Genomic DNA, 57,671 nt, shown 5'->3' on the forward strand with positions numbered 1-57,671 from the left:
CACCAGCAAGGCCCAGCAGGCACCCAGCAAGGTCTGCGGACCATGGCGCTTGACCGCCTCGATCCATGGCGTGGAATCGTCGTCACGCTGCGGAGAATTCCAGGTCGCCGCCCAGCCCAGGAAAGCAGCCAGCACGAAACGGGTATGGAACAGCATGCGCACCGGAGCCAGCAGCACCGAGAACAGCATTTCCAGCAGCATCGAAACCGTGACCTTGAACTTGCCGCCAAATGCCTTGGCGCCCTTGGCCCAGATCAGAATGACGCTGAGCAGTTTGGGCAGGAACAACAGGACAATGGTGGTCGAGAACAATGCGACGGCTTTTTCCGGGTGCCATTGTGGCCACAGCGGATACAGCTGACGCGGTTCAAGGAAGTAGGTCGGCTCCATCAGGGTGTTCACTGCCAGCAAGGCCGTGGACAACACCAGGAAGAAGAACCATAACGGCGCCGATAGATACGACATCACGCCTGTCAGGAACACTGCACGGTGAACCGGGTGCATGCCCTTGACCAGGAACAGCCTGAAGTTCATCAGGTTGCCGTGGCACCAGCGGCGGTCACGCTTGAGTTCGTCCAGCAGGTTGGGCGGCAACTCTTCGTAACTGCCCGGCAGATCGTAGGCAATCCATACGCCCCAGCCGGCACGACGCATGAGCGCAGCCTCGACGAAGTCGTGGGAAAGAATCGCACCGGCGAATGCCCCCTTGCCCGGCAACGGCGCCAGGGCGCAGTGCTCGATGAAGGGTTTCATGCGGATGATCGCGTTGTGACCCCAGTAATGGGATTCACCCAGTTGCCAGAAGTGCAGACCGGCAGTGAACAGCGGACCATAGACGCGGGTCGCGAACTGCTGCATGCGCGCATACAGCGTGTCCATACCCGAGGCACGTGGCGCAGTCTGGATGATACCTGCGTCCGGGGTGGCCTCCATCAGGCGTACCAGACTGGTCAGGCATTCACCGCTCATCACGCTGTCGGCATCGAGTACGACCATGTAGCGGTAATCGCCACCCCAGCGACGGCAGAAGTCATCGAGGTTGCCGCTCTTGCGTTTTACGCGACGGCGACGACGACGATAGAAGATCTTGCCGAAACCACCGGTTTCGCGACACACGTCTAGCCAGGCTTGCTGCTCGGCCACCGCGATGTCGGTATCGTTGGTATCGCTGAGCACGAAGAAATCGAAACGGTCCAGATCGCCCGTTGCGGCAACCGACTCGAACGTCGCACGCAGACCGGCAAATACCCGTGGCACGTCTTCGTTGCAGATCGGCATGACCAGTGCGGTACGCGCACCGGCTTCGATCGGCTCGTTACCGGCGCTGGCACCAGAGATGCGGTACTTGTCGCGGCCCGTGAGCAATTCGAGAAAGCCCATCAGCGCCGTCCAGAAACCGGCCGAAACCCAGCAGAACAGAATACCGAACAGCAACAGAATGCTGGTCTGCAAGGCGTAAGGCAGTACCTGCCACGCCGTCTGCACAAAGGTCTGGCGAGTGATTTCGTCCAGCGAAACCAGCGACCAGCCCTGATACGGCAGTATGCCTTTCATGTACCAGCCAGCCACGATGGTCTGACCAAGCATCAACAGCAACAGAATGTAACGACGAATCGAGCCGACCGTACGCCAGCGCGCCTTGGGCAGATCACGGGGCAAATCGCTGTGATCGGGCTTGGGCGGGTTGGTCTTGCCGGTCAGACGCCGCCAGCCACGCACCAGAATGTTGGTGCGCCATGGCTCTGGAACAACCTTGGTCCGGCGGATCGGTGGCGTAGCCTTCAGACGAATGCGACCGCTGGCATCGACGTCGAGAAGCTCGGCGTCCTGCAATTCTTCAGCCGTGGACAGCGTCAGGCGACGGCCGACGGACGCCTGGGCGACCTCGGCCTTATCGCTTACCGGCTGCGCGGAAAGACGTTCGTGCAATTCAGCGAACGACTTGCAGCTGGCAAGTTCTGCCCGCTGCTCGTCACTCATCGGCAGGTGTGCCAGGTACTCGTTCAGAGACTCTGGCACGGGTAGAGAATTACTCATCGCTTGGCAACTGGTAGCTCCAGGTCTCGGTCATGACTTGCAACGTCTTGGCCGGCTCCGGATGGGTGGGTGCGGCCTCGGCTTCAGGCTGCTTGATCTCTTTACCTTCAGCATCTTTGGCCACGTCGGCTTTCGCTACGTCAGCCTTGTCAGCTTTTGCTGCATCAGCCTTGGGTGCATCGGCTTTCTTGGCTGGATCAGCCTTGGCGGCGTCAGTCCTGGCTGCATCGGCTTTGGCGACTTCAGGCTTGGCATCACCAGTCTTGGTCGCATCGGCCTTGGCTACGGCGGCGTCAGCCTTGGCAACTTCCTTGGCGGCTGCAGGTTTTGCAGCTTCCTTGGACGCTGGCTTCTTGTCTTCTTTGTCAGCAACAAGCAGCGCAGGTTCCTTGCCCGGCTCGGCAGGAATTTCACGCAACAGGTAGGCACGCATCTCGGTCGGCTTGTTACGGTCCTTGACCTTCACACGCAGAGTCAGGCGATAGCCCTTGGTAACCGGGTTGTAGCGCAGGTTGTTCTCGACCAGTTCGACGTTGTCATCGGTGGTCACCTGGCTGCGGATGGTCTTGTCTTCAGGCAATGCGGCCAGCACCGGACCGACGAAGTCGACCAGGAATGCCAGGCTGCCGTCCGGCTGACGAACCAGGTTGGACTGCCTTACGTCACCGATGGAGCGCTGGGTCTGCTTGACCCAACCCAGATCAGGCGAGTGAATGGCGTTTTCCTGCATGGTCCAGTGCAGACGGTAGTTGAACTCCATCGGCTCACCCGGCGCGGCCAGGGTGTCAGGCTTCCAGAACGCAACGATGTTGTCGTTGGTTTCGTCGGCAGTCGGGATCTCCACCAGATCGACGGTGCCCTTGCCCCAGTCGCCTTTCGGCTCGATCCAGGCGCTTGGACGCTTGTCATAGCGGTCGTCGAGGTCTTCGTACTGGCTGAAATCACGGCCACGTTGCAACAGCCCGAAGCCACGCGGGTTCTCGACCGAGAAGCTGCTGACGGACAGGTGTTTCGGGTTGTTCAGCGGACGCCATACCCACTCGCCATTGGCTGCCTGGATCGACAGGCCGCTGGAGTCGTGCAGTTCACGACGATAGTTAGGCACACGCGACGGCTGGTTGGCACCGAACAGGAACATGCTGGTCAGCGGAGCAACACCCAGCTTGGTGACGTTTTCACGCAGGAACATGCGCGATTTGACGTCGACCAGCGTGTTGGTGCCAGGACGCAGGGTCAACTGGTAAGCACCGGTGGCGCGAGGCGAATCGAGCAGGGCAAAGATCACCAGATGGTTGTCATCCGGGCCTGGCTTCTCGATCCAGAACTCTTTGAAACGCGGAAACTCTTCGCCGGACGGCAAGGCGGTATCGATTGCCATACCGCGAGCGGACAGACCATAGACCTGACCCTTGCCGATAACGCGGAAGTAGCTCGCGCCCAGCATGGTCATGATTTCGTCCTGCTTGTCATCCTTGTTGATCGGATACAGAACGCGGAAGCCCGCATAGCCAAGTTTTTCGGTGGCCTTCGGGTCGACCTTGCTGTCGCCGAAATCGAAACGGCTCGCGTCGTACTTGATCTCTTCGACGGTTGTGGCCGTGACTTCATTGATCTTGACTGGTGTGTCGAAGTGCATGCCCTGGTGATAGAACGACAGCTTGAACGGGGTCTTGTCGGTCGCCCACTCAGCCTTGTCTTCACGGAAGCGGATTTTCTGGTAGTCCGCGAACTTCATGTCGCGCAACTCGGTGGGCAGATTGCTCTTGGGAGCCTCGAACTTCTGCCCGGCCATTTCTTTGGCCTTTACCGCTACATCATCAAGATTGAACGCCCATAGCTGGCCTGAACCCAACAGGCAGACAAGAGCCGAGCTTGCCAAAAGCGCACTACGCAACCGCTTGACAGGTGTCTTTGGAGCATCACAGGGACTAACAATCACGAGCAACCCTCGCCGAAAACAGATGAAAAAACCAACGGCCAGCTATCAGATGCCGGGTTGGCGAGCATTGTTCCGACTCCGAATGGGCTTAATGATTCCCCAATCAATGTCAGAACCCGCTTCTGAATACGCAGTGGACCAACTCTCGTCGGTCCCCGTAGCGCGCGATTATCCAGTAGCTCGCGTCACAACGCATCAGTTATGACAAAGAATTTCTCACGCGCAGGACTAATAAATCCGGGGCAGGCAGAGAATTCATCTTGTCAGGTATCAAGCAAAAATGTCACAGGGCCATCATTCACTAAATGAACCTGCATGTCCGCACCAAATTGGCCCGCAGCAACCACCGGATGCGCGATCCTGGCCTGTGACAATAAATAGTCGAACAACTCGGCACCCAATGCCGGTGAGGCGGCCTTTGAAAAGCTCGGGCGCATGCCGCTTTTGGTATCCGCCGCCAGAGTGAACTGCGAAACCAGCAACAATCCGCCGCCTACATCACGCAATGAAAGGTTCATCTTGCCTTCATCATCACTGAACACTCGATAGTTGAGCAGCTTATGCAGCAACTTATCGGCACTGGCCTGTGTGTCTTGAGGCTCTACACCCACAAGGACCAAAAGTCCTTGATCGACAGCCCCCACAACTTCCCCAGCTACTTCCACACGCGCACTTTGCACGCGCTGCAACAAGCCTTTCATCAATAAGAATCCGTTATTCAGGCTGTGTTGGAGCGACTTCAGTCGAGAAGAAAGCAGAGGCCTCTTCGCGGATGAATCCGCTCCTACAGGGGTTATGCCTCTTCTGGCGGCAGGTCCAGCAAGCGGCGGGCGATCTGCGAAGCCGCACGTACCAGCGCGTCGGTAATGCCTGGCTCGGACGCCGCATGCCCGGCATCACGAATGACCTGCAACTCACTGTTGGGCCACGCCTGATGCAGCTCCCAAGCGTTATCCAGCGGGCAAATTACATCGTAGCGGCCATGAACGATGATGCCAGGCAGATGCGCGATCTTGGGCATATCGCGTATCAGCTGGTTTTCTTCCAGGAAGGCATTGTTGGTGAAGTAATGACATTCGATGCGCGCAATGGACAAGGCACGTTGCGGCTCGGAGAAGCGGTCGACGACCTGCGGGTTGGGCCGCAAGGTCGCGGTGCGGCCTTCCCAGGTGGACCACGCCTTGGCGGCATGCATCTGGGCGATCTGATCGGCACCGGTCAGGCGCTTGTGAAAGGCCGCCAGCAGGTTATCGCGTTCATCCAGCGGAATCGGCGCCACGTAATCCTGCCAGTAATCAGGGAACAGGCGGCTGGCGCCGGACTGATAGAACCACTCGATTTCCTGCGCACGGCACAGGAAAACACCGCGCAGTATCAAGGCATGTACACGCTCGGGATGCGTCTGGGCGTAGGCCAGCGCCAGGGTCGAGCCCCACGAGCCGCCGAACAGCACCCATTTATCGATCCCCAGATGTTCGCGAATGCGTTCCAGGTCTTCTACCAGATGCCAGGTGGTGTTGCTCTCAAGGCTGGCATGCGGAGTCGAACGACCGCAGCCGCGCTGATCGAAAGTGATGATGCGGTACAGGTTCGGATCGAAATAGCAGCGACTTTGAGCATCGCATCCCGCACCCGGCCCGCCGTGAATGAACACAACTGGCAAGCCTTCTGGAGAGCCGCTTTCATCGACATAGAGCACATGCGGCTGTTCCACGGCCAGATCGTGCCGGGCGTAGGGTTTGATCTGCGGGTACAAAGTCTGCATACATGCTCCATAAGTCCAGTTCAGAGGCGTCTATTATTCTGCCGTTGGGCATCATAAACCCGAAACGATGAATGAGCATGCTGCACATTCAAGATCAGGCTGGAACGATCAATGCAAGCGTTTTGCCAATTGCACAGGTTCGCGAACCAGCGCCTTGCGACCGGGTCGAAACGTTTGCGTTCTGCCTGGTTATTTAAAATTTTTTCAGGAAATAACTGACGACACGCCTACAGTCAAAGAACCCACTTTTCACTCGTCTGACTACTTGAGGTCGTACCGATGTCTCAGGAACCACTTGTTCGTGACGCTGATGTGGCCGCTTTTCGCGCCGCTGTTCTTGCCAAACTCACCTATGCAGTGGGCAAGGACCCTGACCATGCGTTTGAGCATGACTGGTTTGAAGCTGTAGCACTGGCTGCTCGCGACCATATGGTCGAGCACTGGATGGACCATACGCGGCAGATTTATCGCAAGGTCCAGAAGCGCGTTTACTACCTGTCCCTTGAATTCCTGATCGGTCGGCTTCTGTACGACAGCCTGAGTAACCTCGGGCTGCTGGAAATCGCTCGCGAGGCGATGACCGAACTGGGCGTGGATATCGAACGCATACGCCTGCTGGAACCGGATGCAGCCTTGGGCAATGGTGGCCTGGGTCGTCTGGCAGCCTGCTTCATGGAAAGCATGTCGACACTGGGCATCGCCGGTCATGGCTATGGCATTCGTTACGAGCACGGCCTGTTCCGTCAGGCGATCGTCGACGGCTGGCAGCAGGAGCAAACGGAGAACTGGCTGGACTTCGGCAACCCATGGGAGTTCGAGCGCCCCGAGGTGGTCTACTCCATCGGCTTCAGCGGCAGCGTGGAAACCGTACTCAATGAGTCGGGTGAAGCGCGGCAGGTATGGCGTCCGGCTGAAACCGTGCGCGCCATTGCCTATGACACCCCCGTTGTGGGCTGGCGTGGCGCCAGCGTCAACACCTTGCGTCTGTGGCGTGCGCGGGCAGTGGAAGATCTGCATCTGGAGCGCTTCAACGCAGGCGACCACTTCGGTGCGGTTGCCGAAGTAGTGCGGGCCGAAAGTATTTCCCGCGTGCTCTACCCCAACGATGCAACGGAGGCGGGCCAGGAACTGCGCCTGCGTCAGGAGTACTTCTTTGTATCGGCGTCGCTGCAGGACCTGCTGCGTCGCCATCTGAACATGCATGCAACCCTGACGGATCTGCCGGAACACGCCGCCATCCAGATGAACGATACCCACCCGTCGATTGCCGTGGCCGAGCTGATGCGCCTGCTGATCGACACCCACGGTATCGCCTGGGATGCAGCATGGAAAATCACGGTCGGCACGCTGAGCTACACCAACCACACCCTGTTGCCCGAGGCACTGGAAACCTGGTCGGTGGGCCTGATGGAGCGCATGTTGCCGCGCCACATGCAGATCATCTATCTGATCAACGCTCAGCACATCGACACCCTGCGCGCCAAAGGCGTTCATGATTTCGACGTCTTGCGGGCCGTGTCACTGATCGAGGAAGACAATGGTCGCCGGGTACGCATGGGCAACCTTGCGTTCCTGGGCTCCCACAGCGTAAACGGTGTTTCTGCGCTGCATACCCAACTGATGCGCAAGACCGTGTTCGCCGAGCTGCACAAGATTTACCCGGAACGGATCAACAACAAAACCAACGGCATTACCTTCCGCCGCTGGCTGTACCAGGCCAACCCGAAGCTGACCGAAATGCTGGTCGAAGCTCTGGGCGAGGATGTACTCGACAATGCCGAGACACGCCTGATCGAACTGGAGCCGTTCGCGGAAAAAAGCTCGTTCCGCAAACAGATGGCAGACCAGCGCCTGCACAGCAAGCGCGCACTGGCAGCCATCATCCATGAACGCCTCGGGATCGTGGTCAATCCGGCTGCGATGTTCGATGTGCAGGTCAAGCGTATCCACGAGTACAAGCGCCAGTTGCTCAACCTGTTCCACACCGTCGCGTTGTATCAGGCCATTCGCGCCGAACCCGGCACGGACTGGGTGCCTCGGGTGAAGATATTCGCCGGTAAGGCAGCAGCCAGCTATCACTCGGCCAAACTGATCATCAAGCTCACCAACGACATCGCCCGTACCGTCAACAACGACCCGACCGTGCGTGGCCTGCTCAAAGTGGTGTTCATGCCCAACTACAATGTCAGTCTGGCCGAAAGCATCATCCCGGCAGCCGACCTTTCCGAGCAGATATCCACTGCCGGCCTGGAGGCCTCGGGTACCAGTAACATGAAGTTCGGCCTCAACGGCGCCCTGACCATTGGCACGCTGGACGGCGCCAACGTGGAAATGAGTGAGCAGGTCGGCCTTGAGCATATGTTCATTTTCGGCATGACATCGCAGCAGGTCGGAGCCCGCAAACAGACCGGCGATTTCAGTGCCTACGCCGATGTGGCCGCATCCGGTCGCCTCAATGATGTGCTGCAAGCGATTCGCGGCGGCGTGTTCTCGCCGGACGATCCGAACCGCTATGCGGGCTTGATCGATCAGTTGCTGGCGTACGACCGCTTCCTGGTCTGTGCCGACTTCGACTCGTACTGGGCCGCCCAGGCCAAGGTCGAAGAACGCTGGCACGACTCCAAGCAATGGTGGCGTTCGGCAGTCCTCAATACCGCGCGCATGGGCTGGTTCTCGTCAGACCGCACCATCCGTGAGTACGCAGGCGAAATCTGGAAAGCGCTGGACTGACCGGACCAAGACCGCCCATAACCCCCGTAGGAGCGACTTCAGTCGCGAATGAATTCGCTCCTACGCAACTTTTGCCCCTGACTCACTTCCTTTTACTCACAGGTATTGGCATATCGCTATCGGTGGTGGGATATTTCACACACTACCGCGGAAACATTCCGATCAAAAATCGGCGCGGAAACAGGCTCAGACTCTGACATAGAGCCTACCCAACCGTGAGGAACACGTTCGTGAGTCGTCCGCTCGTCATCAAAATCGCTGTGCTCGGCGCAGCCCTGTGTGCGGCGATGACCGTCAATGCTTTGGAAAAACCGGCGGATTTCACCAGCAAGACGCCCTTGACCCTGATCGGCCAAGGCCCGCTGTATCGCATCGAATTACCTCTCGCACTGCAATTGAATGCGCTTCAGGGCAATCTGAACGATCTGCGAGTATTCGATGCCGCCGGCCAGGCTCAAGCCTATGCTCTGGTCCGCAAACAAGCGCCACGTGAAGAAGATCCAGCGTTGACGCCTGTGAACTGGTTCCCGCTGTACACCACCGCCGAGGCGGGCGATGCCGTACCGATCATTCGCAGCGAACGGTCGAGCGACGGTGCAATCATCGATGTCCAGCCACAGAGCGACATCGAAGCGGGTGAAGAAATACTGCGCGGCTGGCTGCTGGATGCAACCACGGTCAAGGCGCCTCTTGAACAGTTGCTGATCGACTGGAGCGCCGAACGCGAGGGCTTCCAGCACTTCAGCATCGAAGCCAGCGATGATCTGCAGAACTGGCAGGCCTGGGGCGAAGGACAAGTGGCGCGGCTGACGTTTTCCGATGAAATGGCCGAGCAGCGAGAAGTCGGCCTGCCCGGCCAGAACGCCCGTTATCTGCGCCTGCTGTGGCGCTCGCCACAAAGCGCACCCACTCTGGTTTCTGCGTACCTGCTGAGCGCCAGCCCCGAGAACGCTCCGGCGACATTGACCTGGTCGCCATTGATCAGCGGTGTCGTTGAACAACCCAATGAATATATCTGGCAGTTGCCGACCGACCTGCCAGTGGAGCGGGTGAAAGTTGATATCACCCAAGACAACAGCCTGGCACCCGGCACGCTTTATGGACGACTCGATGCAGGGCAGGAATGGCAGGTCATCAGCAATGGCTTGCTGTACCGACTGACTCAGAACAATGGAGAGATCGTTCAGGACCAGTTGCAACTCACGGGACACAAGGTCCGGCAACTGAAACTGGTCGTCGATGATCGCGGCGGCGGACTGGGAGCAGAAGCGCCCAGATTGAGCGTTGCCGTTCCTGCAATCCAGGTGGTGTTCCAGCCTGTGGGCAACGGGCCGTTCACCCTCGCCGTCGGTAATGCATCGGCTCCGGCTACAGGCCTGCCAGTGACGGCACTGATTCCCGACTTCAATCCGCAAAGACTGGCAGCCCTGGGCAAGGTCAGGCTGGCGACTGCACCTGCAGCCAACGCAGCCGTTCCTGTGCCGCCAGTTGCCGAGAGCATCGACCTCAAACGCCTCGGTCTGTGGGCTGTGCTGGTACTGGGTACGCTGTGTCTGGGCTGGATAGCCATCAGTTCTCTGCGCGCCTCAAAACATTGACACATCGCAGCTTTAACCCCGGTTTTGCAGCTACGCTGAGCTGGCGTATGAACTCAATTACCCATAAGCCAGTCTGATAGCAGTATTACGTCGCCACTCGCGTTAAACTGCGCGGGTTTTTTCATCCCCCATTTTCGGAGCTATCCATGTCCCGCGTTACACTGAGTCGCTTTTTGATTGAGCAGACCCGCAGCAACAATACTCCTGCCGATCTGCGCTTCCTGATCGAAGTAGTGGCGCGAGCATGCAAGGAAATCAGCCATGCCGTCTCCAAAGGCGCGCTGGGTGGCGTACTGGGCAGCATGGGCACCGAAAACGTACAGGGTGAAGTGCAGAAAAAGCTCGACGTGATCTCCAACGAAATCCTGCTTGAAGCCAACGAATGGGGCGGTCACCTGGCCGGCATGGCGTCCGAAGAAATGGACAATGCCTACCAGATTCCGGGCAAATACCCGAAAGGCGCCTACCTGCTGGTATTCGACCCGCTGGACGGCTCTTCCAACATCGATATCAACGCCCCGGTCGGCACTATCTTCTCGGTACTGCGTTGCCCTAACGAATACCTGAGCCAGAACGAAGCCCTGAACGAAAAGGCCTTCCTGCAACCGGGCACCGAGCAGGTAGCCGCCGGTTATGCCATCTATGGTCCACAGACCATGCTGATCCTGACCCTGGGCAATGGCGTCAAAGGCTTCACCCTGGACCGCGAAATGGGCAGCTTCGTGCTGACCCACGAAGACATCAAGATCCCGGAGTCCACTCAGGAGTTCGCGATCAACATGTCCAACCAGCGTCACTGGGAAGCGCCGGTACAACGCTACGTCGACGAATTGCTGGCTGGCGAAGAAGGCCCGCTGAAAAAGAACTACAACATGCGCTGGGTCGCGGCGATGGTCGCAGACGTACACCGCATCCTGACCCGTGGCGGCCTGTTCATGTACCCACGCGACAGCCGTGAGCCTTCCAAGCCGGGCAAACTGCGCCTGATGTACGAAGCGAACCCGATGTCCTTCCTGGTCGAGCAGGCAGGCGGTGCATCCACCGACGGCCATCAGCGCATCCTCGACATCCAGCCTGAAGGCCTGCACCAGCGTGTAGCCGTTTTCCTGGGTTCCAGAGAAGAAGTCGAGCGCGCCACGGCGTACCACAAGGAATAAGACCATGTCCGCTCCCTGGCTGCCTCTGCTGCAATGGTGGTTCGGTTCTGCCGAGTCAGCCAGCGAAGCGGTGAAAGCCAGGGAATCGCTCTGGTTCGGCAAGAATCCGGACAATGACACCGAAGCCCGCAAGCGCTTCGGTGTTCTGGTCGAGCAGGCCTTGTCGGGCGGCCTCAAGGAATGGGCAGAAAACCCCAAGGGCTGGCTGGCACTGGTCCTGCTGCTCGATCAACTGCCGCGCATGATCCATCGCGATACGCCCAAGGCATTCGCTGGCGATCAACGCGCCCAGGCACTGGTGCAACACGGCCTGAAACTGGGCCGGGACCAGCATCTGGAACCGCTGGAGCGCACCTTCATCTATCTGGTGCTGGAACACAGCGAAAACCTGGATGTGCAGGACCAGGCCATCGCCTGCTTCAGCAAACTACTACCGCTGCTCCCTGCCACAGATCGCGATTATTTCAATCACAGCCTGGATTACGCTGAGCGTCACCAGAAAGTCATCGCCCGATTCGGTCGCTTTCCCCATCGCAACGAAATTCTCGGCCGAGCTTCGACCGATGAAGAGATCGAGTTTCTCCAAGAGCCCGGCTCAAGGTTTTAAGAGCTTTCGCGAAGCTCCACACATCGAACATCCTGCCCCAAGGGAACCAGATCGCGGTTTTCTCTTCTAAGCTTTCGGCATTGCGCCAGCATTGGGTCAGAGAGCCTGTTGCTGCGACGCAGCCCCCTTGCGTTCAGGAGCTTCATCCATGTCTTTGCGCTCTCTCGCGTTACTGTCGTTTTGCGTGCTGCTGGCTGCCTGCAGCAAAATCACTCAGGAAAACTACTCAAAACTTTCCGCTGGCATGCCCAAGGCGCAGGTCGAAAATCTGCTGGGCAGCCCGACTGAATGCTCGGGCGCACTGGGAATGTCCAGTTGCACATGGGGCGACCAGAAAACCTTTATCAGCGTGCAGTACGCTGGTGACAAAGTACTCATATTCTCGGGCCAAGGTCTGAAATAACCCATGATCAAGCTACTTCTACGCTTTGGCATTCTCGTCATGGCCAGCTTCCTGGCCATCGGCTTCGCCCATTCGGCTGACAATCTCGATCCAAAAACCGTCGACAGCGTTGATCTCAACCGCTATCAGGGCACCTGGTATGAGCTGGCACGGCTGCCGATGTTCTTCCAGCGCAACTGCGCACAGTCCGAAGCCCATTACACACTCAAGCCTGACGGCAATATCGCCGTGACCAACCGCTGCCGCACGGCCAAAGGAGAATGGCAGGAAGCGACAGGCACCGCTTCGCCACAAGTACCGGGCAAGACCGACAAACTGTGGGTGGTTTTCGACAACTGGTTCTCGCGACTGCTGCCGGGCCTGGCCAAGGGCGATTATTGGGTATTGGCCATCGGTGACGACTACAAGACCGCCGTGGTCGGCAACCCTGATCGCAAGTACCTGTGGCTGCTGTCCCGCACACCCACCGTGACGGAGTCGGTCAAGCAGGAGATGCTGAGCAAGGCGCGCCAGCAGGGGTATGACACCAGCCGGTTGATCTGGCGGGAGAGTGATTCAAAGATCGGCAAGTGATCTGCATCCATGGAGGGGTCTCGAGACCCCTTCGTGAATAAATTCACTCCTACCCCAGCAACTCTCGAAGCACCTGCGCAAACGCCCGGCTGCTTTCTTCCTCTCCCGCATGCCGCCCTTCGCGCACCACCCAGCGGCCATTGACCATTACATCGCGAACCTGACGATCAGCGCCCGCAAACAGCCAGCGGTTGAGGATCGTATCGCCGGATGCGGTTGCCAGATACGGGTCTGAGCCATCCAGCACTAGCCAGTCTGCGCGCTGCCCGGCTTCAAGCTTGCCGATCTTCTGCCCCAAGGCCTGTGCGCCGCCCGCCAGTGCTGCATCGAACAGGGTCCGGCCCACCATCGGCTGATCGCTGCGATAGAGCCGGTTGCGGCGCTGGTCTCGCAGGCGCTGGCCATATTCCAGCCAGCGGAGTTCTTCGACCACACTGAGCGAAACATGGCTGTCCGAGCCAATGCCCCAGCGTCCGCCCTGAGCGATGTAATCCACTGCGGGAAAGATGCCATCGCCCAGGTTGGCTTCGGTTGTCAGGCACAAACCCGCCACGCTGCCACTTTTCGCCATGAGGCTGACTTCATCCGGTTCGGCATGGGTCGCATGCACCAGACACCAACGCGAATCCACGGCTACGTTTTCATACAACCATTGCAACGGGCGTCGGCCACTCCAGCTCAGGCAGTCATCGACTTCCTTTTGTTGCTCGGCGATATGGATATGTACCGGACACTGCCGGTCGCTGGCTGCCAACACGTCGCTGATCTGTTGCGCAGTAACGGCGCGCAACGAGTGAAAGCAAAGACCAAGGCTCTGGGACGCCTGACTGGCAATGACCGGCTTGAGGCGGTCCTGCAAATCAAGATAGCTGTCGGTGCTGTGGATAAACCGGCGTTGCCCTTCGTTCGGCGCTTGCCCACCAAACCCGGAATGGCTGTAGAGCACCGGCAGCAGGGTCAGGCCGATGCCCGCTGAAGTGGCGGCCTGGCTGATCTGCAAGGCCAGTTCGGCAGGGTCGGCATAAGGCTTGCCATTGGTGTCCTGATGGACGTAGTGAAACTCTGCAACCGAGGTGTAACCGCCCTTGAGCATTTCGATATAGAGCTGTCGGGCGATGACACCCACCTGCGGCGCACTGATCTGCCCGACAAGACGATACATGAGGTCGCGCCAGGTCCAGAAACTGTCGCTGGGGTTGCCCGCCACCTCCGCCAGCCCGGCCATCGCCCGCTGGAAGGCATGGGAGTGCAGATTCGGCATGCCAGGCAGCAACGGGCCGCTGACAGACTCGGCGCCCTGCCGGTCAGCATTGGCCTGCACCGAACTCAACAAACCATCGGAACTGACCTCCAGACGGACATTATCGGCCCAACCACCGGGTAGTAATGCGCGCTCGGCAAAGAAGGCTGGCATTGACTTCAAACCTCATCACTGTAATTTGTATATACATATACAGACGTTCTGATGCCCGGTAAACCTTCGCACGCTTGCCGTACCGTAGGTTAATGGTTAGCTTGGGCGCTATTTCATAGCTGAACCACCCAGAACAAGGACCCGCACGTGCCGACTCCACCCGCCTCTTCCACCTTGGCATCCCAGATGGGCGAAAGTCCGGCACCGCTTTATGCCCGCGTCAAACAGATGATTGCCCTGCAAATCCAGAACGGCACCTGGCCGCCGCATCATCGCGTGCCATCGGAAAGCGAACTGGTGACCCAACTGGGTTTCAGCCGCATGACCATCAACCGGGCCTTGCGCGAGCTGACCGCCGAAGGCCTGCTGGTGCGCATGCAGGGCGTCGGTACTTTCGTCGCTGAACCCAAAAGCCAGTCGGCACTGTTTGAAGTCAACAACATCGCTGACGAGATCGCCACGCGAGGCCACAGGCACTCCTGCAAGGTCATCATTCTCAAGGAAGAATCCGCCGGCTCCGAGCGGGCTCTGGCACTGGACATGCGCGAAGGCCAGAAGGTGTTTCACTCGCTGATCGTACACTTTGAAAACGATATCCCGGTGCAGATCGAAGACCGCTTCGTCAATGCACAGGTGGCACCGGACTACCTCAAGCAGGACTTTACCCGGCAGACGCCTTACGCCTATCTGTCGCAAGTCGCGCCGCTGACCGAGGGCGAGCATGTGGTCGAAGCGATACTGGCCGACGCCGACGAGTGCCAGTTGCTGCAAATCGATGCAGGCGAGCCATGCCTGCTGATTCGCCGTCGGACATGGTCAGGACGTCAGCCGGTTACCGCCGCTCGCCTGATTCACCCCGGCTCCCGCCATCGCCTGGAAGGACGCTTCACCAAATGACCCGGACCAGAACCCTGCGCGCCATCGATTACCCTCGCATGCCCTGGAAAAACGGCGGCGGCAGCACCGAAGAAATTGCTCGCGATGGCGGGCAGGATCTGGAAGGCTTCGGCTGGCGCCTGTCGATTGCCGATATCGAAACGTCTGGCGACTTTTCGGTGTTTGCCGGTTATCAGCGAATCATCTCGGTGATTCAGGGCGCCGGCATGACGCTGGATATAGACGGTGTCACCAGCCGCCCCTTGCTGCCAACCGACCCGCTGGCCTTCAGCGGTGACAGCCAGGTCAGTTGCGCCCTGCTCGACGGCCCTATTCGTGATTTCAACCTGATCTATGCTCCACAGCGTTACAGCGCTCGCCTGCACTGGATCGACGTACGCCAGCCACAACGAATATTCAGTTGCGCCAGCACCTTTTTGCTGTTCAGCGTTGCCGAGCAGATCGGCGTCAGCGTGAATGAAGACCCCTGGGAAATCCTTGGCAGAAACGACTGCCTGCAAGTGGACAACCCAGGCGGCCTGCTGGAAATCGAGTTGCAAGCACCCAGCGCCAGCCGCTGCTGCCTCATCGAGTTGAGCGCCTTGCGCGCTTGACCCGCCAAATCAAGATCCTGTTTCAAGGACGAGCATGACCCAATTCCCTCCAAAGGAAACACCTAGAGCCGTTGCCATTCTGGCCAGCTTCCTGTCATCGGAATCGGCAGGCGGCATTGTCCTGATGGGCGCGGCGCTGGCTGCACTGATCGTTGCCAACTCACCTCTGGCTCCCGGCTACTTCGCCATTCTGCATAGCGTCTGGCTGGGGCTTTCCGTCGAGCTATGGATCAACGACGGGCTCATGGCGATCTTCTTTCTGATGGTCGGCCTGGAAATCAAACGCGAAGTACTCGCCGGCGGCCTCGCCACGTGGGAACAACGCGCCCTGCCCGGTTTTGCAGCGGCAGGCGGCATGCTGGTCCCGGCGTTGATCTATATAGCGATCAACTGGGGCAACCCGCAGACCATCAGCGGCTGGGCGATCCCCGCGGCAACCGACATTGCTTTCGCACTCGGGGTTTTGTCATTACTGGGCAACCGGGTGCCTGTGTCCCTGAAAGTGTTCCTGGCAGCGCTGGCGATTCTCGACGATCTGGGGGCCGTGACCATCATCGCCTTCTTCTACAGCTCGGGCCTGAATCTGCCCATGCTGCTGGCGTCCTTCGTGACCCTGGCAGTGCTGGTTGCGATGAACCGCCTGAAGGTGCGGCGCTTGTTGCCGTACCTGATACTGGGCGCGCTGCTGTGGTTCTTCGTGCTGCAATCGGGCGTGCATGCCACGCTGGCAGGTGTTGCGCTGGCGCTGTGCATTCCCTTGGGCAAACCAGAGGAAGAAGCGCGCTCGCCACTGCTGTTTCTTGAAGAAAAGCTGCATTACTGGGTCGCGTTCGCCATCGTGCCGGTGTTCGGATTCGCCAATGCGGGGGTTTCACTTTCAGGCATTTCTGCAGAAAACCTGCTGGACCCTGTACCGCTCGGGGTTGCGCTGGGGCTGTTCGTCGGCAAGCAGATCGGTGTTTTCCTGGCTGCGGCGCTTGCGATCCGAGCCGGGCTTGCGGTTCTGCCACAAGGCAGCAACTGGGTGCAGCTCTATGGCGTGGCGCTGCTTTGCGGCATCGGTTTCACCATGAGCCTGTTCATCGGCAACCTCGCTTTCCCCGGCGCAGTGCATCTGGTGGACGAGGTAAAAATCGGCGTTCTCATGGGTTCGGGGTTTGCGGCGATTGCAGGTGTGCTGCTGTTGCGCAGCCGTTTCAGTCGGCCCTGAAAAAATATTTTCAAATCACTGCATCCAGATTGTTTTCTCGCGGGTAGTACATACAGCAGCCACTTCGAGTTGCTGAGCGCGGTTAAACAATCTGGAGATTTTCTGCATGAACGCAAAACGTTTGCTCTGCCTTGCAGGTAGTACCCTGGCTCTCACTTGCCTGACTTCTGTTGCCATGGCTCAGACCTCCCTACCCGAAAGCGTACGGGTCCCGGACGGTCACAAGATCACTCTGGAAACCACCGGCGTGGGCGAGATCACTTACGAATGCCGCGCCAAGGCCAACTCTGCTACCGAAACCGAATGGGTATTCGTCGGCCCCAAAGCTGTCCTCAATGATCGCAGCGGCAAACAGGTCGGCACTTACTACGGCCCACCGGCTACCTGGGAATCCAAAGACGGCTCCAAGCTGACCGGCACTCAAGTGGCCGTTGCACCTTCCAGCGCGGGCAACCTGCCTTACCAACTGGTCAAGGCCAATCCGGCTGAAGGCAAGGGTGCCCTGACCGGTACGGCCTACATCCAGCGCGTGGCACTGAAAGGCGGCGTTGCACCAGCCACTGCCTGCTCGGCCAGCAACAAGGGCGCGAAGGAAGTGGTCAAGTACCAGGCTGACTACATCTTCTGGGCCAGCAAGTGATCAAAGCCATTCAATGGGGTGCCGCGCAGTCAGTAGTCTATGCTGCTACGCGGGAGCCTTGTGATGTCAACGAGGCAGCAATCATCCATTGATGGCGGATCGACGTGTCTTCACACGAATCTCTCTTTGACTACGAAGCCACGCTGCATGCCTGCGCCCGCGGTGAGCGCCAGGCATTGCAGCGTCTCTATCAACAGGAAAGCGCCCGGCTGCTCGGCGTCGTCGTGCGGCTCGTGCGTGACAACGCACTGGCGCAAGACATCGTGCATGATGCATTCCTCAAGATCTGGACCCATGCGGCAAGCTTCGATCAGGCAAGAGGTTCGGCACGCGGCTGGATTTTCAGCGTGACCCGTCATCTGGCGCTCAATCGCCTGCGCAACCATGCCCGGGAAGTACGCCTGGAAGACGATGGCAGCGAGGACCACCACGAAGCTGCCACCCTTGAAGGCTGGCAGGAAACCGGCGATGCCTTTGACTGGCGCGTCAATCCGGGACGGATTCAGTTCTGCCTGGAACAGCTTGAACCGGTGCGACGCAACTGTGTTTTTCACGCTTACGTGGACGGCTATTCGCATCAGGAAATCGCGCAGAAAATCGGCGCGCCCTTGGGTACGGTCAAAGCCTGGATCAAGCGCAGCCTTACGGCTTTGCGGGAGTGTATGGGATGACTCGGCCTACAAATGAAAACATCAATGAGCTGGCCGGCGAGTACGTGCTCGGCACCTTGTCTGCCCAGCAAAGAATCGACATCCAGAACCGGCTGGCACATGAGCCCGATTTGCAGGCCGCAGTCGATGCCTGGGAGGAACGCCTGCTGCCGCTGACGGCAATGGCCGAACCTGTGACGCCCGCGCCGGGACTCTGGAGCCGTATCGAACGCAGCATCACCGAGCTCTCCGCCAACAGAACCGAACCGCAACGTACACGCTGGTGGGACAGCCTTTCGATCTGGCGCGGGCTGGCCGGGGCCGGACTGGCCGCATCGCTGGTGCTGGGCACGATGCTTTTCATACAGCCATCGCAGGCACCGTCCTACCTGGTCGTACTCGTCGCCCCACAGGACAAGGCGCCTGGCTGGGTCGTCCAGGCCAGCAACTCGCAGGAAATCCAGCTCATTCCACTGGGCGAAACCCAGGTCCCTGCGGACAAGGCCCTGGAGTTCTGGACCAAGGCTGACGACTGGCAAGGACCGGTATCACTCGGCTTGGTAAAACCGGGCCAGACCCTGCATATACCGCTCGATAAATTGCCACCGCTGCAACATAACCAGTTGTTCGAGCTGACACTGGAGAAGTCCACGGGCTCGCCTGTTGGTAAACCGACCGGACCGATACAGTTTATCGGGCGGGCGGTGAAGGTGATTTAACCTGCTGCACCGGCCCCACCTTCAACGGATGCGTTCCTTGTACTGGCGAGGATTGAACCGCAACACAATCCCGATCATCACCACCATCACCGCTGTCAACGTCCACCACGCCCCCTCGAAACTCCCCGACTGGTCACGGATGACGCCAGCCAGCAGAGGAGACAGGCCAGCTATCAGATAGCCGATGCCTTGCACAAAGGCGGTCAGGCTTCCGGCACGGGCCGGGTTATCGATATGGTCCATGGAGATGATCAAACTCATCGGGAACAGACCGCCGATCCCCAGTCCCAGCAGACAAGGCCACAGCATGGTCAAGTGTTCAAAGGACAGAATAAGGCCGCTGAAACCGGCAATGATCAGCAGCAACAAGGCAGCCAGCGCCCAACGTTTGTCCCGAGTCTGATTGACCATCGCAGGCACCGCCAGACCGGCCAGCACTTCCATCGCTGTCAAAAAGCCCAGCACCAGCCCGGCGTCCTGCTCGCTCCAGCCTCTTTCCACGTAATAAGGCGCAAGCCAGGCCAGCACACAGGTGTAGGAAGCCGTGCCAAGGCCGAAGAACACGGCCAACAACCAGGCGCGTGGATTGCCGAAAAACGAGTCACTTTTGCCTTTGGGAGCGGCTTCGACGACCGGAATCGCCGAGCGTTGAAACGTCCACAGGACCAGCGCCAGCAACGCGAGCACACCCCATATCGCCAACGAAACCTTCCAGCTACCGCTCTGCTTGAGCACGAAGGGCGAGAACGACGCCGCCAGTGCAGCACCGCCCATGATCGAGGTGACATACAGGCCCATGAACAGGGACACGTTGTCCTTGAAACGGGTCTTGATCAAGGCCGGCATCAACGCCTGAATCATCGCGATCCCCAGTCCAGAGAGGACTGCACTCACGATCAACTCCAACGCGCCATCGATGGACAGCCGGGACGCACTGGCGATACCAATCACTAGCAGCGACAACCCGATTGCCCGATGCTCGCCCAATGACTGAGCCAGCCTCATCCCGAAAAACATCCCGAGTCCCATCGCCATCACCGGCAACATGGTCAACAGCGAGGCCAGGCTGAAACTGAGGGGAATATCACCCCGAATAGCCGACAGAAGCGGCCCGATGGCCGCCATGCCGGGCCGAAGATTCAACGCCACCAGCACGACACTGGACATCAACCAGAAAGCGTGAGTGGTTGAAGCACGAATGTTTTCCATCACACGACCTTGCCATCCCTAAAGACACGATTAGGCCGCGCAGCCTGTGCATGGGACAAATTAAAATCTGGGGGGATGTATTGAGAAATTAGGTTGGTGGAGGGAAGTAACTGCCTTTATCGATCTGCTCACCGTCCAGCAAATCAGAAAGCACAATGACTTACGGGGCCTCCCCCATGCTGCCATGATTCAGGAATCGTTCCGCGACGGAAGCAAAAGTGGCGTAGCAAGTTTCAAAATCCGGCTTGTCAGTGGCATACAGCAATGGCTTTAGACGATCGTCAAAGTCAGCTTTGATCCCCTTGTGGGTGGCTGCACAGACCAAGCTTCGCCGAAGCACCGCGTAGGGAGCCAGGTCAAACTCCGGATGCTGCCCCTTGAACTCCTCCGCATCCTTTTGAACTATCGCAGCGAAGATTTCGCATGCAGGCTCAATGGCTTCAGGCTGGCTGCCGACGATACGCCAGACATCATAGACGTGACGAACCAGCGCAGTGTCAAATTCGCCACGTTGACGTCCATCCCAGCTCCAAGCGCAGCGGCGCAGTAACGACACCACCTTTTCAGCCAAGGTCTCTGCCACTGTGATACAGGTCATGGAAAAGCGGTGAGGAGTTGCGCGAGGGACAAACTCGTCAAGCATGTATCCCATTTCACGGGTTTCAGCGGCCAATATCGGAGGACGATGAATGAGCTCAACCTTGAGTTGTGGACGAAGCACGCCTGAAACATCCTGAAAATGCGCACTGTATGAAACCAGCAGGCAATAGTAGCGTCGGTTATCGCGCGATACCGGGTTTTCCTTGTTGTCGTGCTCTACATACTCGAAGCCCATTTTCGTCAAATGGCGTTCAACTTCTCGATGTAACTCACCTAAACGCGCTCGATCTGAGAATCCGTTCGGCAGGGCATAGCCTTCAGGTACATCCTCCAGCATGACCTTGATGTCAATGTCTTCGGACATCCTTTCGATAAGAGCATGAGCTTTGGAAAGGCAGGTACCACCAGCGAAGATTAACCGTGTAGCCAACGCGACTGATTTTGGCTTTGAATCCCCCTTCAGGCGATCCTTCTGGTATGCGGTGTGCGTGATGTGAATTTGGGCTAAAACGCTCAGTGCATCCGTTATGTGCTGGTCTTTCTCGGCTACGGCAGCAGGGAGGTTTCCCAGCATTCCTGCAGTCGCAGCGTCCTCTATATCAGACTTAAGCTCGTCTGGAATTTTTTTCATAATTTAAGGTGCTATTCCCTACTGTCACTTTCCGCGTGATGCGTCTAGATCCAGTGTTGACAGTCGCCCCCATTGGAATCTGGGTCGATTTGCCTCTGTTGTACTCCTCTACCAGTGAACTTGGCGCTACATAAATATTGAGCTTGCGAAAAAGCTCTGCAGCGATCATTTCCAATGTTCCAGCCGGGGTTGGCTTGCCCGTGAACTTGTTGATGCGGGTCTTGGCGAACGCCCCCTTGCTTACACGAATGAGAATCCCATTCTCCACAAATCGAGCAAGCACGCGCCCAACCTGAGAGTCACTCCCCATTTTCGTAAAGTCCGAGCGCAAGACGACCACGCTTTCACGCTGCTTAATTGAGCGGCCCATGCGATCTTCAAGCTTCATACCTTATCTCCCATGCAAAGCTAAATTCTGCAAGGTCACTCTAGCCTTTAATTCTATTTATAACCAGTAAATATAGGGTTTTTAACTTACAAAACCTGCGCATTGATACGCAGGTTTTGCTTATTGAGAATGGAAATCCAGGGGCCTTTTTTGCCATCAAACCACTTGGCAACGCACCTGACAGACACTCCCGAGACCAAGGCCTTCTCCATTAAGGCCCCAGCACAAAGCAAACACTCCACCCCACTGTTACCCATCGCCCCAAAATCGGGCAAAACATCCCGCCCGTCACAAGCCATCCATTAATCCCCAGCAACTTCACATGACCGTAAACACCTTGAACACCACGGTTTACAAAGGTTTTCAGCCTTCGGCCCATCCACGCACCAGCCTGCAGACAAAGTTGGTCTATCAATTGCATATGCTTGTATGTACAAGTAGAGACAGGTTATAAATACCCCACGCTCTACCCGACAGAATTCGCCTGAGTGCCAGGCACCACTCGCCCGTCATCGGGCTGGTTTGGATTGATCGCTGAGGATTTTTTTGTGACCGACAATAATCAAGACCGCAAGCAAGACTGGACCCGCCATCGTGACGTCGAAGTGCGGGCTGCCCGTGGCACTCAACTGACAGCAAAGAGCTGGCTGACCGAAGCCCCGCTGCGCATGCTGATGAACAACCTTGATCCTGAAGTGGCCGAAAATCCGAAGGAGTTGGTAGTTTATGGCGGGATCGGGCGTGCGGCGCGTAACTGGGAGTGCTACGACAAGATCGTCGAGAGCCTGACCCGGCTCAACGATGATGAAACCCTGCTGGTGCAATCCGGCAAGCCGGTCGGTGTGTTCAAGACTCACAGCAATGCGCCGCGCGTGCTGATCGCCAACTCGAATCTGGTACCGCACTGGTCAAGCTGGGAGCATTTCAACGAGCTGGATGCCAAAGGTCTGGCCATGTACGGCCAGATGACCGCAGGCAGCTGGATCTATATCGGCAGCCAGGGCATCGTTCAGGGCACTTACGAAACCTTCGTCGAAGCCGGTCGTCAGCATTACGACGGCAGCCTGAAAGGCCGCTGGGTGCTGACCGCAGGCCTGGGTGGCATGGGTGGCGCACAGCCGCTGGCCGCAACACTGGCCGGAGCCTGTTCGCTGAACATCGAATGCCAGCAGAGCCGCATCGACTTCCGTCTCAAGACCCGTTACGTCGATGAGCAAGCCACCGACCTGGACGACGCCCTGGCGCGTATCGCCCGCTACACCGCCGAAGGCAAGGCCATCTCCATCGCCCTGTGCGGCAACGCTGCTGAAATCCTGCCGGAAATGGTCCGTCGCGGCGTGCGCCCGGACATGGTCACCGACCAGACCAGCGCTCACGATCCGCTCAATGGCTACCTGCCCAAAGGCTGGAGCTGGGAAGACTACCGCGCACGTGCGCTGACCGAGCCGGCCGCCGTCGTCAAAGCGGCCAAACAGTCCATGGCCGAACACGTCGAAGCCATGCTGGCGTTCCAGAAAGCAGGTATTCCAACCTTCGACTACGGCAACAACATCCGTCAGATGGCCAAGGAAGAAGGCGTAGCCAATGCCTTCGATTTCCCCGGCTTTGTGCCCGCCTACATCCGGCCATTGTTCTGTCGCGGCGTAGGCCCTTTCCGCTGGGCGGCCCTGTCGGGCGATCCGCAGGACATCTACAAGACAGATGCCAAGGTCAAGGAACTGATCCCGGACGATGCGCACCTGCATAACTGGCTGGACATGGCCCGCGAACGCATCAGCTTCCAGGGTTTGCCAGCACGTATCTGCTGGGTCGGCCTGGGACAGCGCGCCAGACTCGGCCTGGCGTTCAACGAAATGGTCCGCAGCGGCGAATTGTCTGCTCCCGTGGTGATCGGTCGCGACCATCTGGACTCCGGCTCGGTCTCCAGCCCCAACCGTGAAACCGAGTCCATGCAGGACGGTTCCGACGCAGTATCCGACTGGCCGCTGCTCAACGCCCTGCTCAATACCGCCAGCGGTGCGACCTGGGTGTCGCTGCATCATGGCGGCGGTGTCGGCATGGGCTTCTCTCAGCATTCGGGCATGGTGATTGTCTGCGACGGCACCGATGAAGCGGCCGAGCGCATTGCCCGCGTTCTGCACAATGACCCGGCGACAGGCGTCATGCGTCACGCCGATGCCGGTTACCAGATAGCGATTGATTGCGCCAAAGAGCAGGGCTTGAACCTGCCGATGATCGGGCGTTAAGGGCATTTGCCATGGGTGTGGCGGCTCAGAGCCGCCACATCGAAAAAGTCAGGATAGACACTGATAACGCCCACAGGCCGGATGCCTACTTGAAGCTGCCGTCATCCCTTTCAGGCTTTGGAGCATCGACAATGAAAATGAAAAAAGCGCTGTTAACCACTCTGGTATCTGCTGGCCTGCTGGTCAGTGCCGGTGCAAGTCAAGCGGCCGGGTGGTGCGAGTCAGGCAAGCCGGTCAAGTTTGCCGGTCTGAACTGGGAAAGCGCGATGTTGCTGACCGACATTCTTCAAGTCGTCCTGAGCAAAGGCTACGGTTGCAGCGTGGATGCGTTGCCGGGCAATTCCATAGCCATGGAAAACGCCCTGAGCACCAATGACATTCAAATCTTCGCAGAAGAGTGGATAGGCCGCAGCGAAGTCTGGAACAAGGCCGCAGCGGCTGGAAAAGTCGTAGGCGTCGGCGCGCCCGTGGTCGGCGCAGTCGAAGGCTGGTACGTGCCGCGCTATGTGATTGAAGGCGATGCCAGGCGCAAGCTGGAAGCCAAGGCACCGAACCTGAAGTCAATCGCAGATCTGGCTCAATACTCAGCCGTGTTCAGGGATCAGGAAGAACCCGGCAAAGGCCGCTTCTACAACTGCCCCGCCGGCTGGACCTGCGAGCTGGAAAACAGCGAAATGCTCAAGACCTACGGCCTGGAAAGCAAGTACACCAACTTCCGCCCAGGCACCGGCCCGGCACTGGACGCGGCTATTCTGTCCAGCTACAAGCGCGGTGAGCCGATCCTGACGTATTACTGGTCGCCCACTCCGTTGATGGGGCAAGTCGATCTGGTTCGTCTGGAAGAACCAGGCGTCAACAAGACCATCGATATCAAGGTCGGTGTGTCCAAGGCTTTCCACGAACAGGCACCTGAACTGGTCGCCGTACTGGAGAAGGTCAACCTGCCTATCGACCTGCTGAACCAGAACCTGGGACGCATGGCCAAGGAGCGGATCGAATCGCCGAAACTGGCGAAGATTTTCCTCAAGGAACACCCGGAAGTCTGGCACAAGTGGGTCAGCGAAGACGCTGCGAAAAAGGTTGAGGCCTCTCTGTAAACCCCGGAGCAGATTATCTGCGCAGGCACAGGCGACAGTGCTGTGCCTGACAACTTGATCGAGAGCACCTTATGTTTCCCGAAAGTTTTACCTTCTCCATTGCCAACTGGGTCAACGACGGGGTTGATGCGCTGGTCACCGAGTACGGCGATGTGTTCCGGCACATCTCCGATACCTTGCTGTGGGCCATCGTCAATCTGGAAAGCCTGCTGCGTATGGCGCCCTGGTGGCTGGTGCTGATGATCGTCGGCGGCATTGCCTGGCATGCGACCCGGAAAATCGTCACCACCGCATTGATTGTCGGCCTCCTGTTCCTCGTCGGCGCTGTCGGGCTGTGGGACAAGCTGATGCAGACATTGGCGCTGATGCTGGTCGCCACGTTCATCGCGGTGTTGATCGGCATTCCTCTGGGCATTCTTTCGGCACGCAGCAACCGCCTGCGCTCGGTGCTGATGCCGCTGCTGGACATCATGCAAACCATGCCCAGCTTCGTTTACCTGATCCCGGTGCTGATGCTGTTCGGCCTGGGCAAGGTCCCGGCGATCTTCGCTACCGTGATTTACGCCGCGCCGCCGCTGATTCGTCTGACCGACCTGGGTATCCGTCAGGTCGATGGCGAGGTGATGGAGGCGATCAACGCCTTTGGTGCCAATCGCTGGCAACAACTGTTCGGCGTGCAACTGCCACTGGCGATGCCAAGCATCATGGCCGGGATCAACCAGACCACCATGATGGCGCTGTCGATGGTCGTGATTGCTTCGATGATCGGTGCCCGAGGTCTGGGCGAGGACGTTCTGGTGGGTATCCAGACCCTCAATGTCGGGCGCGGCCTGGAAGCCGGTCTGGCCATTGTCATTCTGGCGGTTGTCATCGACCGCATCACGCAGGCCTATGGCCGCCCACGGCATGAGGCGAGCAAATAATGAGCCTGGAACCGAACAAAATCGTCGTCAAAAACGTGTTCAAGATATTCGGCAGCCGCTCGAAAGAAGCGCTGGCGATGGTGCAACAGAGCAAGAGCAAGGATCAGGTGCTGGCCCAGACCGGCTGTGTGGTCGGCGTCAACGACCTGTCGCTGTCGATCGGTAGCGGCGAGATATTCGTCATCATGGGATTGTCGGGCTCGGGCAAATCGACGCTGGTGCGCCATTTCAATCGCCTGATCGATCCTACCAGTGGCGAGATTCTGGTGGATGGCGAAGATATCCTGCGGTACGACATGGAAGCCCTGCGCCAATTCCGTCGTCACAAGATCAGCATGGTGTTCCAGAGCTTCGGCCTGCTGCCGCACAAGAGTGTGCTGGACAACGTGGCGTACGGCCTGAAGGTGCGCGGCGAGAGCAAAGCGCTCTGCCAGGAGCGTGCGCAACACTGGATCACCACCGTGGGCCTCAAAGGCTACGAAAACAAATACCCGCATCAGCTCTCTGGCGGCATGCGTCAGCGCGTTGGTCTGGCACGGGCACTGGCGGCCGACACCGACATCATCCTGATGGATGAAGCGTTCAGCGCTCTCGATCCGCTGATCCGCGCCGAGATGCAGGACCAGTTGCTGGAGCTGCAATCGACGCTGAAGAAAACCATCGTGTTCATTACCCACGACCTGGACGAAGCCGTGCGTATCGGCAACCGGATCGCGATTCTCAAGGATGGCCGCCTGATTCAGGTCGGAACGCCCAAGGAAATCCTTCACTCGCCCGCCGACGATTACGTTGATCGCTTCGTGCAACGGCGCGCAGTCACTCTTTAAGGATGGTGTCGATGTCACGAGCCAGACAGATTGTTTTCGGTGATGCCCCGACAGGCTGGCAGGACGTGGTGGCCGTGGCTCGTGATGGCGCGCACCTGATACTGTCGGAGCAGGCCTGGGCGCGCATCGACAATGCCCAGGCCATCGTCCAGCGCATCGTTGCCAGCGGCGAACGGGCTTACGGTGTGAATACCGGCCTCGGTGCGCTGTGCAATGTCTCACTGGCAGACGAACAACTCAGTCGCCTGTCGCGCAACACATTGCTCAGCCATGCCTGTGGCGTAGGCGCACCACTGCCCGACGAGCAGACGCGGGCCATCATCTGTGCCGCGATTCTCAACTACAGCCAGGGCAAGTCCGGCATCCATAGACAGGTTGTGCAAGCGCTGCTGGCCTTGCTCAATCAAGGCATCACGCCGCAAGTGCCATCGCAGGGGTCGGTGGGTTATCTGACCCATATGGCGCACGTCGGCATTGCGCTGCTGGGTGTGGGTCAGGTCAGTTATCGCGGGCAGATCATTTCGGCGCAGCAGGCATTGAGCGAAGAAGGCCTGTCCCCCGTCGAGCTGGGTGCCAAGGACGGGCTGTGTCTGGTCAACGGTACACCCTGCATGACCGGCCTGAGCTGTCTGGCCATTGCCGACGCCACGCGCCTGACACAATGGGCCGACGTGATCGGTGCCATGACCTTTGAAGCACTGCGCGGCCAGCTCGATGCCTTCGATGAAACCATCATCGCTCTCAAACCACATCCGGGTATGCAACAGGTCGGCAAGAACCTGCGCAGCCTGCTGGCGGGCAGCGAAGTTCTCGCCAGCAGCCAAGGCATTCGTACCCAGGATGCACTGAGCATTCGTTCGATACCACAAGTGCATGGCGCAACGCGGGACCAACTGGCCCACGCGATCAGGCAGGTCGAAACCGAGCTGAATGCAGTCACCGATAACCCCTTGCTGCTGGGCACTCCAGAGGATTACCGCGTGGTGTCGCAAGCCAACCCGCACGGCCAGTCAGTCGCCATGGCGGCAGATCTGCTGTGCATGGCGGTTGCGGAGCTGGGCTCGATTGCCGAGCGGCGTCTGGATCGGCTGATCAACCCGGCCGTCAGCGGCTTGCCGGCTTTTCTGGTCAGCCAGCCGGGCGTCAATTCGGGGATGATGATCGTCCAGTACGTGGCCGCTTCGCTGTGCGCAGAAAACCGCCAGATGGCACAACCGGCGGTGGTCGATAACTATGTCACCTCGGGCTTGCAGGAAGATCATCTGAGCCTGGGCACCAGCGCTGCCTTGAAGCTGCACAAGGTACTGGGCAACGCGACGCAGATTCTGGCCATCGAATACCTGCTGGCGGCCCAGGCGTTCGAGTTTCTCAAACAACAGCGTTTCGGGGCAGGTACCGGCATGGCCTGGCGCGCGCTGCGCGAGCAGATCCCCGCTTACGACGAAGACCGCTGGCTGGCCCCGGATATTGCCAGCAGCGTAGCCGTACTCAAGAACGAAGAAGTGCTGGAGAGGATTTTCCGGCACTGTCGTGAACAGACGACAACCCCATGACAACAGGGCTGCAAGGCGACGCGCTGCAAAAAAGCAGTCGCCTGACATCAATCAAGGAGTAGCTGCATCGTGACCAAACCATCTGCCAAGTCATTGAATCTGATCCCGGGCCAACTGACCCTGGCGCAACTGCGTGCAATCTATCAGCAACCGGTAACGCTGAAGCTCGATAGCAGCGCCGATCAGCAGATCGAAGACAGCGTGGCCTGTGTAGAGCGCATTCTCGCCGAGAACCGTACGGCCTATGGCATCAACACCGGTTTCGGCCTGCTGGCCTCGACCCGCATTGCCAGCGAGGACCTGGAAAACCTGCAACGCTCTCTGGTGCTGTCCCATGCCGCCGGTGTCGGGCAGCCGATCAGCGACGATCTGGTGCGCCTGATCATGGTGCTCAAGGTCAATAGCCTGAGCCGTGGTTTCTCCGGTATCCGGCGTCTGGTGATCGATGCCTTGATTGCCCTGATCAATGCCGAGGTCTATCCGCATATCCCGCTCAAGGGTTCGGTCGGTGCTTCCGGTGACCTCGCGCCACTGGCCCATATGTCTCTGGTGCTGCTGGGCGAAGGCAAGGCTCGCTACAAAGGCGAATGGCTCGATGCCGTCGATGCGCTTGAAGTTGCAGGCCTGAAACCGCTGACTCTGGCTGCCAAGGAAGGTCTGGCATTGCTCAACGGAACGCAGGTTTCCACCGCGTTCGCACTGCGCGGCCTGTTCGAGGGTGAAGACCTGTTCGCCGGAGCCATGGCCTGCGGCGCTCTCACCGTGGAAGCCGTGCTCGGTTCGCGCTCGCCTTTCGACGCCCGCATCCATGCCGCTCGCGGTCAGCGCGGTCAGATCGATGCAGCAGCCTGCTATCGCGACCTGTTGGGGGAAAGCAGCGAAGTGTCCGAGTCCCATCGCAACTGCGACAAGGTTCAGGACCCGTACTCGCTGCGCTGCCAGCCACAGGTCATGGGTGCCTGCCTGACCCAGTTGCGTCAGGCTGCCGAAGTGCTGGAGATCGAAGCCAACGCCGTCTCCGACAACCCGCTGGTATTCGCTGCCGAAAACGATGTGATCTCCGGCGGCAACTTCCACGCGGAACCGGTTGCCATGGCCGCCGATAACCTGGCGCTGGCCATCGCGGAAATCGGTTCCCTGAGCGAACGCCGCATTTCGCTGATGATGGACAAGCACATGTCGCAGTTGCCGCCCTTCCTGGTGGCCAACGGCGGGGTCAACTCCGGCTTCATGATCGCCCAGGTCACCGCTGCCGCCCTGGCCAGTGAAAACAAGGCTTTGGCCCATCCACACAGCGTCGACAGCCTGCCGACTTCAGCCAATCAGGAGGACCATGTTTCCATGGCTCCGGCAGCCGGCAAGCGGTTATGGGAAATGGCAGAAAACGTTCGCGGGATTCTTGCCGTAGAATGGCTGGCTGCATGCCAGGGTCTGGACTTGCGCAACGGCCTTAAAACCTCTCCGAAACTGGAGCAGGCCCGTGCCGCGCTGCGCAGCAAAGTACCGCCCTATGAGAAGGATCGTTTTTTTGCACCGGACATAGAAGCTGCCAGCCAGCTGTTGTCCTCAACTTGCCTGAACCAGTTGGTTCCTGCACGTCTGCTACCCAGTCTGTGATGTACCGCGAGCCTGGCAGGGCTCGCAATGGTAGTTCGCTGCGGGAAGCCGAAAGCAGGTGTTCTCGCAGCTATTTGCCATACCCAGTAATGAGATGGACGGAAATGACGTCAAAAGATGGTTTGAAACGCGGGTTATCCGCCCGCCACATTCGCTTCATGGCTCTGGGCTCTGCCATCGGCACAGGGTTGTTCTATGGTTCCGCCGCCGCGATTCAGCAAGCGGGGCCTGCGGTTCTGCTGGCTTACCTGATCGGCGGCGCGGCGGTCTTCATGGTCATGCGCGCCCTGGGCGAGATGGCCGTGCATAACCCGACCTCCGGCTCGTTCAGCCATTACGCCAGCCGCTACCTCGGCCCTCTGGCGGGTTTCGTGCTGGGCTGGACCTACGCTTTCGAGATGATCATTGTCTGTCTGGCCGATGTCACCGCGTTCGGGATCTACATGGGCTTCTGGTTCCCGGAAGTGCCACGCTGGATCTGGGTGCTGGGCATCGTGTTCCTGATCGGCGCGCTCAACCTGTGCAACGTCAAGGTCTTCGGTGAAACCGAGTTCTGGCTATCGCTGCTCAAGGTCGGCGCCATCGTGGCGATGATCGTCGCAGGTTTCGGCATCATGCTGTTCGGCATCGGCTCATCCAGCGGTGACAACACCATCGGCATCAGCAACCTCTGGACCCACGGCGGCTTCATGCCCAATGGCATTGGCGGCCTGATCGCCTCGCTGGCAGTGGTGATGTTCGCCTTTGGCGGCATCGAAATCATCGGCATCACGGCCGGCGAAGCCAAGAATCCTCAACGCACGCTGCCACAGGCCATCAATGCCGTGCCGCTGCGCATTCTATTGTTCTACGTCCTGACGCTGTTTGTGCTGATGTCCATCTACCCATGGCCGCAGATCGGTACCCAAGGCAGCCCGTTCGTGCAGATTTTCGACAATCTGGGCATCGCCTCGGCAGCGACCATTCTCAATATCGTGGTGATCTCGGCAGCGGTGTCGGCGATCAACAGCGACATCTTCGGCGCGGGCCGCATGATGTATGGCATGGCGCTTGAAGGTCAGGCACCTGCCGGTTTCGCCAGGCTGTCGCGTCAGGGCGTGCCATGGATGACGGTCGTGGTGATGGGCGTGACGCTGCTGGCTGGCGTGCTCCTCAACTACCTGATCCCCAAGGACGTCTTCCTGCTCATCGCTTCGCTGGCCACCTTCGCCACGGTCTGGGTATGGCTGATGATCCTGCTGACCCAGGTCGCCATGCGCCGTTCCATGAACCCCGAAGAAGTCGCACAACTGAAGTTCCCGGTGCCGTTCTGGCCTTATGGGCCGGCTGCCGCCATCGTCTTCATGCTGTTCATCTTCGGCGTGCTGGGCTATTTCCCGAATAACCGCGCTGCGCTGATCGTCGGCGCGATCTGGATTGTGCTGCTGGTTATCGCCTACTACCTGTGGATAAAACCCAGACATACAAAAAACACCCAATGACCCAAGGAGGCCCGGGATGACAACACTCTGGAAGAACTGTCACATCGCAACCATGGCGCAAGGCAACTACTCGATCATCGAGGATGCCGCCATCGTGACCTCTGGAGAGTTCATCCACTGGATCGGGCCTCACAATCAGCTCTCGGAAACTGATTTTGGCAGCACCGTAGACCTGGGCGGCGCCTGGGTTACTCCGGGCCTCATCGATTGCCACACCCATACGGTATTCGGTGGTAATCGCAGCGGTGAATTCGAGCAGCGCCTGCAAGGTGTGAGCTATGCCGACATCGCCGCTGCGGGTGGCGGCATTGCCAGCACCGTGCGGGCAACACGAGCGGCCAGCGAAGACGAATTGCTCGCCAGTGCCGAACGGCGCTTGAAGCATCTGCTTCGCGACGGCGTGACCACCGTGGAAATGAAGTCCGGCTACGGCCTGGACCTGCAAAGCGAACGCAAGATCCTGAAAGTGATCCGGCGCCTGGGTGACAGCCTGCCAGTCACCGTGCGCAGCACATGTCTGGCTGCCCACGCCCTGCCACCGGAATACGCCAACCGCGCCGACGATTACATCCGGCATATCTGCGACGAAATGCTTCCCGCACTGGCCGAGGAAGGTCTGGTGGATGCCGTGGATGCGTTCTGCGAGTACCTGGCGTTCTCGCCTGCTCAGGTCGAGCAGGTGTTCATCACCGCAAAGCAACTGGGCTTGCCGGTGAAACTCCACGCTGAACAGCTTTCGTCACTGGGCGGCTCAAGCCTTGCGGCGCGCTATCAGGCCTTGTCGGCGGACCATCTGGAGTTCATGACCGAAGACGACGCCATTGCCATGGCTGCTGCCGGAACCGTCGCTGTGCTACTGCCGGGTGCCTATTACTTTCTGCGCGAAACCCAGTTGCCGCCGATGGAAGCCCTGCGCAAGCATGGCGTGCCTATCGCCATCTCCACCGACATGAACCCCGGCACCTCGCCCGGCCTGTCACTGCGCCTGATGCTGAACATGGCCTGCACACTATTCCGCATGACGCCTGAAGAAGCCCTGGCGGGCGTCACCCTCAATGCTGCGAAGGCACTGGGCCTGGATAAAACCCATGGCTCGCTGGAAACAGGCAAGGTAGCGGACTTCGTCGCCTGGAACATCGAACGCCCTGCCGATCTGGCCTACTGGCTGGGCGGCGATCTGGATAAACGTATCGTGCGCCACGGCGTCGAATCATCGATCTGAAGGAGAGCCCTGTGGATAACGTTCTGACATTCCAGCGTGGCCGGGTCCCGCTGCTGATCAGCATGCCTCATGCCGGCTTGAAGCTGACACCGGCAGTCGAAGCCGGGCTGGTGGACGAAGCCTTGAGCCTGCCGGATACCGACTGGCACATCCCGCAGCTGTACGACTTCGCCGCCGAACTGGGGGCCAGCACCCTGGCTGCCGAGTATTCGCGCTTCGTCATCGACCTCAATCGCCCGTCCGACGACAAACCGCTGTATGCCGGTGCGACGACCGGGCTGTTTCCTTCGATCCTGTTCGACGGCGTGCCTCTGTTCAAGGACGGCCAGGAGCCCGACGCTGCCGAGCGGGCCAGCTACCTGCAACAGATCTGGGTACCTTACCACCAGACCCTGGAGCAAGAGCTGCAACGCCTGCGCGATGAGTTCGGTTATGCGCTGCTGTTCGATGCCCACTCCATTCGCGGCCACGTCCCGCATCTGTTCGACGGGCGACTGCCGGACTTCAACCTCGGCACCTTCAACGGTGCCAGTTGTGATCCGCAACTGGCAGGCAGGCTGGAAAGCCTGTGTGCAGCGGCCAAGGACTACAGCCATGTGCTCAACGGCCGCTTCAAGGGCGGCCATATCACCCGACATTACGGCGACCCGGCCAACAATATCCACGCCGTACAGCTGGAACTGGCGCAGAGCACCTACATGGAAGAGTTCGCCCCTTTCCATTACCGCCCTGATCTGGCTGCACCGACCCGCGAGGTATTGAAGGGGTTGCTGGAGACGTTTATTGCCTGGGGGCGGGAGAGGTTTGGTTGATTACGCTTTCGCGAATAAATTCGCTCCTACGGTAGGAGCGAATTCATTCGCGAAAAGCCCCAAAACTGCTCACTTCTTGAGCAATCTCAACCCGTTGAACACCACCAGCAAGCTCACGCCCATGTCGGCAAACACCGCCATCCACATGGTCGCCATACCCGCAAAGGTAATCCCCAGGAAGAACACCTTGGTGACAATCGCCAACGCAATGTTCTGTTTGAGAATTGCCGAAGTATCGCGTGACAGTCGGATAAACGCCGGGATCTTGCGCAGATCGTCGTCCATCAGTGCGACATCAGCAGTTTCAATGGCCGTGTCGGTGCCCGCCGCAGCCATGGCGAAACCGATCTCCGAACGGGCCAGCGCAGGTGCATCGTTGATGCCATCGCCCACCATGCCGACGCGATGCTTGCGGGCATACAGGTCTTCAATGGCCTGCAACTTATCCATAGGCAGCAGATTGCCCTGAGCCTGATCGATGCCCACCTGCTCAGCGATTGCCTTGGCGGTGTGCGGGTTGTCACCGGTCAGCATCAGGGTCTTGATACCAAGCTCGTGCAACTGGGCGATAGCCTCGCGGCTGCTGTCCTTGACCGTATCGGCGACCGCGAACAGCGCCAGCGGGCCAGAGGTGTCCAGCAACAGAACCACGGTCTTGCCTTGTATTTCCAGCGCATCGAGCCTGGCTTCAAGCTCCGGCGAGCACAGCCCCAGTTCTTCGACCAGACGGTGGTTGCCCAGGTGGTAGAGCTGGCCATTGATCTCGCCTTTCACGCCACGCCCCGGCAATGCCTCGAACGCACTGACCTCATGCACACCCTGCCCTTGCCCCGACGCCTTGGCGATGGCCTGGGAAACCGGATGATCGGAACGACCAGCCAGGCTGGCAGCAATGGCTGGCGCATTGTCGGCGACAGTCACATCCAGTGGTAGATAGTCGGTCTGCACGGGCTTGCCGTGGGTGATAGTGCCGGTCTTGTCGAGGGCCAGGTAATCGAGCTTTTCGCCCATTTCCAGATAGACGCCACCCTTGATCAGAATCCCCTTGCGCGCCGCAGCGGCCAGACCGCTGACGATGGTCACCGGGGTAGAAATCACCAAAGCACAAGGACAGGCAACAACCAGCAACACCAATGCCCGGTAGATCCAGTCAAACCAGGCACCGCCGAAGAACAGTGGCGCAACAAGGGCCACGGCCAGTGCGGTCAGGAAAACCACCGGTGTGTAGATTCGCGAAAAGCTATCGACAAAACTCTGGGTCGGAGCCCGCGCGCCTTGAGCCGCTTCCACCGCATGGATGATCCGCGCCAGCGTGGAATGGCTCGCGGCAGCCGCCACCCGGTACTCAAGCGAGCCGGACTGGTTGATCGTGCCGGCAAACACCTTGTCGCCCACGGTTTTTTCCACAGGCAGGCTTTCACCGGTAATCGGCGCCTGATCGATGGTCGAGTTACCCGATACCACCTCGCCATCAAGGCCGATCCGCTCACCCGGCCGAACCCGCACGATAGCGCCCATTTCGACGCTCTTGACCTCGGTTTCGACCCAGCTTCCATCACTCTGCCTGACGGTCGCCACATCGGGCGTCAACTGCATCAGACTGCTGATGGCGTTACGGGCACGATCCAGAGACTTGGCCTCGATCAGTTCGGCCACGGTAAACAGGAACATCACCATCGCCGCTTCAGGCCATTGGCCGATCAGGACCGCGCCGGTCACCGCGATGCTCATCAAGGCGTTGATGTTGAGGTTGAAGTTCTTCAGCGCGATCCAGCCCTTTTTGTAGGTGGTCAGGCCGCAACTGAGGATAGAAACAATGGCCAGCAGCGCAACGACCCAAGTTGGGCCAAGCTGAGCGAAATGGACGATTTCGGCGCCCAGCGCCATCACGCCGGACAGTGCCAGAGGCCACCAATGCTTTTTCGGCGCAGGTGCCGCGGGCACATCCTGGCTCGCGCCTTCCTCGATGGGGTCGGCCTGCATGCCCAACGCACCGATGGCTTCACGAATCGGCTCGGTCGTCGGCAGGTCATGCCAGACGCCAAGGATGCGATTGATCAGGTTGAATTCCAGCTTATGCACACCGGGCAGCTTGCCCAGCTTGTTCTGGATCAGAGTCTGCTCGGTCGGGCAGTCCATCTGCTCGATGCGGAAACTGCTCAAACGCCCACCGGCTGCGGGCGCCTCATCAAAAGTGACAGTGGCAGGCGCGGCTGCGCCGGAGCAGCAAGAATGAGCATGCGCAACGTGCTTGTGCCCGTCTTTATGATCATCGTGCTTTGGAGAAATATCTGTAATCTGGCCCATGGTCCGCTCCCGGGATCTACTTGTTGCCAAGTGAACACCCTGTAGCCACTATAGGGTCAAGCGCTCAAACGAGATGAAACATATGAAGATCGGCGAACTGGCGAAGTTGACGGATTCTCAGGTTGAAACCATTCGTTATTACGAGCGTGAAGGCCTGCTGCCTGCACCGGCCCGCAGCGACGGCAATTACCGCTTGTACACCCAGGCGCATGTAGAGCGGCTGTCGTTCATCCGCAACTGCCGCAGCCTGGACATGACGCTGGAAGAAATCCGCAGCCTGCTCAACCTGCGCGACAGCCCGCAGGACCAGTGCGAAAGCGTCAACGCGCTGATCGACGAACACATCGAACACGTCAATGCGCGCATCGCCAGCCTGCAAGTCCTGCAGGAGCAGCTACAGGACCTGCGCCGCCGTTGTGGCGACGGTAAATCGGACCATTGCGGAATTCTGGAGCGTCTGGAAGTGACAGGCGCCGTGGCGGCGGCAGAAGGCGAGCCTTCACATGTGGGCAAGAGTCATGGACATTGAAGCAGCTGCAAGCTTCAAGCTGAAAGCCTCAAGCAACTTGCAGCTTACAACTTGCCGCTTGCAGCTCGCCCCCTATACCGCCATCGGTGCTGTCATCGCCGGATGGTGCTCGTAACCTTCCAGCGAGAAGTCGGAAGGTTCGATCAGTTCCAGCCATTCCGGCTGATAGACACCGGTCTTGGCGAACTCGGGCACACGGTCGGAGATCACCAGTTTCGGCATCGGGAACGGCTCACGGGTGAGCTGTTCGTTGAGCATGTCCAGGTGGTTCTCGTAGACGTGGGCATCACCGATGAAATAGGTGAACCAGCGCGGCGTGTAGCCGGTCAGGCGGCCGATCAGGCTCAGCAGTGCAGCGCCTTCGGTCAGGTTGAACGGCGTTCCGAGGCCCAGATCGTTTGAACGAATGTACAGCGTCAGGGAGATTTCCCGGGTCTGCGGGTTCGGGTGCAACTGGTAAAGCAGGTGACAAGGTGGCAAGGCCATCTCATCGAGCTGCGCGCAGTTCCAGCCGTGGAACAGGATACGGCGGCTGCCCGGGTCCTTGATGATGGTGTCGACGCACTGGCGAATCTGATCGATGGCCTTGTACAGCACCACAAAGCTCTGGCCATCCTCTTCGGACTCTGCGATCTGCTTGTAACCCTGGCTGACGGCCAGTTCAATCGCCGCCGCATTGCTGGTTTCAATACGCTTGTAGGCCGGCCATTTGCGCCACTGCACGCCGTAGATCTCGCCCAGATCATCCTCGCCCTTGCGGAACGGGTTGTTCAGCCACTGAGCGTTCTCGTTGGCGTTCTGATCCCAGACCTTGCAGCCCAGTTCGCGAAATTCGGCGGCATTGCTGACGCCACGCAGGAAACCGACCATTTCGCCGATGGCCGACTTGAAGGCCATACGCCGTGTGGTGATCGCCGGAAAACCTTCCTGCAGGTCATAACGCAGCATCGCGCCGGGGAAACTGATGGTGTTCACGCCGGTACGGTTGGACTGCAAGGTCCCGTGCTTGATCACATGGGCGACTAGTTCAAGATATTGCTTCATAAATTACCTGCATCGTTGAACACGCCGGGCAACATCACCCGGCGTTTCAGTATTAAGCCGCTGCCTTGGCAGGCTCGCGCTTGTAAGCCAGCCAGATCATGGCCAGACCAGCGATAATCATCGGCAGACTCAGAATCTGCCCCATGGTGACCCAGCCCCACGCCAGATAGCCCAATTGAGCGTCCGGCACGCGGACGAACTCGACGATAAAGCGGAAGATCCCGTAAAACAGGGCGAACATGCCGGAAATGGCCATGGTCGGGCGCGGTTTGCGTGCATAAAGGTTGAGAATGATGAACAGCGCCACGCCTTCAAGGGCGAACTGATACAGCTGCGATGGATGACGCGCCAGTTGCGCAGGGTCGCTGAACGGCGGGAAGACCATGGCCCATGGCACATCGCTTGGCTTGCCCCACAGCTCGGCATTGATGAAGTTGCCGATACGCCCGGCACCCAGACCAATCGGCACCAGCGGAGCAACGAAGTCCATCAGTTGGAAGAAAGTCTTGCCATTGCGTCTGCCAAACCACCAGGCCGCCAGCATCACGCCGACAAAACCGCCGTGGAAGGCCATGCCGCCTTTCCAGACTTCAAAGATCAACAGCGGATTGGCGAGATAAGCCGACAGGTCGTAGAACAGCACATAACCCAGACGCCCGCCGACAATGACGCCCATGGCCAGCCAGAAAATCAGGTCGGAGAGTTTTTCCTTGGTCCAGGTCGGATCGAAAGCATTCAAGCGACGCGACGCAAGCAGCCATGCGCCACCTATGCCGACCAGATACATCAGTCCATACCAGTGAATTTGCAGCGGGCCGAGGGATACGGCTACCGGGTCAATCTGCGGGTAAGGCAGCATTGCAACTCCTCAATTGGAACGCTCTTGCGAGCGACTGAATCCGAAAGACAGCTAAATCAGGAAACTGGTGCCCACACATAACAGCAGCGCAGCGAACAGTCGTTTCAATAGACGTGGCGACAGTTTATGCGCCAGCCGGGCGCCGAAGCGCGCAAAAAACATACTGGTGACCGCAATGCCAAGCAGCGCGGGCAGGTAAACGAAGCCCAGACTATGCGGTGGCAGCTGGGGATCGTGCCAGCCCAGAATCATGAAACTTATTGCACTTGCCAACGCGATAGGAAAGCCGCACGCCGCTGAAGTTGCTACCGCCTGTTGCATGGACACACTGCGCCAGGTCAGGAACGGCACGGTCAAAGAGCCGCCGCCGATCCCGAAAATCGCCGAAGCCCAGCCGATCACTACACCCGCCGCTGTCAGGCCTGGCTTGCCGGGCACGCTACGGCTGGCCTTGGGCCGCAGATCCAGCGCCATCTGCAAGGCGACCAGCAGGGCGAACACACCAATGATCTTCTGCAGATAAGGCCCGGCAATGTAACTGGCTGTCAGCGAGCCGAGGCCTGCGCCCACCAGAATGCCCACCGTCAGCCATGCAAAGATCGGCCAACGCACCGCGCCCATGCTGTGATGAGCGCGAACGGAATTGATCGACGTGAATACGATAGTCGCCAGAGAGGTCCCGACCGCCAGGTGAGTCAGCACCGACGCATCGAAACCTTGCAGGCCGAAGCTGAGCACCAGCACCGGAACGATAATGATGCCACCGCCAACGCCAAACAGGCCGGCCAGCACACCCGCACAGGCACCCAGGGCCAGATAGAGCACAAATTCCATGGGAGCCCCCAAAATCAGTCCGGCATGTTACCGGAGCACGGCTTGATGCTCTAGCGGTGGGCGATGAAACGTGGAGGGACTGAAACACATCGCGGGCAAGCGCGCTCCTACGGACACCAAACCTGTGGGAGGGGCCTTGGCCGCGACAGATCGATACAGTCGAAGCGCCCTCAATGCCCTTTGACCGAACCCGGATTGATCATCCGGGACAGACCCAGATTGCGCAGCGCCAGTTGCAGCGAGCTGCTGATCACTTGCGGGTTGTCGTTGGTCATCAACTGGGCCAGCAGTTCCTTGGCCTTGCTGAGGTTGATCTGGCGCAGCATCCATTTCACTTTCGGCAGGTTGGTGGCGTTCATCGACAGGCTGTCAAAGCCCATCGCCATCAACAGCACGGCCGCAGCAGGATCGCCCGCCATCTCGCCGCAGATACTCACCGGCTTGCCTTCGGCATGGGCATCGCGCACGACGCTTTGCAGCGCTTGCAGCACCGCCGGGTGCAGGTAGTCGTAGAGGTCGGCGACACGCGGGTTGTTGCGGTCAACCGCCAGCAGGTATTGGGTCAGGTCGTTGGAGCCCACGGACAGGAAGTCCACCTGACGAGCCAGGTCGCGGGTCTGATAGACCGCTGCCGGGATTTCGATCATGACACCGACAGGCGGCATCGGCACATCGGTGCCTTCATCACGCACTTCGCCCCATGCGCGGTGGATAAGGTGCAAGGCCTCTTCCACTTCATGGGTGCTGGAAATCATCGGCAGCAGAATGCGCAGGTTGTTCAGACCTTCACTGGCCTTGAGCATGGCGCGGGTCTGCACCAGGAAGATTTCCGGGTGGTCGAGGGTGACGCGAATGCCGCGCCAGCCCAGGAACGGGTTCTCTTCCTTGATCGGGAAGTAGGACAGCGCCTTGTCGCCGCCGATATCCAGGCTGCGCATGGTCACCGGCAGCGGATGGAAGGCTGCCAGTTGTTCACGATAAATGGCCAGCTGTTCCTTTTCGCTCGGGAAACGCTGATTGATCATGAACGGCACTTCGGTGCGATACAGGCCCACACCTTCGGCGCCACGCTGTTGGGCACGTGCGACGTCAGCCAGCAAGCCGGTATTGACCCACAGCGGCATGCGATGACCATCCAGTGTCACGCAAGGCAGCTCGCGCAGGGCATCGAGCCCTTGGGACAGCTGACGCTCTTCCTCCACCACCTTGGTGAACTGCTGGCGCATGATGTCGCTGGGGTTGGTGAAGACTTCACCGTGATAGCCATCGACGATCAGGTCGATCCCATCCACCTTGGAATAAGGGAAGTCCACAAGGCCCATGACCGTGGGAATCCCCATGGCCCGCGCCAGAATCGCGACATGGGAGTTACCCGAGCCCTGTACCGACACCAGACCGACCAGCTTGCCTTCCGGCACTTCACCCAGCATCGCCGGAGACAGTTCTTCACTGACCAGAATGGTGTTGTCGGGGTATACCAGAGCCTGCTGCCGGGCTTCCTGGAGGTAACCCAGCAAACGACGACCAAGGTCCTTGACGTCCGATGCACGCTCGCGCAAGTAGGCGTCGTCCATCAGCTCGAAACGGTTGACGTGCTCGTTCACCACCGAACGCAAGGCACCCTGCGCCCATTGGCCGGTCTTGATGATATTGGTCACTTCGCTACCCAGCGAAGCGTCGTCGAGCATCATCAGGTAAACGTCGAACAGTGCCAGCTCTTCAGGCCGCAACTGGGTCGCAAGCTTGGCTGACAGGGTACGCATGTCATTGCGCACGCCTTCCAGCGCATTCTGGAACAGCGCCAGTTCGGCATCGATATCAGTGACAGCTTTATCGGGGACCACTTCCAGATCGGCGGGTGGCAACATGACCACCGCCACGCCGACCGCCGCACCGGGCGAACCGGCCACGCCGACAAACTTGGCTTCCTGGATACCCTTGCCCTGACGACCCAGACCGCGGATCGAGCCAGTGGCTTCGGCATGGGCGATTACGCCTGCCAGTTGGGCACTCATGGTGACGAGGAAGGCTTCTTCCCCTTCGTCGAACTGACGCCGCTCCTTTTGCTGGATCACCAACACGCCAACCACACGACGGTGATGGATGATCGGCGCGCCCAGGAAAGAGGCATAACGCTCTTCACCGGTTTCGGCAAAGTAGCGATAACGGGGGTGATCGGCAGCGTTTTCGAGGTTCAGCGGCTCTTCGCGTGTACCGACAAGGCCCACAAGGCCTTCGTTCGGCGCCATGCTCACCTTGCCGATGGAGCGCTTGTTCAGGCCCTCGGAAGCCATCAGCACAAAACGGTTGGCTTCGGGGTCAAGCAGATAGACCGAGCAGACCTGGCTACCCATGGCCTCCTTGACGCGCAACACAATAATGCCCAACGCCGCCTTGAGATCCTTGGCGGAGTTAACTTCCTGGACGATCTTGCGCAGCGTATTGAGCATGGCTCGGGGTCGAACTCCGTGTCAGTCGCGCGATAAAAGGCGCGGGGCAAGCTCTTTGAGTGCGCGTCGATACACCTCGCGCTTGAATGTCACCACTTGGCCTAACGGATACCAATAGCTGACCCAGCGCCAGCCATCGAACTCCGGTTTACCGGTCAAATCCATCCGCACCCGCTGCTCGTTGGAGATCAGGCGCAGGAGAAACCATTTCTGTTTTTGGCCGATACATAGCGGTTGGCTATGAGTACGGACCAGTCGTTGCGGCAGACGATAGCGCAACCAGCCTCGGGTACAGGCCAGAATCTGCACATCCTGTCGTTCCAGCCCGACTTCTTCATTCAATTCACGATAAAGCGCGTCTTCCGGCGTCTCCTGAGGGTTGATTCCACCCTGCGGAAACTGCCAGGCATCTTGGTTAATACGCCGAGCCCATAGGACCTGACCAGCATCGTTTGTCAGAATAATCCCGACATTAGGACGGAAACCATCGGGGTCGATCACGGCAACAACCTCGCAAACGCATGTCGCCGCATTGTTCCACAAAGGCGATCAAAGCAGCAACGAGCCTTAGCACCTTATGTGAAGTCTTGTGAAAACCTCGTATTCTTGTGCTCTTTTTTCAGTTATTTCAGCGAGTAACCACATGCGCCTGGCTTTATTCGACCTCGACAACACACTTCTGGGCGGTGACAGCGATCACGCTTGGGGCGATTACCTGTGCGAACGCGGCATCCTCGATGCCGTGGCCTACAAAACGCGCAACGACGCATTCTATGAAGATTACCTGGCCGGCACGCTCAACCTGACCGACTACCTGAATTTCAGCCTTGAAATCCTGGGTCGCACAGAAATGGCCCAGCTTGATGAATGGCACCGGGACTTCATGCGCGACTGCATCGAACCTATCGTACTGCCCAAGGCGCTGGAACTGATCGCCAAACACCGCGACGCAGGTGACAAACTGGTGGTCATAACCGCCACAAACCGCTTCGTTACCGCGCCAATCGTCGCCCGCCTGGGGATCGACACCTTGCTGGCGACCGAGTGCGAGCAGATCGACGGGCGCTATACCGGCCGCACGACAGGTATACCCTGCTTCCGTGAAGGCAAGGTGACTCGGCTCAATCATTGGCTTGAAGAGAACGCATTCAGTCTGGAAGGCAGCTATTTCTATAGCGATTCCATGAATGACCTGCCATTGCTGGAACAGGTCGCCCATCCAGTGGCCGTGGACCCGGACCCGAAACTGCGTGCAGAAGCAGAGAAGCGCGGCTGGCAGGTGATTTCCCTGCGTTGAGAAATGCCGCGATCAAGCCGGTTTGAAGACCATCAGACCGGCCATCACTATAAGGCAGACGGTGGTAATGACTGCCAGCGCCAAGGTGAACCGCAGATTGCCAGCCTTCCCGGCCAGCCGACTCACCAGCCAGACCCAACTGAAAAGCCCCACAACATAAAGCACGCTACTGGCCAGCACCCACGCCTGCCCCAGTGACCAGCCGAGCAGATGAACCAGCCACCAGCCGCTGAAAGGCAGGATCGCCAGGCAGACGGCCATCAGCAGCCAGACAAACAAGGCCGGGCGTTGCAAAAGGCGGTCATGAACATGCTTCTTGATGACCCAGAAAGCCAGCCCGAAGGCGCTGAGCAACCATAGCGTGATGGCGGCTATATGCAGGGTTTTCAGCGCTGTGATGTATTCCATTGCGGACATCCCTTGCTGGCGAAGCTGTATTGAGCGTAGCAAATCAAGGTGGAAATCGGGTGGCTGGAATCACAATCCGTGGGAGGGGCCTTGGCCGCGACAGCATAGTTTCAGGCGCTGAAAACATGTTGCCTGTAAGCAAGTCGCCGCGGCCAAGGCCCCTCCCGCAGGTGATATGCATGCCTTAGATCAGCATTACACCCACAGATCGCTTACCCCAGAAACAGCTTGTACGCCGGATTCTGGCTCTCATCCCAGTACGGATAGCCAATCTCCTCCAGCGCTGCGCCCACCAGATGCCGTTCCTCTTCCGGCACCACTAGCCCGGCCACTACGCGGCCATCGGCGGCGCCGTGGTTGCGGTAGTGGAACATCGAGATGGTCCAGCGCCCGCCCAGTTTGTTGAGGAAGTTGAACAGCGCGCCCGGCCGTTCCGGGAACTCGAAGCGCAGCACCACTTCATCATCCACCCGCTCGGCATGCCCGCCGACCATATGCCGGATATGCAGCTTGGCCAGTTCGTTATCGGTCAGGTCCAGCACCGGGAAGCCTTGCTCCGTCAGGCTGGCGATCAGGGCGCTGCGCGGGTCAGTGTCAGGATGAGTCTGCACGCCGACGAAGATGTGGGCCTCGCGGTCGGTGTGGTAGCGATAGTTGAACTCGGTGATCTGGCGCTTGCCGATGGCCTGGCAGAACGCCTTGAAGCTGCCCGGCTGCTCGGGGATGGTCACGGCGATGATGGCTTCGCGGCCTTCACCCAGTTCGGCACGCTCGGCCACATGGCGCAGGCGGTCGAAGTTGACGTTGGCGCCGGAATCTATGGCCACCAGCGTCTGGCCGCTGATGCCACGTTGCTCGACATATTTCTTGATCCCGGCCACACCCAGCGCACCGGCCGGTTCGGTGATGGAGCGGGTGTCATCGTAGATGTCCTTGATGGCTGCGCAGATTTCGTCGGTGCTGACGGTGATGACTTCATCGACGTAGTGACGACAGACCTCAAAGGTGTGATGGCCGATCTGCGCCACCGCCACGCCATCGGCAAACAGCCCGACCTGATTCAGCACCACGCGCTCACCGGCAGCCATGGCGACTTGCAGGCAGTTGGAGTCGTCCGGCTCGACGCCGATGACCTTGATGTCCGGGCGCAAGTATTTGACGTAAGCGGCAATGCCCGCAATCAGACCACCACCGCCCACCGGGACGAAAATGGCGTCCAGCTGGCCCGGTTGCTGACGCAGGATTTCCATGGCCACCGTGCCTTGCCCGGCAATGGTGTCGGGATCGTCGTACGGGTGGATGTAGACGAAGCCCTGTTCGTCCACCAGCTTGAGCGAGTAGGCTAGCGCCTCGGGGAATGAATCACCGTGCAGCACCACTTGCGCGCCCCGTGAGCGCACACCCTCGACCTTGATCTCGGGCGTGGTCTTGGGCATGACGATGGTCGCCTTGATACCCAACACTTTCGCCGCCAACGCCAGGCCTTGTGCATGGTTGCCCGCCGAGGCCGTGACCACGCCACGCGCCAGTTCTTCAGGGCTCAGTTGCGCCAGCTTGTTGTAAGCACCACGAATCTTGAAGGAGAACACCGGTTGCAGGTCTTCGCGCTTGAGCAGCACCTGGTTGGACAGCCGTTCGGAAAGCTGGCGAGCGCCCTGCAACGGGGTTTCTACGGCGACGTCATAGACGCGGGACGTGAGGATTTTCTTGACGTACTGTTCAAGCATCGGGGCGATATCACTGGCGAAGAGGGCAAGGCCGAGAAGTCTACTCCGCACTCCGATGAACGACCATACGAATGACGGGGCTTTGCGGCGCAGTCATCGCTATAATGCGGCCCCTTTTTGCACCTTTGGCACCGTGGAGCCAGCATGACTCAGGATCAACTCAAACAGGCCGTGGCTCAAGCCGCTGTCGATTTCATTCTTCCCAAGATCGACGACAAGAGCATCATCGGTGTCGGCACCGGCTCCACGGCCAACTGCTTCATCGATGCGCTGGCCAAACACAAGGCTGCGTTTGATGGTGCAGTTGCCAGCTCCGAAGCCACGGCAGCACGCCTCAAGAGCCATGGCATTCCGGTCTATGAACTCAATACGGTCAGCGATCTGGAGTTCTACATCGACGGCGCCGATGAAAGCGACGAGCACCTGAACCTGATCAAGGGCGGCGGTGCTGCGCTGACTCGCGAGAAAATCGTGGCCGCCGTGGCCAAGACCTTCATCTGCATCGCCGACGGCAGCAAGCTGGTGCCGGTGCTGGGCGCATTCCCGCTGCCGGTCGAAGTCATCCCGATGGCGCGCAGCCATGTTGCACGCCAACTGGTCAAGCTGGGCGGCGACCCGGTCTATCGTGAAGGCGTCTTGACCGACAACGGCAATATCATTCTCGATGTTCACAACATGAGCATCACCAACCCGGTGGAGCTGGAAACGCAGATCAACGCCATCGTGGGCGTGGTCACCAACGGCCTGTTCGCGGCTCGCGGTGCAGACCTGTTGTTGCTGGGTACCGCCGAAGGCGTGAAAACCCTGACTCGCTAAACAGCGGGCAGTTTGACCAGAGTTCCCGTCGCGGAACTCTGGCTTGAACGAAGCCTATGGCTTGCGAAACTTGTAGAACAGATTCGGCTCGCTCACTACGTAGAGCGTCCCCTCGTCATCCAGGGTAAAACCCTCGGCCTGCGGCACGTCCTTGCTCAAACCCAGCTTGCCCTTCTTCAAGGAAGCGCTGGCAATCGGGCGACCTTCGTCATTGAGTTCCAGGATCTTTTTCGACTCATCGGACATGAGCAGCAAGTGGCCCGTAGGAGCATCGAAGTACAGGCTGGACATGTCGCGTACAAACAGGCCTGCATCGCGTTTTCTGTCGAAAATGACGCCAAGGCTGTTACTGCTCTGGGGGAAACCGCGTATTTCGACGATCTGTACCGGCTCGCTTTCCTTGGCGATGAACAGCCGCTGGCCCTTGATATCGTAGGCCAGGCCTTCAAAGCCCTTGTTGCGGCCCACATCGATACTCAGTGTCAGTTGCACCGCATCGGCGGCATCGAGGGTCTGGGTGTTGTCGTCTACATGAACCTTGAGCAAGCGCTGCTGGCGCTCGTCACTGATGACATAAACGCCAGGGCTGATGTACTCGATGGCTTCCGAATCGCCGAAACCGGTCAAGGGGATGCGCCGCAGGATGCGGCCATCCAGGCTCAGCTCGACCATTTCGTTCTTCTGGTTGGTTACCGTGAACAGGCTTTTGCGATCCGGGTCGTAACTCAGGGCCGAGACATCGTCCTCAAGCCCTTCAATCACCTGCCCTTCAATCTCGACCTTGTAGCGATCAAGACCGACCGTCTGCTGCAAATCCGGCTGCCAGAGCATCTGCCAGGCAAACGAAGCACGCTTCACGAAACGATATTCCCGATCCGCAAAAAACAGCAAGGCAGCCAGCGCAATCATCAACGAAAACAACAGGGCAGATCGAATAGGGAGACGCATCAAGGCAACTCAAATATTAATCGGGCAGCATGAATATCATGGGAATCTGAATTCATGCTTAATAGCGCAATGCCATTTCACGCTTCACTATTTGCGAAACGAATAAAACAGGTTCGGCTCGCTGACCATATACAACGTCCCCTCCTCGTCCAGCGCCACACCTTCTGCCCTCGGGATAGTGTCTTTCAAGCCGTTCATGCCACCCAGCAAGGTCATGAAGCTGACTTGCTGTCCGTTTTCGTCAATTTCCAGCAACAGGTGTGAATCGGCAGAAAGCACCAGCGTATGCCCGGTGCGAGGGTCGATACTCAATGAAGAAAGGTTGCGCACGTCCAGCGAGATACTGGTGACTTTTTGTTTCTCGCCCTTCAATACGTCACTGCCATCACTCTTCCATGTAAACAAGGCAGGCGGACGCTCTTCACCCAGCAATATCTGCTGACGGACCGGGTCCCAGGCCACGCCTTCAAAACCCTTGTTCTGGTTCTTTGAAGGGCCAAGTTCGTATTTGGGGAAATCGGCCATGTTCAGCGTCGTGGTCTCGGCGGTCACCCTGACGATGCTCAGTACATGCTGGCGTTCGTCGGTAATTCCGATCAGGCCGTCATTCAGGACGGCAATACCCTCGGGGTTGCTCCAGCCCACCAAGGGGATCTTGCGCAATACATCGCCCTTGAGGGTCAGTTCTACCAGGAACGGATGCTTGCCCATGACCGAGAACAATGTCTTGGTCACCGGGTTGTAAGACAGATCGGAGGCTTCGTCCTTCTCCATGCCGGACAATGGCTTGGCATCGATCTCTACCTTGTAGTCCGGGAGCCAGATGCTGGCGCTGCGGGACGCCTTGCTCTGGAAGCCTTCCTTGACCCATAGCAATGCACGATCATCCCAGTGCATCGCAAACGCCAGGGCATATCCCATGACCAGAACCAGTAGCAACCATGCATACCAACGCATGCCCAACAGACGGAAACGGCTATTTTGAGACGCGGGAAGCCTGGCCATTCATGAATTCCTGAGCTGATATAACGCAACCATAACCTAAAGCCCTCGGATGAGAGGCAGCCGGATTATCCAGATCAAGTGTGAAAAAAACGCCAATTGATGCTGCCAAGCCGGTTCAGTGTCTGTGGGAGGCAGCTTGCTGGCGACAGGGCCACAAGACAGAGCCAAAAAAAACGCCCGAGAGGTCATCTCAGGCGTTTTTCAAAAGCAGCAACCGGGCGTTTAACGAACGACGCTCTCAAAGCGGTTCTGGCCGGTCAGCTCAAGCACGATTTCGTCACCGGCCTCGAACGGCCCGACGCCTGCCGGGGTGCCAGTCATGATGATGTCACCGGCCTGCAACGAGAAGTTGGCGGCCATGTGCTGGATCATCGGCACGATCGGGTTAAGCATCAGGCTGCTGTTGCCATCCTGTACGACCTTGCCGTTGATGGTCAGACGAATACCGATATCGGTCAGGTCCGGGTAGGTTTCGGCAGGCACGAAAGGAGCGATGACTGCAGCTCCGTCGAAACACTTGGCCAGTTCCCATGGCAGCCCTTTTTCGCGCAGACGCGACTGCACGTCACGCAAGGTCAGGTCCAGGCCCGGAGCAAAGCCACTGATGGCGTCGAGTACTTCTTCGCGGGAAGGGTTCTTGCTCAGCGGCTTGCCGATCAGGACGACGATTTCGGCTTCGTAATGCACGGAACCGCGATCTGCCGGAATGCTGAACCCGCCTTCCAGAGCAACCACGGAACTGCCGGGTTTCATGAACAGCAACGGCTCGGTCGGGACCGGATTGCCCAGTTCCTTGGCGTGTTCGGCATAGTTACGACCGATACAGACCACTTTGCCCAGCGGGAAGTGGATGCTCGTTCCATCGACATATTTGTGCTGGTAGCTCATGACGTCTCCTGGGTCTGATAATTCTGGCTTCGTTGAATAAGGTGTGTCGGCTGATCAAACAGCAAATATCTTGCCCGGGTTCATGATGCCGTTAGGGTCGAAGACCGCCTTCAGCGCTTTCATGTATTCGATTTCAGCAGGTGAGCGACTGTACGTCAGATAGTCACGCTTGGTCATCCCCACACCGTGCTCGGCAGAAATCGAGCCGTTGTATTTCTCCACTGTCTCGAACACCCATTTGTTGACCTTGGCACAGGTCTGGAAGAACTCGTTCTTGTCCAGACTCTCGGGCTTGAGAATGTTCAGATGCAGGTTGCCATCGCCAATATGGCCGTACCAGAGCACTTCGAAGTCAGGATAGTGCTCTGCAACGATGGCATCGATCTCGCCCAGGAAAGCCGGCACTTTCAAAACCGTGACCGAAATATCGTTCTTGTAGGGCGTGAAGTGGGAAATGGTTTCGGAAATGTATTCGCGCAGCTTCCACAGGTTCTGCAACTGTTGCTCGCTCTGGCTCATCACGCCATCGAGCACCCAGCCCTGCTCGACACAATGCTCGAATGTTGCCAGGGCATCGTTGGCCACATCCTCGGTGGTCGCTTCAAACTCCAGCAGCACATAGAACGGGCAAGGCGTGTCGAATGGCGAAGGCACGTCGCCACGGGCCATGACGCGGGCAAACGACTTGTCGGAGAAGAACTCGAACGCCGTCAGGTCCAGCTTGCCGTGGAAGGCATGCAGCACAGGCATGATCGAATTGAAATCAGTGGTTCCCAGCACCATCGCGGTCAGGTTGCGGGGCGCACGATCGAGGCGCATGGTTGCTTCGACCACAAAGCCCAGCGTGCCTTCGGCGCCGATGAACAACTGACGCATGTCGTAGCCGGTGGCGTTCTTGATCAGGTCCTTGTTCAGTTCCAACAGGTCGCCCTTACCGGTGACGACCTTGAGGCCCGCGACCCAGTTGCGAGTCATTCCGTAGCGAATGACCTTGATCCCGCCAGCATTTGTGCCGATATTGCCGCCAATCTGACTGGAGCCCGAAGAAGCGAAATCCACCGGGTAATACAGACCGTTATCCTGAGCCAGAGTCTGCAACTGCCGGGTGATCACGCCGGGCTGACAAACGGCCGTACGCTCCGTGACATTGAGCTCCAGGACCTGATTCATGTAGTCGAACGAAACCACCACTTCGCCATTAGCCGCTACCGCTGCGGCTGAAAGCCCCGTCCGGCCGCCCGAAGGCACCAGCGCCACAAGACGCTCGTTGGCCCAACGCACGATGGCCTGAACTTGCTTGATGGTCTTGGGAAACACGATGGCCGTGGGGGCGGGCGTGAACTGTTTGGTCCAGTCCTTGCCGTAGGCTTCGAGAGAACCGCTATCGGTCAACACCTTGCCTGGCTCGACCAGGGTTTTTAGCTCATCAATCAAAGCGGGATTGGTCATGGACGCAACTCTCGAACAATTCATGGGCATCCTGAGAACGGTTCACGTTCGGGAATGGGGTTTCGCGGGGTGCATATGCTAGCATACGCCCCCCGCGAATCGTGCCTACGGCCGATCCGGCCCTCCTGCCATTTTTCCCCGGGACACAGGTTTACGCAGATGAGCAAGACTTCCCTCGACAAGAGCAAGATCAAGTTCCTTCTTCTCGAAGGCGTCCACCAATCCGCCGTTGACGTCCTCAAGGCCGCCGGCTACACCAGCATCGAGTACCACACCAAGTCTCTGCCGGAAGCCGAGCTGAAGGAAAAGATTGCCGACGCCCATTTCATCGGTATCCGCTCGCGCACCCAGTTGACTGAAGAGCTGTTCGACAGCGCCAAGAAACTGGTCGCAGTCGGTTGCTTCTGCATCGGCACCAACCAGGTTGACCTCGACGCAGCGCGTGAGCGCGGCATCGCGGTGTTCAACGCCCCGTACTCCAACACTCGCTCCGTAGCCGAGCTGGTGCTGGCCGAGGCCATCCTGCTGCTGCGCGGTATCCCGGAAAAGAACGCTTCCTGCCACCGTGGCGGCTGGATCAAGAGCGCGGCCAACTCCTTCGAGATCCGTGGCAAGAAACTGGGCATCATCGGCTACGGCTCGATCGGTACTCAATTGTCGGTACTGGCTGAAGGCCTGGGCATGCAGGTCTACTTCTACGACACCCTGACCAAGCTGCCGCTGGGCAACGCCACTCAGGTTGCCAGCCTGACCGAGCTGCTGGGCCTGGCCGACATCGTGACCCTGCACGTTCCGGAAACCACTGAAACCCAGTGGATGATCGGCGAGAAAGAAATCCGCGCCATGAAAAAGGGCAGCATCCTGATCAACGCCGCTCGCGGCACCGTGGTCGAGCTGGATGCCCTGGCAGACGCGATCAAGGACAAGCACCTGATCGGCGCTGCAATCGACGTATTCCCGGTGGAGCCTCGCTCCAACGACGACATCTTCGAGAGCCCGCTGCGTGGCCTGGACAACGTGATCCTGACCCCGCACATCGGCGGCTCCACTGCCGAAGCTCAGGCCAACATCGGTCTGGAAGTTGCGGAAAAACTGGTCAAGTACAGCGACAACGGTACTTCGGTTTCCTCGGTCAACTTCCCGGAAGTGGCTCTGCCTGCTCACCCAGGCAAACACCGCCTGCTGCACATCCACGAAAACATTCCGGGCGTGCTGAGCGAGATCAACAAGGTGTTCGCGGAAAACGGCATCAACATCTCCGGCCAGTTCCTGCAGACCAACGAGAAAGTCGGCTACGTGGTCATCGACGTGGACGCCGATTACTCGGACCTGGCACAAGAGAAGCTGCAACAGATCAAAGGCACCATCCGTAGCCGCGTTCTGTTCTGATAACGGCCATGCCCCAGTAGGGGCGGATTCATTCGCGAAGCAATTTCGCGGATAAATCCGCTCCTACTTGACGTTGACCGTGATCTTCTTCGACTCGACCGTCGGATTCAGCGGGATATGCGACTTGTCACCCAACAGCAACTGGAGGGTGTGGCTGCCCGGTGGCAGGCTCAGTACGGTTTCGGTCTGACCCTTGCCGAAATGGCGGATATTGTCGGTGGTAGGTAGCGGAGCATTCGCTGCAGGCTCATCCTTTACATCGATCAGCAAATGATGATGGCCAGTCTCGGGTATATCGACACCTGCTGGCGCAACACCCATCCCTTTCAGACCAAACTGCACCTTGAACGGCGACGTCACGGTTTCTCCGTCCTTGGGCGAGATGATGTAAACCTCCGCGCCCGCAGGCGAAGCGGTACGCGGGATATCGGCCGCATGAATAAAGGTCGACGCTGCCAGCAACAGACCTGCGAGGGCAGTTCTGGAAAATAGGGATGTCATGATCTCTCCGGGCGTTTATGAGACTACCTATCGGACCTGAACCCATGCCTTCGGTTCAGCACAGTTCTTTACGATAGCCCTCCACCCGGGAGAATGGGGTTCATGACACAGATTTCATGAAGCCGGACGGCCTCAAAGGAACAGTTCGTTGCCCCGACGCCGGAACCAGCCGGTCAAGGACAGTCGTTCGCGGGCGGCAGGCAGCACTTCATGGGGGATATCGCCGGACAGGAACACCACCAGACAACCGCCTGCAGGCTGGACGTCATAGGTCACGTCACCCTTGAGGTACATGCGCAATTGCCCGCCATGCTCGGGCAGCCAGGCCTGATTCAGATAGAGCACGGCCGAGACCATGCGCTTGTCATCATCGCGAAAGCGATCCACATGCTTGAGGTAGAACGCCCCTGGCGGATAAAGGGCGAAATGGCTTTCGTAATCTTCCAGCCCCAGGAACAGACCGCGATTGAGCGCCAGACGCAAGCTGTCCATCAGCTCCAGATAGCGGTCGCTGCACTCGGCCTGCCCCGCCTCAAGCCACTGGATATGATCGCCGCGAATACCTTCGCGCACTTCCTGCGCAAGCCCTCGTCCGACACCGGCAGGCTCAAGCTCACCCTCGGCTGCACGTCGATGGCACTCTTGTGCCAGTTCGCGGGTCAGACCTTCGGGCAGGAAAATATTCTGCTGCGACCAGCCATTGGCGGCCAGGTCGTCGACGATTCGCAACAGGAGTGGGTGATCGGGAGATATGCGCATGGCGTGCATAGTATCCATAAGCCCCTGAATTCGACAGAGGTGTGTACGTCGCACGGTCATGTGCGGGTGTTTTCATGCAGCAAGGGCAGTCATAACTCGACAAATCCCCGTGAACACCCCGAGAATAGCGACCTGCCGACAGGAGTCCCGAATGCGTCGTTTGTTTGTTTTGCTGTTGATGTTCTGCGCCTTGCCCGCCTGGGCAGACGGCCACGATCAGTTGTACAAGGCCGCCGGCTGGCCAGAACAGCGCGCGCATTTCAACGATGCCATCAAGGCTGCTCAACAACGCTACCGCGAAAATCTGCCGCCAGCGGTATTTCAGGCATTGGTCAATAACAGCAACCAGCGCTTTGCACCGCAGGCCATGGATCAGCGGGCAGAAAAGCGCCTGCGTGAAAGCCTTAAAGACCCGGCACCTGCGCTGCGATTCTTCCAGTCCCCGCTGGGACGCAAGATCGTCAAGGCAGAGTTGACGGCGACCCGCGCGGACCAGTTGGCCAAGCACGCTCAGGGACTGCCCCAGATCGAAGCCGACGCCACACGCCAGTTGTTGATCGGCCACCTGGCCCAGGCGCTGCCCGCCAAGCAGGCCGGCGCAGAAGTCAGCCTCGCCATTGCCGGCGTGGCAGCCGACAGCCTGAGCCAGATGATTCCGGGCCTTCTGGGCGGCGGACAGGCACAAGGCATGCTTGAAGGGCAGCGCGAACGCCTGATGGCGCAGATCAGCGCAGACCTGAACAACACGCTGCTGTACGTCTACCGCGACTTGTCCGATCCGGAACTGGAAGAGTTTTCGAGTTTCGCTGAATCAACGGAAGGCCGGGCCTATTATCAGGCAGCCCTGGCCGCGATCCGCGCAGGGCTTGCAGTCGGGCAAAGCACCTCCAGCCTGGCACCAGCCATGTAATCTCCCGCGCTCAATCCATGCGCCCTTTCAGAAACTCGAAATATCGCGCCCGGAACTCCGGCATTTCATTGGCCAGATGATGCCGCGCCTTGCCGAGCATCAGGATCTGCGGCTCGCTGAACTTGGCCTTGAGCACCGTCAGATTGTGATTCCAGTCAACCGTCATGTCCGCATCGCCCTGAATGATCAGCGGGCTGCGCGTACTGCGCGGCGCACGCTCGATCTGCACGATCCAGCGCGACAAGGCTCCCACCCAGGCGGTCGGCAGACGGCGCGGCTGCAATGGGTCGGCCAGCAGGAATGGCAGGAAAGCCGGAGCATTGGTGTTCTCGGAAAACCGCCGGGCAATGCCGTCCACAAAAGGCTTGAGCATGTAATAACTGAGCTTTGACCAACCCCAGGCACGAGGCCGAACCAGTGGCGACAAGAGAATCGCCTTGCCCTGCGCCGGGCTGTCATTGCCCTGATTGAGCAAATGGTCGATCACGATTGCCCCGCCAGTGCTTTGTCCGCACAGATGCCAGGGCTGTGGCAGGTTCAGGCTCTCGGCCTCCAGCAGCAAACGCTGCAATACCGCCTGATACTCGGCAAAGTCATTGATGCTCGCCCTGCTGCCGCTGGACAGCCCATGTCCCGGCAAGTCGCAGGAAATCACGGCAAAACCCTGGGACAGCGCCCATTCGATCACGTACCGATACAGGCCCATGTGGTCATAGAAACCATGGAACAGAAACAGGGTTGCCACAGGCTGCTCGGGCAACCAGACCTGCCCGACAATCTCATACCCCCCGACATCCAGGCGCCCGAGCCAGCTGCGTATGACATTCTCGCCACCAAGCCCCGCCAGGCCATAGAAACGCTGATAGAGCTGCCCATCCAGAGAGAGCGATTCCATCGCACTCAGCGGTGACAGCGTGGCGCGTAATTGATCAGGGTCAAACGTTGCAGACATAAGGCTTCCAGATTCCGACATGACCTTGAAAAGACAGTGTAGCGATATTCATCTGTCTGCTCGGGCGTGGCAAGCTACGCCACCCTAAATAGAAACGTCTGTCATGAAAGCCTCACAGCGCCGCAACCTGTTTGCCTGCTTGTTCGTCCTGATCTGTGCGGCAGGATTGTGGATGGCCCATGACTGGTTTCAGAGCCGCTACGTGCGCACTTTCAGTGATCAGACCGCCCTGTTCACTGGCGATAGCCTGAGCCTTCCACCCGAACTGGCTGGCAAGGGACGTATTCGTCTGGTGCATTTCAAGGACCCGTCCTGCCCGTGCAATGTCGGCAACCAGCAGCATCTGTCTGAGTTGATTGAGCACTTCGGTGGCGACAAAGGAGTGGATTTCTATGTCGTGCAGAAGCCCGGTACGCCCGAACCATCGTCACAAACAGCCGATACGATCAAAACACTGAGCACGCTTGCGGGTGCCGAAAAAATCACCGTCAGCCCGGCAGTCGCCATCTGGGATCGCGACGGCAAACTCGCGTATTTCGGGCCTTACAGCGAGGGGCTGACCTGCAACTCCGGCAACAGCTTCATCGAGCCGATCCTGCACGCCCTGCTCGACGGTCGCAACGTGAACAGCACAAACACCATGGCCGTGGGCTGTTACTGCGCCTGGCAATAAATATCCCGAGTGCCCATCCGTTCATGTAGAGACCGTTTTGCCCTGTTGCGGCGGCCTGTTCGCGAATGAATTCGCTCCACAGGGCGGTGTGGGAGCGAATTCATTCGCGAAAACCATCCACTCCTGTAGCCTGCACATCCCCTGCCCGAGCCTTTCATAGGGAAGTTTTAATGAAGCGCATCCTTGCCATTCTCGCCATTCTCATCGCACTGCTTGCAGCAGCCGCTGGCTGGTATATCCATAGCAAACAGCCGGTGCGAGACGGCGAAATTGCCATGACACATTTGCAGGCGCCGGTCAGCGTGCGCTACGACGAACGCGGCGTGCCGCATATTCGGGCCGAGAACGAAGCGGACATGTATCGCGCCCTCGGCTACGTCCATGCGCAGGACCGCCTGTTCCAGATGGAGATGCTGCGCCGTCTGGCACGAGGCGAACTGGCCGAAATCCTGGGGCCCAACCTGATCGGAACCGACAAGATGTTCCGCAGCCTGCGCATACGCGAACACGCCGATGCGTATGTCGCCCGCCAGAACCCGCAAGCCCCGTCCTGGAAAGCGCTGCAAGCCTACCTGGATGGAGTCAACCAGTATCAGGACACCCACGCAAAACCGATGGAGTTCGATGCACTGGGTATCCCGAAACGCCCTTTCACGGCTGAGGACACCCTGAGCATCGCCGGCTACCTGGCCTACAGCTTTGCTGCGGCCTTTCGGACCGAACCACTGCTGACCTATGTGCGTGACGAACTCGGCCCACAGTACCTGAAGGTTTTTGATCTGGACTGGCACCCTCAAGGTATGCTCGATCAAAAACCAGCCCTGTCCAGTGCCGACTGGAAAGACCTCAACACCCTCGCGCAACTAAGCCACGAAGCTGTCGCAGCCGCCGGCCTGCCACAGTTTGAGGGCAGCAATGCCTGGGCGGTGTCCGGCAGCCGTACCCAGAGCGGCAAACCCTTGCTTGCGGGCGATCCGCACATCAGTTTTTCAGTGCCGTCCGTATGGTACGAAGCACAACTCTCCGCACCGGGCTTTGAGTTGTACGGCCATTATCAGGCCCTCAACCCGTTCGCGTTCCTTGGCCACAACATGGACTTCGGCTGGAGCCTGACCATGTTCCAGAACGACGACGTGGATCTGATTGCCGAAAAGACCAACCCCGAAAACCCGAACCAGGTCTGGTATCAGGGCAAATGGGTGGACATGACCAGCACCGAACAACAGATCAAGGTCAAGGGCCAGCCAGATGTAGCACTGACCCTGCGCCAGTCGCCCCACGGCCCGATCGTCAACGATGTGGTGGGCAAGAACGGGGGCAAGGCTCCCATTGCCATGTGGTGGTCGTTCCTGGTGTCGGAAAACCCGGTACTCGATGGTTTCTATGAAGCCAACCGCGCCAACACACTGGAAAAAATGCGGCATGCCTCCGAGAAGATCCAGTCGCCGGGCCTTAACATTGTCTGGGCCAACAATCAGGGCGATATCGGCTGGTGGGCGGCAGCACAACTGCCGATCCGGCCTGAAGGGGTCAACCCCGCCTACATTCTGGATGGCAGCACGGCGCAGGCCGACAAGCTTGGCTTCTACCCGTTCAGCGCCAACCCGCAGGAAGAAAACCCGGCGCGTGGCTATATCATCTCGGCCAACTTCCAGCCGCTGTCGCCGACCGGCATGCAGATTCCGGGCTATTACAACCCGGCCGACCGCGGGCAGTACCTGAACAGGCAACTGAGCGACCCGGCGATCAAGTGGGATCTGAACAACAGCAAGGCGCTGCAACTGGGCACTCGAACCGACTACGCCCAAAACATCCTGACGCCATTGATTCCGGTTCTGCGCAGCGAGATCACCGATCCGGAAGAACTGGCACTGGTGGAGCGCCTGGCCCAATGGAAAGGCGATTATCCGGTCGATTCTGTAGGCGCAACCCTGTTCAGCCAGTTCCTGTTTGACCTGACAGAGGAAACCTTTCACGACGAACTGGGTGACGGCTTCTTTGAAACCCTGACCACATCACGGGTACTCGATGCGGCCCTGCCACGTCTGGCAGCCGATGCGAATTCACCCTGGTGGAACAATCGCCATTCACCGCATACCGAGAGTCGCGCCAATACAGTCAAGGTTGCGTGGCGCGCCAGTGTTTCGCACTTGAAATCCATGTATGGCAACAACCCGGACGAGTGGGTGTGGGGCAAAGTACATACCCTGACCCATGGTCATCCGCTGGGTTCGCAAAAGCCGCTGGACCGCATATTCAATGTCGGCCCTTATGCCGCGCCGGGCAGCCATGAGGTTCCCAACAACCTCTCGTCACGCCTGCGCACGGCACCATGGCCGGTCAATTACGGCCCATCGACCCGTCGCCTGATCGACTTCGCCGACCCGG

Annotated in this window: 51 protein-coding genes (2 of these 51 running past the window's edge); 28 read left to right on the forward strand and 23 right to left on the reverse strand. The window is 58.9% G+C overall.

Translation table 11 applies throughout. From position 1 onward, the window contains the following. From mdoH to pip, 4 genes are all read right to left on the reverse strand, one after another. A protein-coding gene (gene mdoH / locus ACODS3_RS08555; RefSeq protein WP_201018335.1) for a glucans biosynthesis glucosyltransferase MdoH crosses the window boundary here: on the reverse strand, positions 1-2,037 show its 5' portion. It extends 546 nt beyond the left edge of the window; only the first 2,037 of its 2,583 coding nucleotides appear in the window; it begins with the start codon at positions 2,035-2,037; the stop codon falls past the left edge of the window. Then, complete coding sequence (locus ACODS3_RS08560; protein WP_489033976.1) at positions 2,030-3,976, reverse strand: glucan biosynthesis protein G; 1,947 nt, start codon at positions 3,974-3,976, stop codon at positions 2,030-2,032. The genes mdoH and ACODS3_RS08560 overlap by 8 nt, the downstream gene beginning before the upstream one ends. 263 nt (positions 3,977-4,239) lie before the next feature. Continuing rightward, a complete protein-coding gene (gene dtd / locus ACODS3_RS08565; protein WP_201001439.1) occupies positions 4,240-4,677 on the reverse strand; it encodes a D-aminoacyl-tRNA deacylase in 438 nt (145 codons plus the stop codon). Between the two features lie 92 nt (positions 4,678-4,769). After that, on the reverse strand, positions 4,770-5,741 hold the full coding sequence (gene pip / locus ACODS3_RS08570) for a prolyl aminopeptidase (protein ID WP_201001438.1): 972 nt from the start codon (positions 5,739-5,741) through the stop codon (positions 4,770-4,772). A 279-nt stretch (positions 5,742-6,020) separates the two neighbouring features. On the opposite strand from pip, the gene ACODS3_RS08575 reads away from it, so the two are divergent. From ACODS3_RS08575 to ACODS3_RS08600, 6 genes are all read left to right on the forward strand, one after another. Then, the gene (locus ACODS3_RS08575) at positions 6,021-8,471 is read left to right on the forward strand and encodes a glycogen/starch/alpha-glucan phosphorylase (protein WP_201001437.1); all 2,451 of its coding nucleotides are present in this window, start codon (positions 6,021-6,023) and stop codon (positions 8,469-8,471) included. Between the two features lie 248 nt (positions 8,472-8,719). Beyond that, positions 8,720-10,069 (forward strand): DUF3999 domain-containing protein, encoded by a 1,350-nt coding sequence (locus ACODS3_RS08580; RefSeq protein ID WP_489033996.1) that lies wholly within the window; start codon positions 8,720-8,722, stop codon positions 10,067-10,069. A gap of 146 nt (positions 10,070-10,215) precedes the next feature. Then, entirely contained in the window at positions 10,216-11,226 is a 1,011-nt protein-coding gene (locus ACODS3_RS08585; RefSeq protein WP_201018337.1) for a class 1 fructose-bisphosphatase, read from the forward strand. A gap of 4 nt (positions 11,227-11,230) precedes the next feature. Continuing rightward, a complete protein-coding gene (locus tag ACODS3_RS08590) occupies positions 11,231-11,833 on the forward strand; it encodes a DUF924 family protein (RefSeq protein ID WP_489033977.1) in 603 nt (200 codons plus the stop codon). Positions 11,834-11,981: 148 nt separating this feature from the next. Beyond that, on the forward strand, positions 11,982-12,236 hold the full coding sequence (gene bamE, locus ACODS3_RS08595) for an outer membrane protein assembly factor BamE domain-containing protein (RefSeq protein ID WP_201001434.1): 255 nt from the start codon (positions 11,982-11,984) through the stop codon (positions 12,234-12,236). 3 nt (positions 12,237-12,239) lie between these two features. Continuing rightward, entirely contained in the window at positions 12,240-12,809 is a 570-nt protein-coding gene (locus tag ACODS3_RS08600) for a lipocalin family protein (protein WP_489033978.1), read from the forward strand. A gap of 49 nt (positions 12,810-12,858) precedes the next feature. Here ACODS3_RS08600 and ACODS3_RS08605 read toward each other — a convergent pair whose 3' ends face one another. Continuing rightward, positions 12,859-14,223 (reverse strand): formimidoylglutamate deiminase, encoded by a 1,365-nt coding sequence (locus ACODS3_RS08605; RefSeq protein WP_489033979.1) that lies wholly within the window; start codon positions 14,221-14,223, stop codon positions 12,859-12,861. A 186-nt stretch (positions 14,224-14,409) separates the two neighbouring features. On the opposite strand from ACODS3_RS08605, the gene hutC reads away from it, so the two are divergent. From hutC to ACODS3_RS08635, 6 genes are all read left to right on the forward strand, one after another. Beyond that, complete coding sequence (gene hutC, locus ACODS3_RS08610; RefSeq protein ID WP_201001856.1) at positions 14,410-15,120, forward strand: histidine utilization transcriptional repressor HutC; 711 nt, start codon at positions 14,410-14,412, stop codon at positions 15,118-15,120. Then, complete coding sequence (locus ACODS3_RS08615; protein ID WP_304574864.1) at positions 15,117-15,713, forward strand: HutD/Ves family protein; 597 nt, start codon at positions 15,117-15,119, stop codon at positions 15,711-15,713. Before hutC ends, ACODS3_RS08615 begins: the two co-directional genes overlap by 4 nt. A gap of 34 nt (positions 15,714-15,747) precedes the next feature. Then, entirely contained in the window at positions 15,748-16,923 is a 1,176-nt protein-coding gene (gene nhaA, locus ACODS3_RS08620) for a Na+/H+ antiporter NhaA (RefSeq protein ID WP_201018342.1), read from the forward strand. A 106-nt stretch (positions 16,924-17,029) separates the two neighbouring features. Further along, the gene (locus tag ACODS3_RS08625; RefSeq protein ID WP_122321715.1) at positions 17,030-17,563 is read left to right on the forward strand and encodes a DUF3455 domain-containing protein; all 534 of its coding nucleotides are present in this window, start codon (positions 17,030-17,032) and stop codon (positions 17,561-17,563) included. Between the two features lie 104 nt (positions 17,564-17,667). After that, a complete protein-coding gene (locus tag ACODS3_RS08630; protein ID WP_122321717.1) occupies positions 17,668-18,234 on the forward strand; it encodes a sigma-70 family RNA polymerase sigma factor in 567 nt (188 codons plus the stop codon). Then, complete coding sequence (locus ACODS3_RS08635) at positions 18,231-18,932, forward strand: anti-sigma factor (RefSeq protein ID WP_122321719.1); 702 nt, start codon at positions 18,231-18,233, stop codon at positions 18,930-18,932. The genes ACODS3_RS08630 and ACODS3_RS08635 overlap by 4 nt, the downstream gene beginning before the upstream one ends. Positions 18,933-18,953: 21 nt before the next feature. On the opposite strand, the gene ACODS3_RS08640 is transcribed toward ACODS3_RS08635, so the two are convergent. The 3 genes from ACODS3_RS08640 to ACODS3_RS08650 form a co-directional block, all read right to left on the reverse strand. Continuing rightward, the gene (locus tag ACODS3_RS08640; protein ID WP_201018343.1) at positions 18,954-20,141 is read right to left on the reverse strand and encodes a cyanate transporter; all 1,188 of its coding nucleotides are present in this window, start codon (positions 20,139-20,141) and stop codon (positions 18,954-18,956) included. Positions 20,142-20,301: 160 nt separating this feature from the next. Next, a complete protein-coding gene (locus ACODS3_RS08645; RefSeq protein ID WP_489033980.1) occupies positions 20,302-21,372 on the reverse strand; it encodes a nucleotidyl transferase AbiEii/AbiGii toxin family protein in 1,071 nt (356 codons plus the stop codon). Continuing rightward, entirely contained in the window at positions 21,347-21,760 is a 414-nt protein-coding gene (locus ACODS3_RS08650) for a DUF6088 family protein (protein ID WP_201001420.1), read from the reverse strand. Before ACODS3_RS08650 ends, ACODS3_RS08645 begins: the two co-directional genes overlap by 26 nt. 548 nt (positions 21,761-22,308) lie before the next feature. On the opposite strand from ACODS3_RS08650, the gene hutU reads away from it, so the two are divergent. The 9 genes from hutU (at position 22,309) to hutG (ending at position 33,538) form a co-directional block, all read left to right on the forward strand. Then, complete coding sequence (gene hutU, locus ACODS3_RS08655) at positions 22,309-24,006, forward strand: urocanate hydratase (protein ID WP_489033981.1); 1,698 nt, start codon at positions 22,309-22,311, stop codon at positions 24,004-24,006. Positions 24,007-24,137: 131 nt separating this feature from the next. Next, entirely contained in the window at positions 24,138-25,103 is a 966-nt protein-coding gene (locus ACODS3_RS08660; RefSeq protein WP_201018347.1) for an ABC transporter substrate-binding protein, read from the forward strand. A gap of 71 nt (positions 25,104-25,174) precedes the next feature. Further along, positions 25,175-26,026: an ABC transporter permease gene (locus ACODS3_RS08665; protein WP_201018348.1), complete on the forward strand. Its 852-nt coding sequence runs from the start codon at positions 25,175-25,177 to the stop codon at positions 26,024-26,026. Next, positions 26,026-26,853 (forward strand): quaternary amine ABC transporter ATP-binding protein, encoded by an 828-nt coding sequence (locus ACODS3_RS08670; RefSeq protein WP_374063405.1) that lies wholly within the window; start codon positions 26,026-26,028, stop codon positions 26,851-26,853. Before ACODS3_RS08665 ends, ACODS3_RS08670 begins: the two co-directional genes overlap by 1 nt. Before the next feature lie 11 nt (positions 26,854-26,864). After that, the gene (locus ACODS3_RS08675; protein WP_489033982.1) at positions 26,865-28,406 is read left to right on the forward strand and encodes an HAL/PAL/TAL family ammonia-lyase; all 1,542 of its coding nucleotides are present in this window, start codon (positions 26,865-26,867) and stop codon (positions 28,404-28,406) included. A gap of 69 nt (positions 28,407-28,475) precedes the next feature. Next, positions 28,476-30,023, forward strand: a complete 1,548-nt coding sequence (gene hutH, locus ACODS3_RS08680) for a histidine ammonia-lyase (RefSeq protein ID WP_201018350.1) — start codon at positions 28,476-28,478, stop codon at positions 30,021-30,023. A 104-nt stretch (positions 30,024-30,127) separates the two neighbouring features. Then, a complete protein-coding gene (locus tag ACODS3_RS08685) occupies positions 30,128-31,504 on the forward strand; it encodes an amino acid permease (RefSeq protein WP_304574870.1) in 1,377 nt (458 codons plus the stop codon). 16 nt (positions 31,505-31,520) lie between these two features. Next, positions 31,521-32,726 (forward strand): imidazolonepropionase, encoded by a 1,206-nt coding sequence (gene hutI, locus ACODS3_RS08690; protein ID WP_489033983.1) that lies wholly within the window; start codon positions 31,521-31,523, stop codon positions 32,724-32,726. A gap of 11 nt (positions 32,727-32,737) precedes the next feature. Further along, a complete protein-coding gene (hutG, locus tag ACODS3_RS08695) occupies positions 32,738-33,538 on the forward strand; it encodes an N-formylglutamate deformylase (protein ID WP_489033984.1) in 801 nt (266 codons plus the stop codon). Positions 33,539-33,607: 69 nt separating this feature from the next. Here hutG and ACODS3_RS08700 read toward each other — a convergent pair whose 3' ends face one another. Further along, positions 33,608-35,845, reverse strand: a complete 2,238-nt coding sequence (locus ACODS3_RS08700) for a heavy metal translocating P-type ATPase (protein WP_489033985.1) — start codon at positions 35,843-35,845, stop codon at positions 33,608-33,610. An 82-nt stretch (positions 35,846-35,927) separates the two neighbouring features. Here ACODS3_RS08700 and cadR point away from each other — a divergent pair, with 82 nt between their 5' ends. Continuing rightward, on the forward strand, positions 35,928-36,374 hold the full coding sequence (gene cadR / locus ACODS3_RS08705) for a Cd(II)/Pb(II)-responsive transcriptional regulator (protein ID WP_304574874.1): 447 nt from the start codon (positions 35,928-35,930) through the stop codon (positions 36,372-36,374). Between the two features lie 72 nt (positions 36,375-36,446). Here cadR and ACODS3_RS08710 read toward each other — a convergent pair whose 3' ends face one another. The 5 genes from ACODS3_RS08710 to ACODS3_RS08730 all read right to left on the reverse strand — a co-directional run bounded on the left by ACODS3_RS08710 (position 36,447) and on the right by ACODS3_RS08730 (position 42,062). Continuing rightward, positions 36,447-37,418 carry a thymidylate synthase gene (locus ACODS3_RS08710; protein ID WP_201001402.1) on the reverse strand — a complete coding sequence of 324 codons (972 nt, stop codon included), beginning with the start codon at positions 37,416-37,418 and terminating at the stop codon, positions 36,447-36,449. A 52-nt stretch (positions 37,419-37,470) separates the two neighbouring features. Continuing rightward, complete coding sequence (gene lgt, locus ACODS3_RS08715; RefSeq protein WP_201001401.1) at positions 37,471-38,277, reverse strand: prolipoprotein diacylglyceryl transferase; 807 nt, start codon at positions 38,275-38,277, stop codon at positions 37,471-37,473. A gap of 51 nt (positions 38,278-38,328) precedes the next feature. Then, positions 38,329-39,111 carry a sulfite exporter TauE/SafE family protein gene (locus ACODS3_RS08720; RefSeq protein ID WP_304574875.1) on the reverse strand — a complete coding sequence of 261 codons (783 nt, stop codon included), beginning with the start codon at positions 39,109-39,111 and terminating at the stop codon, positions 38,329-38,331. A gap of 170 nt (positions 39,112-39,281) precedes the next feature. Next, on the reverse strand, positions 39,282-41,561 hold the full coding sequence (ptsP, locus tag ACODS3_RS08725; RefSeq protein ID WP_201018357.1) for a phosphoenolpyruvate--protein phosphotransferase: 2,280 nt from the start codon (positions 41,559-41,561) through the stop codon (positions 39,282-39,284). Between the two features lie 21 nt (positions 41,562-41,582). Then, the gene (locus ACODS3_RS08730) at positions 41,583-42,062 is read right to left on the reverse strand and encodes an RNA pyrophosphohydrolase (RefSeq protein WP_025262356.1); all 480 of its coding nucleotides are present in this window, start codon (positions 42,060-42,062) and stop codon (positions 41,583-41,585) included. 142 nt (positions 42,063-42,204) lie between these two features. Between ACODS3_RS08730 and ACODS3_RS08735 the strand changes: the two genes are divergently transcribed. Then, complete coding sequence (locus ACODS3_RS08735; protein WP_201001398.1) at positions 42,205-42,858, forward strand: histidinol-phosphatase; 654 nt, start codon at positions 42,205-42,207, stop codon at positions 42,856-42,858. 12 nt (positions 42,859-42,870) lie between these two features. Here ACODS3_RS08735 and ACODS3_RS08740 read toward each other — a convergent pair whose 3' ends face one another. Further along, positions 42,871-43,266 (reverse strand): DUF2269 family protein, encoded by a 396-nt coding sequence (locus ACODS3_RS08740; RefSeq protein ID WP_489033986.1) that lies wholly within the window; start codon positions 43,264-43,266, stop codon positions 42,871-42,873. A gap of 212 nt (positions 43,267-43,478) precedes the next feature. After that, positions 43,479-44,993: a threonine ammonia-lyase, biosynthetic gene (ilvA, locus tag ACODS3_RS08745; protein WP_489033997.1), complete on the reverse strand. Its 1,515-nt coding sequence runs from the start codon at positions 44,991-44,993 to the stop codon at positions 43,479-43,481. A gap of 144 nt (positions 44,994-45,137) precedes the next feature. On the opposite strand from ilvA, the gene rpiA reads away from it, so the two are divergent. After that, positions 45,138-45,809 (forward strand): ribose-5-phosphate isomerase RpiA, encoded by a 672-nt coding sequence (gene rpiA, locus ACODS3_RS08750; protein WP_201007215.1) that lies wholly within the window; start codon positions 45,138-45,140, stop codon positions 45,807-45,809. Between the two features lie 54 nt (positions 45,810-45,863). On the opposite strand, the gene ACODS3_RS08755 is transcribed toward rpiA, so the two are convergent. The 4 genes from ACODS3_RS08755 to ACODS3_RS08770 all read right to left on the reverse strand — a co-directional run bounded on the left by ACODS3_RS08755 (position 45,864) and on the right by ACODS3_RS08770 (position 50,099). Continuing rightward, entirely contained in the window at positions 45,864-46,757 is an 894-nt protein-coding gene (locus ACODS3_RS08755; RefSeq protein ID WP_489033987.1) for an SdiA-regulated domain-containing protein, read from the reverse strand. Between the two features lie 87 nt (positions 46,758-46,844). Continuing rightward, positions 46,845-47,762 carry an SdiA-regulated domain-containing protein gene (locus ACODS3_RS08760; RefSeq protein WP_489033988.1) on the reverse strand — a complete coding sequence of 306 codons (918 nt, stop codon included), beginning with the start codon at positions 47,760-47,762 and terminating at the stop codon, positions 46,845-46,847. A gap of 222 nt (positions 47,763-47,984) precedes the next feature. Continuing rightward, positions 47,985-48,650, reverse strand: coding sequence for a fumarylacetoacetate hydrolase family protein (locus tag ACODS3_RS08765; RefSeq protein WP_201007218.1), 666 nt, complete (start codon positions 48,648-48,650; stop codon positions 47,985-47,987). Positions 48,651-48,704: 54 nt separating this feature from the next. Beyond that, entirely contained in the window at positions 48,705-50,099 is a 1,395-nt protein-coding gene (locus ACODS3_RS08770) for an FAD-binding oxidoreductase (RefSeq protein ID WP_489033989.1), read from the reverse strand. A 159-nt stretch (positions 50,100-50,258) separates the two neighbouring features. Between ACODS3_RS08770 and serA the strand changes: the two genes are divergently transcribed. Beyond that, the gene (gene serA, locus ACODS3_RS08775) at positions 50,259-51,488 is read left to right on the forward strand and encodes a phosphoglycerate dehydrogenase (protein WP_201007220.1); all 1,230 of its coding nucleotides are present in this window, start codon (positions 50,259-50,261) and stop codon (positions 51,486-51,488) included. Positions 51,489-51,551: 63 nt separating this feature from the next. On the opposite strand, the gene ACODS3_RS08780 is transcribed toward serA, so the two are convergent. Both ACODS3_RS08780 and ACODS3_RS08785 read right to left on the reverse strand, forming a co-directional pair. Then, the gene (locus ACODS3_RS08780; protein ID WP_489033990.1) at positions 51,552-51,989 is read right to left on the reverse strand and encodes a DUF4399 domain-containing protein; all 438 of its coding nucleotides are present in this window, start codon (positions 51,987-51,989) and stop codon (positions 51,552-51,554) included. A gap of 132 nt (positions 51,990-52,121) precedes the next feature. Continuing rightward, positions 52,122-52,757, reverse strand: coding sequence for a 2OG-Fe(II) oxygenase (locus ACODS3_RS08785; RefSeq protein WP_489033998.1), 636 nt, complete (start codon positions 52,755-52,757; stop codon positions 52,122-52,124). 142 nt (positions 52,758-52,899) lie between these two features. Between ACODS3_RS08785 and ACODS3_RS08790 the strand changes: the two genes are divergently transcribed. Further along, positions 52,900-53,658: a DUF2059 domain-containing protein gene (locus ACODS3_RS08790; protein ID WP_304576078.1), complete on the forward strand. Its 759-nt coding sequence runs from the start codon at positions 52,900-52,902 to the stop codon at positions 53,656-53,658. A gap of 10 nt (positions 53,659-53,668) precedes the next feature. Here the strand turns inward: ACODS3_RS08790 and bipL are convergent, their stop codons facing one another. After that, positions 53,669-54,610 (reverse strand): phospholipase BipL, encoded by a 942-nt coding sequence (gene bipL / locus ACODS3_RS08795; RefSeq protein WP_201020662.1) that lies wholly within the window; start codon positions 54,608-54,610, stop codon positions 53,669-53,671. A 103-nt stretch (positions 54,611-54,713) separates the two neighbouring features. On the opposite strand from bipL, the gene ACODS3_RS08800 reads away from it, so the two are divergent. Together ACODS3_RS08800 and ACODS3_RS08805 are read left to right on the forward strand one after the other, a co-directional pair. Next, positions 54,714-55,283 carry a DUF6436 domain-containing protein gene (locus tag ACODS3_RS08800; protein ID WP_201020663.1) on the forward strand — a complete coding sequence of 190 codons (570 nt, stop codon included), beginning with the start codon at positions 54,714-54,716 and terminating at the stop codon, positions 55,281-55,283. A gap of 170 nt (positions 55,284-55,453) precedes the next feature. Then, a protein-coding gene (locus ACODS3_RS08805; RefSeq protein ID WP_201020664.1) for a penicillin acylase family protein crosses the window boundary here: on the forward strand, positions 55,454-57,671 show its 5' portion. Its footprint extends 170 nt past the window's final position; 2,218 of the gene's 2,388 nt are visible here — the first part of the coding sequence; it begins with the start codon at positions 55,454-55,456; its stop codon lies off the right edge, out of view.

This window comes from Pseudomonas sp. FG43, from assembly GCF_057809175.1.

Coding starts and splice junctions, on each gene's coding strand:
- serA (WP_201007220.1), top strand. CDS start 50,259: ATGAGCAAGACTTCCCTCGACAAGAGCAAGATCAAGTTCCTTCTTCTC.
- ACODS3_RS08615 (WP_304574864.1), top strand. CDS start 15,117: ATGACCCGGACCAGAACCCTGCGCGCCATCGATTACCCTCGCATGCCC.
- ACODS3_RS08685 (WP_304574870.1), top strand. CDS start 30,128: ATGACGTCAAAAGATGGTTTGAAACGCGGGTTATCCGCCCGCCACATT.
- ACODS3_RS08735 (WP_201001398.1), top strand. CDS start 42,205: ATGCGCCTGGCTTTATTCGACCTCGACAACACACTTCTGGGCGGTGAC.
- ACODS3_RS08640 (WP_201018343.1), bottom strand. CDS start 20,141: ATGGAAAACATTCGTGCTTCAACCACTCACGCTTTCTGGTTGATGTCC.
- ACODS3_RS08710 (WP_201001402.1), bottom strand. CDS start 37,418: ATGAAGCAATATCTTGAACTAGTCGCCCATGTGATCAAGCACGGGACC.
- ACODS3_RS08605 (WP_489033979.1), bottom strand. CDS start 14,223: ATGCCAGCCTTCTTTGCCGAGCGCGCATTACTACCCGGTGGTTGGGCC.
- ACODS3_RS08645 (WP_489033980.1), bottom strand. CDS start 21,372: ATGAAAAAAATTCCAGACGAGCTTAAGTCTGATATAGAGGACGCTGCG.
- ACODS3_RS08590 (WP_489033977.1), top strand. CDS start 11,231: ATGTCCGCTCCCTGGCTGCCTCTGCTGCAATGGTGGTTCGGTTCTGCC.
- ACODS3_RS08675 (WP_489033982.1), top strand. CDS start 26,865: ATGTCACGAGCCAGACAGATTGTTTTCGGTGATGCCCCGACAGGCTGG.
- hutI (WP_489033983.1), top strand. CDS start 31,521: ATGACAACACTCTGGAAGAACTGTCACATCGCAACCATGGCGCAAGGC.
- ACODS3_RS08720 (WP_304574875.1), bottom strand. CDS start 39,111: ATGGAATTTGTGCTCTATCTGGCCCTGGGTGCCTGTGCGGGTGTGCTG.
- ACODS3_RS08765 (WP_201007218.1), bottom strand. CDS start 48,650: ATGAGCTACCAGCACAAATATGTCGATGGAACGAGCATCCACTTCCCG.
- hutC (WP_201001856.1), top strand. CDS start 14,410: ATGGGCGAAAGTCCGGCACCGCTTTATGCCCGCGTCAAACAGATGATT.
- ACODS3_RS08665 (WP_201018348.1), top strand. CDS start 25,175: ATGTTTCCCGAAAGTTTTACCTTCTCCATTGCCAACTGGGTCAACGAC.
- ACODS3_RS08625 (WP_122321715.1), top strand. CDS start 17,030: ATGAACGCAAAACGTTTGCTCTGCCTTGCAGGTAGTACCCTGGCTCTC.
- ACODS3_RS08760 (WP_489033988.1), bottom strand. CDS start 47,762: ATGGCCAGGCTTCCCGCGTCTCAAAATAGCCGTTTCCGTCTGTTGGGC.
- dtd (WP_201001439.1), bottom strand. CDS start 4,677: ATGAAAGGCTTGTTGCAGCGCGTGCAAAGTGCGCGTGTGGAAGTAGCT.
- ACODS3_RS08600 (WP_489033978.1), top strand. CDS start 12,240: ATGATCAAGCTACTTCTACGCTTTGGCATTCTCGTCATGGCCAGCTTC.
- ACODS3_RS08650 (WP_201001420.1), bottom strand. CDS start 21,760: ATGAAGCTTGAAGATCGCATGGGCCGCTCAATTAAGCAGCGTGAAAGC.
- ACODS3_RS08790 (WP_304576078.1), top strand. CDS start 52,900: ATGCGTCGTTTGTTTGTTTTGCTGTTGATGTTCTGCGCCTTGCCCGCC.
- nhaA (WP_201018342.1), top strand. CDS start 15,748: ATGACCCAATTCCCTCCAAAGGAAACACCTAGAGCCGTTGCCATTCTG.
- ACODS3_RS08635 (WP_122321719.1), top strand. CDS start 18,231: ATGACTCGGCCTACAAATGAAAACATCAATGAGCTGGCCGGCGAGTAC.
- rpiA (WP_201007215.1), top strand. CDS start 45,138: ATGACTCAGGATCAACTCAAACAGGCCGTGGCTCAAGCCGCTGTCGAT.
- ACODS3_RS08770 (WP_489033989.1), bottom strand. CDS start 50,099: ATGACCAATCCCGCTTTGATTGATGAGCTAAAAACCCTGGTCGAGCCA.
- ptsP (WP_201018357.1), bottom strand. CDS start 41,561: ATGCTCAATACGCTGCGCAAGATCGTCCAGGAAGTTAACTCCGCCAAG.
- ACODS3_RS08740 (WP_489033986.1), bottom strand. CDS start 43,266: ATGGAATACATCACAGCGCTGAAAACCCTGCATATAGCCGCCATCACG.
- pip (WP_201001438.1), bottom strand. CDS start 5,741: ATGCAGACTTTGTACCCGCAGATCAAACCCTACGCCCGGCACGATCTG.
- ACODS3_RS08800 (WP_201020663.1), top strand. CDS start 54,714: ATGAAAGCCTCACAGCGCCGCAACCTGTTTGCCTGCTTGTTCGTCCTG.
- bipL (WP_201020662.1), bottom strand. CDS start 54,610: ATGTCTGCAACGTTTGACCCTGATCAATTACGCGCCACGCTGTCACCG.
- ACODS3_RS08585 (WP_201018337.1), top strand. CDS start 10,216: ATGTCCCGCGTTACACTGAGTCGCTTTTTGATTGAGCAGACCCGCAGC.
- lgt (WP_201001401.1), bottom strand. CDS start 38,277: ATGCTGCCTTACCCGCAGATTGACCCGGTAGCCGTATCCCTCGGCCCG.
- ACODS3_RS08785 (WP_489033998.1), bottom strand. CDS start 52,757: ATGCACGCCATGCGCATATCTCCCGATCACCCACTCCTGTTGCGAATC.
- ACODS3_RS08700 (WP_489033985.1), bottom strand. CDS start 35,845: ATGGGCCAGATTACAGATATTTCTCCAAAGCACGATGATCATAAAGAC.
- ilvA (WP_489033997.1), bottom strand. CDS start 44,993: ATGCTTGAACAGTACGTCAAGAAAATCCTCACGTCCCGCGTCTATGAC.
- ACODS3_RS08780 (WP_489033990.1), bottom strand. CDS start 51,989: ATGACATCCCTATTTTCCAGAACTGCCCTCGCAGGTCTGTTGCTGGCA.
- ACODS3_RS08755 (WP_489033987.1), bottom strand. CDS start 46,757: ATGCGTCTCCCTATTCGATCTGCCCTGTTGTTTTCGTTGATGATTGCG.
- bamE (WP_201001434.1), top strand. CDS start 11,982: ATGTCTTTGCGCTCTCTCGCGTTACTGTCGTTTTGCGTGCTGCTGGCT.
- ACODS3_RS08670 (WP_374063405.1), top strand. CDS start 26,026: ATGAGCCTGGAACCGAACAAAATCGTCGTCAAAAACGTGTTCAAGATA.
- ACODS3_RS08660 (WP_201018347.1), top strand. CDS start 24,138: ATGAAAATGAAAAAAGCGCTGTTAACCACTCTGGTATCTGCTGGCCTG.
- cadR (WP_304574874.1), top strand. CDS start 35,928: ATGAAGATCGGCGAACTGGCGAAGTTGACGGATTCTCAGGTTGAAACC.
- ACODS3_RS08575 (WP_201001437.1), top strand. CDS start 6,021: ATGTCTCAGGAACCACTTGTTCGTGACGCTGATGTGGCCGCTTTTCGC.